Origin of the sequence: Photobacterium profundum (assembly GCF_003026285.1) — a bacterium.
GTDB lineage: Bacteria > Pseudomonadota > Gammaproteobacteria > Enterobacterales > Vibrionaceae > Photobacterium > Photobacterium profundum.
Window position 1 is genome coordinate 1 of record NZ_PYOD01000017.1, and the last position, 57,671, is coordinate 57,671.

General features: G+C 43.1%; 54 protein-coding genes and 5 tRNA genes (1 of these 59 running past the window's edge). 31 read left to right on the plus strand and 28 right to left on the minus strand.

The features are described 5' to 3' along the window. Nucleotides 1-9: 9 nt before the first annotated feature. A tRNA-Asp gene (locus tag C9J48_RS23115) sits at nt 10-86 on the plus strand. A 116-nt stretch (nt 87-202) separates the two neighbouring features. On the opposite strand, the gene C9J48_RS28435 is transcribed toward C9J48_RS23115, so the two are convergent. The 5 genes from C9J48_RS28435 to C9J48_RS23140 form a co-directional block, all read right to left on the minus strand. Next, nucleotides 203-436: a transposase gene (locus C9J48_RS28435; protein ID WP_081450132.1), complete on the minus strand. Its 234-nt coding sequence runs from the start codon at nt 434-436 to the stop codon at nt 203-205. 495 nt (nt 437-931) lie between these two features. Further along, the gene (locus C9J48_RS28380) at nt 932-1,111 is read right to left on the minus strand and encodes a helix-turn-helix domain-containing protein (RefSeq protein WP_107281263.1); all 180 of its coding nucleotides are present in this window, start codon (nt 1,109-1,111) and stop codon (nt 932-934) included. Between the two features lie 167 nt (nt 1,112-1,278). Then, a complete protein-coding gene (locus tag C9J48_RS23130) occupies nt 1,279-1,908 on the minus strand; it encodes an isochorismatase family protein (protein ID WP_006233494.1) in 630 nt (209 codons plus the stop codon). Between the two features lie 7 nt (nt 1,909-1,915). After that, nucleotides 1,916-3,265, minus strand: a complete 1,350-nt coding sequence (gene pssA, locus C9J48_RS23135; protein WP_006233495.1) for a CDP-diacylglycerol--serine O-phosphatidyltransferase — start codon at nt 3,263-3,265, stop codon at nt 1,916-1,918. 123 nt (nt 3,266-3,388) lie between these two features. Continuing rightward, nucleotides 3,389-3,820 (minus strand): GNAT family N-acetyltransferase, encoded by a 432-nt coding sequence (locus C9J48_RS23140; RefSeq protein ID WP_006233496.1) that lies wholly within the window; start codon nt 3,818-3,820, stop codon nt 3,389-3,391. A gap of 75 nt (nt 3,821-3,895) precedes the next feature. Here C9J48_RS23140 and murB point away from each other — a divergent pair, with 75 nt between their 5' ends. The 16 genes from murB (at nt 3,896) to rpoC (ending at nt 20,546) form a co-directional block, all read left to right on the plus strand. Continuing rightward, nucleotides 3,896-4,936, plus strand: coding sequence for a UDP-N-acetylmuramate dehydrogenase (gene murB / locus C9J48_RS23145; RefSeq protein ID WP_006233497.1), 1,041 nt, complete (start codon nt 3,896-3,898; stop codon nt 4,934-4,936). Then, entirely contained in the window at nt 4,933-5,895 is a 963-nt protein-coding gene (gene birA / locus C9J48_RS23150; protein ID WP_006233498.1) for a bifunctional biotin--[acetyl-CoA-carboxylase] ligase/biotin operon repressor BirA, read from the plus strand. The genes murB and birA overlap by 4 nt, the downstream gene beginning before the upstream one ends. Beyond that, nucleotides 5,895-6,626 carry a type III pantothenate kinase gene (locus C9J48_RS23155; RefSeq protein ID WP_006233500.1) on the plus strand — a complete coding sequence of 244 codons (732 nt, stop codon included), beginning with the start codon at nt 5,895-5,897 and terminating at the stop codon, nt 6,624-6,626. Before birA ends, C9J48_RS23155 begins: the two co-directional genes overlap by 1 nt. 94 nt (nt 6,627-6,720) lie before the next feature. Next, nucleotides 6,721-6,796: transfer RNA gene (locus tag C9J48_RS23160), tRNA-Thr, on the plus strand. A 19-nt stretch (nt 6,797-6,815) separates the two neighbouring features. Then, nucleotides 6,816-6,900 (plus strand) — tRNA-Tyr (locus C9J48_RS23165). 39 nt (nt 6,901-6,939) lie between these two features. Then, nucleotides 6,940-7,014: transfer RNA gene (locus tag C9J48_RS23170), tRNA-Gly, on the plus strand. Between the two features lie 12 nt (nt 7,015-7,026). Continuing rightward, nucleotides 7,027-7,102, plus strand: a tRNA-Thr gene (locus C9J48_RS23175). A 103-nt stretch (nt 7,103-7,205) separates the two neighbouring features. Next, nucleotides 7,206-8,390, plus strand: coding sequence for an elongation factor Tu (gene tuf / locus C9J48_RS23180; RefSeq protein WP_107281264.1), 1,185 nt, complete (start codon nt 7,206-7,208; stop codon nt 8,388-8,390). A 218-nt stretch (nt 8,391-8,608) separates the two neighbouring features. After that, a complete protein-coding gene (gene secE / locus C9J48_RS23185) occupies nt 8,609-8,986 on the plus strand; it encodes a preprotein translocase subunit SecE (RefSeq protein WP_107256594.1) in 378 nt (125 codons plus the stop codon). Nucleotides 8,987-8,997: 11 nt separating this feature from the next. Beyond that, a complete protein-coding gene (gene nusG / locus C9J48_RS23190; RefSeq protein ID WP_107256592.1) occupies nt 8,998-9,543 on the plus strand; it encodes a transcription termination/antitermination protein NusG in 546 nt (181 codons plus the stop codon). Nucleotides 9,544-9,667: 124 nt separating this feature from the next. Beyond that, nucleotides 9,668-10,096, plus strand: coding sequence for a 50S ribosomal protein L11 (gene rplK / locus C9J48_RS23195; protein WP_107244645.1), 429 nt, complete (start codon nt 9,668-9,670; stop codon nt 10,094-10,096). A 4-nt stretch (nt 10,097-10,100) separates the two neighbouring features. Next, nucleotides 10,101-10,802, plus strand: a complete 702-nt coding sequence (gene rplA / locus C9J48_RS23200) for a 50S ribosomal protein L1 (RefSeq protein WP_107281265.1) — start codon at nt 10,101-10,103, stop codon at nt 10,800-10,802. 259 nt (nt 10,803-11,061) lie between these two features. Then, nucleotides 11,062-11,556: a 50S ribosomal protein L10 gene (rplJ, locus tag C9J48_RS23205; RefSeq protein ID WP_006233765.1), complete on the plus strand. Its 495-nt coding sequence runs from the start codon at nt 11,062-11,064 to the stop codon at nt 11,554-11,556. 60 nt (nt 11,557-11,616) lie between these two features. Continuing rightward, nucleotides 11,617-11,982 (plus strand): 50S ribosomal protein L7/L12, encoded by a 366-nt coding sequence (gene rplL, locus C9J48_RS23210; RefSeq protein ID WP_006233764.1) that lies wholly within the window; start codon nt 11,617-11,619, stop codon nt 11,980-11,982. Between the two features lie 226 nt (nt 11,983-12,208). Continuing rightward, complete coding sequence (rpoB, locus tag C9J48_RS23215; RefSeq protein WP_006233763.1) at nt 12,209-16,234, plus strand: DNA-directed RNA polymerase subunit beta; 4,026 nt, start codon at nt 12,209-12,211, stop codon at nt 16,232-16,234. A 97-nt stretch (nt 16,235-16,331) separates the two neighbouring features. Further along, nucleotides 16,332-20,546 (plus strand): DNA-directed RNA polymerase subunit beta', encoded by a 4,215-nt coding sequence (rpoC, locus tag C9J48_RS23220; RefSeq protein ID WP_006233762.1) that lies wholly within the window; start codon nt 16,332-16,334, stop codon nt 20,544-20,546. 269 nt (nt 20,547-20,815) lie between these two features. Here rpoC and C9J48_RS23225 read toward each other — a convergent pair whose 3' ends face one another. Continuing rightward, nucleotides 20,816-21,298, minus strand: a complete 483-nt coding sequence (locus tag C9J48_RS23225; RefSeq protein WP_006233761.1) for an Rsd/AlgQ family anti-sigma factor — start codon at nt 21,296-21,298, stop codon at nt 20,816-20,818. A gap of 204 nt (nt 21,299-21,502) precedes the next feature. On the opposite strand from C9J48_RS23225, the gene nudC reads away from it, so the two are divergent. Beyond that, a complete protein-coding gene (gene nudC / locus C9J48_RS23230) occupies nt 21,503-22,279 on the plus strand; it encodes an NAD(+) diphosphatase (RefSeq protein ID WP_006233760.1) in 777 nt (258 codons plus the stop codon). Between the two features lie 214 nt (nt 22,280-22,493). After that, complete coding sequence (gene hemE / locus C9J48_RS23235; protein WP_006233759.1) at nt 22,494-23,561, plus strand: uroporphyrinogen decarboxylase; 1,068 nt, start codon at nt 22,494-22,496, stop codon at nt 23,559-23,561. Nucleotides 23,562-23,607: 46 nt separating this feature from the next. Here hemE and C9J48_RS23240 read toward each other — a convergent pair whose 3' ends face one another. The 5 genes from C9J48_RS23240 to C9J48_RS23260 form a co-directional block, all read right to left on the minus strand. Next, nucleotides 23,608-24,573 (minus strand): glycosyltransferase family 2 protein, encoded by a 966-nt coding sequence (locus C9J48_RS23240; protein WP_006233758.1) that lies wholly within the window; start codon nt 24,571-24,573, stop codon nt 23,608-23,610. Beyond that, nucleotides 24,573-24,920 (minus strand): GtrA family protein, encoded by a 348-nt coding sequence (locus C9J48_RS23245; RefSeq protein WP_006233757.1) that lies wholly within the window; start codon nt 24,918-24,920, stop codon nt 24,573-24,575. Before C9J48_RS23245 ends, C9J48_RS23240 begins: the two co-directional genes overlap by 1 nt. Next, nucleotides 24,920-26,515, minus strand: a complete 1,596-nt coding sequence (locus tag C9J48_RS23250; RefSeq protein ID WP_006233756.1) for a DUF6056 family protein — start codon at nt 26,513-26,515, stop codon at nt 24,920-24,922. The genes C9J48_RS23245 and C9J48_RS23250 overlap by 1 nt, the downstream gene beginning before the upstream one ends. A gap of 85 nt (nt 26,516-26,600) precedes the next feature. Then, entirely contained in the window at nt 26,601-27,188 is a 588-nt protein-coding gene (locus tag C9J48_RS23255) for a uracil-DNA glycosylase family protein (protein ID WP_006233755.1), read from the minus strand. Between the two features lie 10 nt (nt 27,189-27,198). Continuing rightward, nucleotides 27,199-28,110, minus strand: a complete 912-nt coding sequence (locus C9J48_RS23260) for a D-2-hydroxyacid dehydrogenase (protein ID WP_006233754.1) — start codon at nt 28,108-28,110, stop codon at nt 27,199-27,201. A gap of 68 nt (nt 28,111-28,178) precedes the next feature. Between C9J48_RS23260 and C9J48_RS23265 the strand changes: the two genes are divergently transcribed. Further along, nucleotides 28,179-28,766 (plus strand): YjaG family protein, encoded by a 588-nt coding sequence (locus C9J48_RS23265; RefSeq protein ID WP_006233753.1) that lies wholly within the window; start codon nt 28,179-28,181, stop codon nt 28,764-28,766. Nucleotides 28,767-29,332: 566 nt separating this feature from the next. Then, nucleotides 29,333-30,652, plus strand: coding sequence for a branched-chain amino acid transport system II carrier protein (gene brnQ / locus C9J48_RS23270; protein WP_006233752.1), 1,320 nt, complete (start codon nt 29,333-29,335; stop codon nt 30,650-30,652). Between the two features lie 60 nt (nt 30,653-30,712). On the opposite strand, the gene C9J48_RS23275 is transcribed toward brnQ, so the two are convergent. Next, nucleotides 30,713-31,768: a CNNM domain-containing protein gene (locus C9J48_RS23275; protein WP_006233751.1), complete on the minus strand. Its 1,056-nt coding sequence runs from the start codon at nt 31,766-31,768 to the stop codon at nt 30,713-30,715. 229 nt (nt 31,769-31,997) lie between these two features. Between C9J48_RS23275 and hupA the strand changes: the two genes are divergently transcribed. Together hupA and C9J48_RS23285 are read left to right on the plus strand one after the other, a co-directional pair. Continuing rightward, entirely contained in the window at nt 31,998-32,270 is a 273-nt protein-coding gene (hupA, locus tag C9J48_RS23280; RefSeq protein WP_006233750.1) for a nucleoid-associated protein HU-alpha, read from the plus strand. 43 nt (nt 32,271-32,313) lie between these two features. Continuing rightward, nucleotides 32,314-33,012, plus strand: a complete 699-nt coding sequence (locus tag C9J48_RS23285; RefSeq protein WP_006233749.1) for a DUF1481 domain-containing protein — start codon at nt 32,314-32,316, stop codon at nt 33,010-33,012. Nucleotides 33,013-33,150: 138 nt separating this feature from the next. Here the strand turns inward: C9J48_RS23285 and purD are convergent, their stop codons facing one another. Both purD and purH read right to left on the minus strand, forming a co-directional pair. Further along, entirely contained in the window at nt 33,151-34,440 is a 1,290-nt protein-coding gene (gene purD / locus C9J48_RS23290) for a phosphoribosylamine--glycine ligase (RefSeq protein ID WP_006233748.1), read from the minus strand. Nucleotides 34,441-34,562: 122 nt separating this feature from the next. Continuing rightward, nucleotides 34,563-36,155, minus strand: coding sequence for a bifunctional phosphoribosylaminoimidazolecarboxamide formyltransferase/IMP cyclohydrolase (gene purH / locus C9J48_RS23295; protein WP_006233747.1), 1,593 nt, complete (start codon nt 36,153-36,155; stop codon nt 34,563-34,565). A gap of 234 nt (nt 36,156-36,389) precedes the next feature. Between purH and zntR the strand changes: the two genes are divergently transcribed. Then, entirely contained in the window at nt 36,390-36,824 is a 435-nt protein-coding gene (zntR, locus tag C9J48_RS23300; protein WP_006233746.1) for a Zn(2+)-responsive transcriptional regulator, read from the plus strand. 25 nt (nt 36,825-36,849) lie between these two features. Here zntR and C9J48_RS23305 read toward each other — a convergent pair whose 3' ends face one another. Continuing rightward, nucleotides 36,850-37,056 (minus strand): hypothetical protein, encoded by a 207-nt coding sequence (locus C9J48_RS23305; protein ID WP_006233745.1) that lies wholly within the window; start codon nt 37,054-37,056, stop codon nt 36,850-36,852. A gap of 172 nt (nt 37,057-37,228) precedes the next feature. Between C9J48_RS23305 and ppnP the strand changes: the two genes are divergently transcribed. After that, nucleotides 37,229-37,510, plus strand: a complete 282-nt coding sequence (ppnP, locus tag C9J48_RS23310) for a pyrimidine/purine nucleoside phosphorylase (RefSeq protein WP_006233744.1) — start codon at nt 37,229-37,231, stop codon at nt 37,508-37,510. A gap of 125 nt (nt 37,511-37,635) precedes the next feature. Here ppnP and malI read toward each other — a convergent pair whose 3' ends face one another. Beyond that, nucleotides 37,636-38,658 carry a Mal regulon transcriptional regulator MalI gene (malI, locus tag C9J48_RS23315; RefSeq protein WP_006233743.1) on the minus strand — a complete coding sequence of 341 codons (1,023 nt, stop codon included), beginning with the start codon at nt 38,656-38,658 and terminating at the stop codon, nt 37,636-37,638. 305 nt (nt 38,659-38,963) lie between these two features. Between malI and malX the strand changes: the two genes are divergently transcribed. Then, complete coding sequence (malX, locus tag C9J48_RS23320) at nt 38,964-40,535, plus strand: maltose/glucose-specific PTS transporter subunit IIBC (RefSeq protein ID WP_006233742.1); 1,572 nt, start codon at nt 38,964-38,966, stop codon at nt 40,533-40,535. Nucleotides 40,536-40,600: 65 nt separating this feature from the next. Further along, nucleotides 40,601-41,773 (plus strand): MalY/PatB family protein, encoded by a 1,173-nt coding sequence (locus C9J48_RS23325; RefSeq protein ID WP_006233741.1) that lies wholly within the window; start codon nt 40,601-40,603, stop codon nt 41,771-41,773. A gap of 125 nt (nt 41,774-41,898) precedes the next feature. Here C9J48_RS23325 and C9J48_RS23330 read toward each other — a convergent pair whose 3' ends face one another. Continuing rightward, nucleotides 41,899-42,861 carry a DMT family transporter gene (locus tag C9J48_RS23330; protein ID WP_006233740.1) on the minus strand — a complete coding sequence of 321 codons (963 nt, stop codon included), beginning with the start codon at nt 42,859-42,861 and terminating at the stop codon, nt 41,899-41,901. Between the two features lie 72 nt (nt 42,862-42,933). Between C9J48_RS23330 and C9J48_RS23335 the strand changes: the two genes are divergently transcribed. Beyond that, a complete protein-coding gene (locus C9J48_RS23335) occupies nt 42,934-43,818 on the plus strand; it encodes an AraC family transcriptional regulator (protein WP_242610882.1) in 885 nt (294 codons plus the stop codon). A gap of 44 nt (nt 43,819-43,862) precedes the next feature. Next, on the plus strand, nt 43,863-44,069 hold the full coding sequence (locus C9J48_RS23340; RefSeq protein WP_131541651.1) for a hypothetical protein: 207 nt from the start codon (nt 43,863-43,865) through the stop codon (nt 44,067-44,069). Between the two features lie 56 nt (nt 44,070-44,125). Here C9J48_RS23340 and fis read toward each other — a convergent pair whose 3' ends face one another. The 11 genes from fis to C9J48_RS23395 all read right to left on the minus strand — a co-directional run bounded on the left by fis (nt 44,126) and on the right by C9J48_RS23395 (nt 56,039). Continuing rightward, nucleotides 44,126-44,422 carry a DNA-binding transcriptional regulator Fis gene (gene fis, locus C9J48_RS23345; RefSeq protein WP_005372656.1) on the minus strand — a complete coding sequence of 99 codons (297 nt, stop codon included), beginning with the start codon at nt 44,420-44,422 and terminating at the stop codon, nt 44,126-44,128. 23 nt (nt 44,423-44,445) lie between these two features. Next, nucleotides 44,446-45,411 (minus strand): tRNA dihydrouridine synthase DusB, encoded by a 966-nt coding sequence (dusB, locus tag C9J48_RS23350; RefSeq protein WP_006233737.1) that lies wholly within the window; start codon nt 45,409-45,411, stop codon nt 44,446-44,448. A 172-nt stretch (nt 45,412-45,583) separates the two neighbouring features. Further along, on the minus strand, nt 45,584-46,468 hold the full coding sequence (gene prmA, locus C9J48_RS23355; RefSeq protein ID WP_006233736.1) for a 50S ribosomal protein L11 methyltransferase: 885 nt from the start codon (nt 46,466-46,468) through the stop codon (nt 45,584-45,586). 171 nt (nt 46,469-46,639) lie between these two features. Beyond that, entirely contained in the window at nt 46,640-48,094 is a 1,455-nt protein-coding gene (gene panF, locus C9J48_RS23360; RefSeq protein ID WP_006233735.1) for a sodium/pantothenate symporter, read from the minus strand. Beyond that, nucleotides 48,087-48,368 carry a YhdT family protein gene (locus C9J48_RS23365; protein ID WP_006233734.1) on the minus strand — a complete coding sequence of 94 codons (282 nt, stop codon included), beginning with the start codon at nt 48,366-48,368 and terminating at the stop codon, nt 48,087-48,089. Before C9J48_RS23365 ends, panF begins: the two co-directional genes overlap by 8 nt. Before the next feature lie 252 nt (nt 48,369-48,620). Beyond that, the gene (accC, locus tag C9J48_RS23370; RefSeq protein WP_006233733.1) at nt 48,621-49,964 is read right to left on the minus strand and encodes an acetyl-CoA carboxylase biotin carboxylase subunit; all 1,344 of its coding nucleotides are present in this window, start codon (nt 49,962-49,964) and stop codon (nt 48,621-48,623) included. 12 nt (nt 49,965-49,976) lie between these two features. Then, on the minus strand, nt 49,977-50,441 hold the full coding sequence (accB, locus tag C9J48_RS23375; protein WP_006233732.1) for an acetyl-CoA carboxylase biotin carboxyl carrier protein: 465 nt from the start codon (nt 50,439-50,441) through the stop codon (nt 49,977-49,979). Nucleotides 50,442-50,468: 27 nt separating this feature from the next. Further along, nucleotides 50,469-50,921, minus strand: a complete 453-nt coding sequence (gene aroQ, locus C9J48_RS23380; RefSeq protein ID WP_006233731.1) for a type II 3-dehydroquinate dehydratase — start codon at nt 50,919-50,921, stop codon at nt 50,469-50,471. Nucleotides 50,922-51,459: 538 nt separating this feature from the next. Beyond that, the gene (acs, locus tag C9J48_RS23385) at nt 51,460-53,409 is read right to left on the minus strand and encodes an acetate--CoA ligase (RefSeq protein WP_006233730.1); all 1,950 of its coding nucleotides are present in this window, start codon (nt 53,407-53,409) and stop codon (nt 51,460-51,462) included. 201 nt (nt 53,410-53,610) lie between these two features. Continuing rightward, entirely contained in the window at nt 53,611-54,234 is a 624-nt protein-coding gene (locus C9J48_RS23390; RefSeq protein WP_006233729.1) for a 3'-5' exonuclease, read from the minus strand. 2 nt (nt 54,235-54,236) lie between these two features. Then, a complete protein-coding gene (locus C9J48_RS23395) occupies nt 54,237-56,039 on the minus strand; it encodes a DUF294 nucleotidyltransferase-like domain-containing protein (protein WP_006233728.1) in 1,803 nt (600 codons plus the stop codon). 251 nt (nt 56,040-56,290) lie between these two features. Between C9J48_RS23395 and C9J48_RS23400 the strand changes: the two genes are divergently transcribed. Beyond that, nucleotides 56,291-57,478, plus strand: a complete 1,188-nt coding sequence (locus tag C9J48_RS23400) for a 3-phenylpropionate MFS transporter (protein ID WP_036804472.1) — start codon at nt 56,291-56,293, stop codon at nt 57,476-57,478. Nucleotides 57,479-57,629: 151 nt separating this feature from the next. Continuing rightward, nucleotides 57,630-57,671: the start of a hybrid sensor histidine kinase/response regulator gene (locus C9J48_RS23405; RefSeq protein WP_006233726.1), read on the plus strand. The gene runs 3,423 nt beyond the window's last position; the window shows 42 of its 3,465 coding nt (coding positions 1-42); it begins with the start codon at nt 57,630-57,632; the stop codon falls past the right edge of the window.

Genomic DNA, 57,671 nt, shown 5'->3' on the forward strand with positions numbered 1-57,671 from the left:
AGACACTGCGGAGTGGTAGTTCAGTTGGTTAGAATACCGGCCTGTCACGCCGGGGGTCGCGGGTTCGAGTCCCGTCCACTCCGCCATTATTGAAGAAGCCCTAATCGAAAGATTAGGGCTTTTTTTCATCTGTAATTAATGTTGCTTCTTTTATCTTTATGTATTTGTTACCAAACCACCGACGTTATACCATTTTAGCTAATTAACTGGTCAGGCTGATCCAGTTTCTCGTCCGCACCCTTGTTACTCTTTTCATATCACTTAAGAAAGCTATTCCAAGCATTGCAAACCTTATCAACAATCTCATTATAATTTCAAAAGCTTGATTTGTTAAATGGTGCTGACTCATCCAGCTCCAAACTTGTTCTATTGAATTCCGCTCTGGTGAATAGGGAGGGAGTTTTATGATACTGACATTAGGAAGGTTATATACAATGTCTTCGGTATACCATCCATTATCACAACGGCATACCTGCCTTTTTTGATACTTGCTGAAGACGTTGCTTCATCGTATCTTTATTGCTCCAAGGAGCAACGATTGCCTCTCCAATACTACGGCTAGGGCAAATAGCTCCAAAGATATACTTAAACTGCTGCTGTTTGATGACTCGCGGACGCGTTTCTGTCTTTGCCCTACCAGGGATCTTAAGGGTCGTAAAACTTTCTGGGTTTCATTAGAGTGCTTAGGGTGCTTTGAGCGAGAAGTTGCCCATGAGAGCTCATTTTTTGATCAATATGTAGATGTGGTCTGGATTGTATACTTTGCCAAATGTCTGAGTGATGTAGTTATGAAGATCATGACCTGTGAGTCTGCCATCATCAGGTTTAGCTGCGTTATCTTCATGTACTTGGCTAGTTGTTGCCTTTCTTGATGAAAGAGAAAGGAAGGGCGTCCAGTACGAGCCTTTTCCTTCAGCCCGTCGAGTTCATTTTAAAGAAAAACCTGAATCCATTTGTTTATACTGGTGCGACTAACCTTTAGATATTTAGCAATCTGAGTACGTGAATGACCATCTTTAAGGTGAGCAAGTGCCAAAAAGCGCATTTTCATCTGGATAGATGTTTGTTTGCTGGAAAGGGATTTAGCGTCGATATTATTTAGGCTATCCATGGTAATAACTCAGACAAAGTAGATAGCCTCAACTAGGTCATATTTTTAACTGGATGGTATAACACCAATTAAGATAAGCATAGTTGTGAATAGCCCTAGGAAGGCAGGAGTCGGTATATTATATATAGCCTGAAACGTTAATGAATCAGGCATTTATTCGGGCTAAATTATAAGTGTATTTGTAATTCATTAATATTTTGAATGATGGTAATGCCGGCCTGAGACATTTCTTTGTAAGCTAATTCTATTGTTTCTGTCGCGATTCCTCGACAAGCCTCTACGTTAACGATGACCTTGAATTGCTTACTTTTAACTAATTGCAGTGCAGTTGTCTTTACACAATAATCAGTAGCAAGGCCACCGACCAAAACAGTGCCTACTTCTTTCGCTATGAGCCATTCGATCAGCCCTGTACTAAGCTTCTCTGCTATGTCGTGATAACAGGCTCCGTATGGGTGCAAATCTGCTTCTATACCTTTCCATACAACGAAGTCATAATCAGTGACTGCTGGAAGCTCTGGGATAGTCTCAAAGCCTCTTGTGCCAGGTACTGCATGTGATACCCAAGTTAAGTCTGCATTCGGATGATCTAAAGGCTGTAACATTTGAGAATGATTATCTACAGTCCATATTGTCTTCGATTGGTGGGCATCTTTTGTGAGCACTCGAAAATTTGCTTTTTTTGCCTGTGCATTTAATGCTGGACCAATGATGTCACCCTCATTTACCGGAAGCTCATTTGGACAAAGTGGGGTAAATGCTTTTTGTGGATCAACATCAATGGCTGCAATAATCATTTGATACCTACAAGATTTGATTGAGAATATGATCAGCTTTAATACGACGAATTCGTTTAATTAGCTTTCTGACCGGAGCTGGGTAACTATCTATTTTTTCGATGAATTTATAGCTACCAACCAATTGGGTATGCTTAAGAATACAATCTAACTCTTTTTGTTTTTGGTCTGCCAATAACTGATTTTTATCATGAACTAAAATTGCATTCTCTAGGTCTAATTTCCATGCCCTTGGGTTTAAATTATTCCCCGTAATTAGCATGTAGCTCCTATCTACCCATATCCCTTTAAGGTGAAAGCTATTATCTTCGTGTTTCCATAGATGAATAGCGAGCTGTCTACGTGCTATTGCTGCTTCATTTTGTTTTGCAAAATTACGAAGGTTTACTTCATATAAATAAGGTAACCCTGCGATCGTTTTGAATGGCTCACTTGGTGGAATAAAGAAATCATTAGCTGTTTTGTCACCAATAACAATTGTAACTTTAACACCTCGTCGTATTGCGCGGCGAACTTCTCTACCAACAGTCCGAGGGAAATTGAAGTAGGGTGTACATATTATGAGTTCTTTTTGTGCACTAGCAATAAGAGTACAAATATGCTCGTTTAGTTTATTTTTACGTTTACCTAAGCCAAGTAAAGGAGTTAAACCGACTTGGTCTTCGCTAATTTCTTCAGCTTGATAATTGTAACTTGCACGTTGAAGTTGAGAACGAAGGTCTTTGATTGCACTTTTTAGAGATTTGGTATCAGGACGTATTTCTTGGTTTAAGCAATTGACTGCATCACTTTCTACTAATGTATTCGTGATAAAGCCCGCCATACTATCCGCAAGTTTTATATTGTGAATTACATGGTATCTGTCACAACGATAACGATCATGCTGCGCTAAATAGACATCGTTTAAACTAGCGCCACTATAGATAACTTTATTATCAACAATGAAACCTTTAAGGTGTAAAACGCCAAATACTTCACGGTTTCTAACTGGTACCCCTAGAACTTCAATTTGATATTGATACTTTTCAGCAAATTCACGGTAAAAAGCAGCATTGCCGTCAGATTGTGCGGCCCCAATTAGTCCTCGTTGTGCACGATGCCAATCAACCAGTACTTTGATATCTAGACTAGGATTGAGCTGTTTTGCTTCATATAGTGATGTCAGAATTGCTCTACCAGCTTCATCATCTTGCAAATATAAAGCAACTAGATAAATACGGTGCTTTGCCTGCATTATTTCAGTATGAAGGCGCTCTCTGAATGAACCAGCATCTAAAAGTGTTTCCAATTCTTCTGGCTTGTGAGCAATACATGGCAGCTGTTCAATACGCTGCCTATTTGTAATAGCTGAATCCATTATTGCCTCGTTTGCGCGACTTACGGTAGATAAACCTGTTAAATAAGAGCGGGATTATACCAGAAAATTTCTGATGTCAATGTACCCTATTGTTAGCTTATGTCACGAGTATATTAAAATGTGTCAAGTTAAGTGTTCATAACGCATCGCGACAAGGTCTTTCCCACTGCTAATATAACGTATTAATCGGTTAGACAGTATTTCAGGTAACTCGGTTTTGTCGACCAAATGGAAGTTGGCGTTTGAATAAAGTGGGATTAACTCACGAAATGCAAAACAGTAACAAGGCTTGCAATTTATTTGTATTTCCGTTGCCGCTAGCAAATCTTTAGCAACGCCTTGTTCACGAAACTCAGGATGAACAAGCATTCCTGTTAATAACTGAATGTTTTCAAATTGCTTAAACCTAACGACGCAAATTATACCTTTCTCATTATCTCCTACCCATATTGTTTCATCTTTTTTTGCTTTTCCTGCGGGGTAGTAGTTTTTATATAATCGGTTTACTAGTGGAAAACGAAGAGGTTCTAAATGGTGAAATCTAAGCTTAGTCATGGGAAAACACTGCGTAGTTAGTATGAATCGGGTAAAATATTGCGATGAGTATAAAAGGTATGGTTCGATATTAGCATGAGAATTTTACAAGAAACATCGTTGGCTGCTTTTCACACCTTTGGTATAGAGTCACAAGCTTATGCACTTATTGAGGCTGAGTCAGTTGACGATTTATTGTTGATTTGGCGTAATAAGCAATATCAGACATTGCCTAAATTAGTTTTAGGTAAGGGTAGTAACCTACTTTTTTGTGATGATTTTTCTGGTGTTGTTGTACTTAACCGTATTAAAGGAATAACGGTTAACGAGACTGCAGAGAGTTATTTATTACACGTAGGGGCAGGGGAAGACTGGCATAGCTTCGTTCAATGGACCATTGAACATAATATGCCAGGACTAGAAAACCTTGCCCTGATACCTGGTTGTGTTGGCTCCTCTCCGATTCAAAATATTGGTGCTTATGGCGTAGAGCTGCAAGATATTTGTCAATATGTCGATATTTTAAATATTGATTCTGGTGAAGTATCAAGGTTGAGTCGTAAAGAGTGTCAATTTGGTTATCGAGATTCAATTTTTAAGCATGAATTAAAAGAAACCCATATCATCGTTGCGGTCGGCTTTATTTTGAAAAAAGAATGGGAGCCTAAAACAACCTATGGTCCCTTAGCTGAGCTTAACAAGACAACGGTTGCTGCAATTGATGTTTTTAATGCCGTTTGTAGAATTAGACAGTCGAAATTACCCGATCCACAAGTGTTGGGGAATGCTGGGAGTTTTTTTAAAAACCCAGTGATAACGCAATCAATTAAAGATGCATTGTTGTATCAATACCCTCAAATGCCGAACTATAAAGTTTCAAACCTTGAATATAAATTAGCGGCTGGCTGGCTGATTGATCAGTGTGATTTGAAAGGTATGCAGATTGGTGGTGCAAAAGTGCATGAACAACAGGCTCTTGTGTTAGTAAATACGGGAAATGCTACCGCGAGAGATGTGTTGTTACTGGCTCAACACGTTGTTAACACAGTTAATGATAAATTTGGGGTGTTGCTCGAACATGAAGTGCGCTTTATGGGGGCGTCAAAAGAAACGACGTTGTCTGAGGTGTTAGCATGAAAGAACATGCCACGCGGTTAGCGTTAATTAAGCTATTGGCTGATGGACAATTTCATTCTGGAGAGGCTCTTGGTGAGTCTCTTGGTATTTCAAGATCTGCCATAAGTAAACATATCAAAGTGTTACAGCTTTGGGGGTTAGACCTGTTTCGTATTCAGGGGAAGGGGTATTGTATATCTACTCCGATAGAGTTACTGGATTGCGATAAGATTTTGTCTCAGGTAAAGTGTCCGCAGTTAGAGTTAATACCCATAATTGACTCGACTAATCAGTATTTACTAGATCGCTTTGGGCTTTTATCTAAAGGCACTGTTTGCTTGGCGGAATACCAGCAGGCAGGCAGGGGGCGTCGTGGACGGCAATGGCTGTCACCGTTTGGTAGCAACCTTTATTTATCTATGTATTGGCGCCTAGATGCTGGTATGGCGGCTGCAATGGGGTTGAGCCTCGTTGTTGGTGTCGCTATTGCTGAAACATTGCAATCACTTGGTGCTGATGAAGTTAGAGTGAAATGGCCTAATGATCTTTATTACAGAGATAAAAAGCTGGCAGGGATCTTAGTTGAGATGACTGGTCAGGCTGGCGATGCTGCTCACCTTGTTATAGGTATGGGGTTGAATATCAATATGCCGGATACGGAAGGGAGTAGTATTGGACAGGCTTGGACAAATCTGTCGCAAGCTTGCGATAAACTGCCAGAGCGAAACCATCTAGCTGCTGAACTTATTGATAGTTTGCAAAAAACATTAATAACTTATGAACAAGTAGGATTAGATGGCTTTGTTGAACGTTGGAATAAAATAGATAACTTTTTGAATCGCCCTGTTAAATTATTAATTGGTCAACGTGTAGTCGAAGGGATTGCTCGCGGAATTGATAAGCAGGGTGCCTTATTACTTGAAACCGAATCAGGGATTGAACCTTATATCGGTGGTGAAATCAGCCTTAGAGGTTGTTGATGCAATTATTGATTGAAGCCGGCAATACCTACGTTAAAGTTGCCCAATTATTTGAATCTGGAAAGTTTGAACTGTTAGGACGCTATCCTAGCCGTAAATTAGAAATGGTACTTGAACCACTGCTAGAGAAAGGAATTCATCGAATAGTGTTTGCTAGTGTTGGACCTGTTGAGGTTGATAATTCAATTCAGCGTATTGCTCAGATGGCCAATATTCCAGTTATGCAAGTGAAAACCTTACGGAAAGATTTTGGCGTTAAAAATGCGTATTCTGAATACCAATACCTTGGTGTTGATCGATGGTTAACATTAGTGGCTATTCGACAAGAATTTAAAAAACCAACAGTGATTGTTGATATTGGTACGGCTTTAACGTTCGATGTGTTAACTGAAGATGGTAAACATTTAGGTGGTTGGATCGCGCCTGGTTACCAACTTATGATGCAGTCAGTATTAGAAAATACTTGTAAAGTTTTTTCTGATCGTGAACACGGCGAGTGCATTACCTTTTCTGATAATACTGCTGATGGTTTAAAAAATGGCTGTCGTGCGGCATTGATTGGTTTAATTGAATATGGTTTTAAGCAAGCAAAAGATAAATTGGGTGAAGAGCCTCAAGTGATTTTGTGTGGTGGCGGAGTGCGTCATCTCCCTGTTCAATGGTCAAGGCATTATCAGCATCGTTCAGAGTTAGTGCTGGAAGGTTTAGCCTTGTATGCGAAATGCCGTTAGCTTATAGAAAGAAAGCTGTTAGCAAAAAAATCAAAAAATAGCTTTAAAGGTATTGCAAGGCTATAGATCATTCACTAAAATGCGCAGCACTAAAGCCGACTTAGCTCAGTAGGTAGAGCAACTGACTTGTAATCAGTAGGTCACCAGTTCGACTCCGGTAGTCGGCACCAGTATTTTAGTTATACCCCTGGAGGGGTTCCCGAGTGGCCAAAGGGATCAGATTGTAAATCTGACGGCTCTGCCTTCGAAGGTTCGAATCCTTCCCCCTCCACCATTTTCAAGTAGTTTGACCGCTCTTCGAGTGATGAGTTTTGCGTGCATCGTATAATGGCTATTACCTCAGCCTTCCAAGCTGATGATGCGGGTTCGATTCCCGCTGCACGCTCCATACTTCTTGTGCGCTGATATAGCTCAGTTGGTAGAGCGCACCCTTGGTAAGGGTGAGGTCGGCGGTTCGACTCCGCCTATTAGCACCACTCTCTCCAAGTCGCTCTCAAATCATTTGATATATACTCTACAAACCTATGTTTGGTTGTGTGGTCGTAATGCCACCTAATGCCGTGTCTAGAGGGACTATCCATGTCTAAAGAAAAATTTGAACGTCTAAAACCGCATGTTAACGTTGGTACAATCGGCCACGTCGATCACGGTAAAACAACTCTAACTGCTGCTATCTGTACTACACTTGCAAAAGTATACGGTGGTGATGCAAAAGACTTCGCTTCTATCGATAACGCTCCAGAAGAGCGCGAGCGCGGTATCACAATTTCTACTTCTCACGTAGAATACGATACTCCTTCTCGTCACTATGCACACGTTGATTGTCCTGGACACGCCGATTATGTTAAAAACATGATCACTGGTGCTGCTCAAATGGATGGTGGTATCCTAGTTGTTGCTGCAACTGATGGTCCTATGCCACAAACACGTGAGCACATCCTTCTTGGTCGTCAGGTTGGTATTCCTTACATCATCGTATTCATGAACAAATGTGACATGGTTGATGATGAAGAGTTACTAGAACTAGTAGAAATGGAAGTTCGTGAACTTCTTTCTGAATACGATTTCCCAGGCGATGATTGCCCAGTAATCATGGGTTCTGCACTTGGCGCACTTAACGGTGAAGCTCAGTGGGAAGAGAAAATCGTTGAACTAGCTGAAGCTCTAGATAACTACATCCCAGAGCCAGAGCGTGCAATCGATCTTCCATTCATCCTTCCAATCGAAGATGTTTTCTCAATTCAAGGCCGTGGTACTGTTGTAACTGGTCGTGTTGAGCAAGGTATCGTACGTGTTGGTGAAGAAGTTGCTATCATCGGTATCAAAGAGACTATCACTACTACATGTACTGGTGTTGAAATGTTCCGTAAGCTTCTTGACGAAGGCCGTGCTGGTGAGAACGTTGGTGTTCTTCTTCGTGGTACTAAGCGTGATGAAGTTGAGCGTGGTCAAGTTCTTGCTAAGCCAGGTTCAATCACTCCGCACACTACTTTTGAGTCAGAAATTTATGTTCTGTCTAAAGATGAAGGTGGTCGTCATACTCCTTTCTTTAAAGGTTACCGCCCACAGTTCTACTTCCGTACGACTGATGTAACGGGTACTATCGAATTGCCAGAAGGCGTTGAGATGGTAATGCCTGGCGATAACATTCAGATGAAAGTTACGCTAATCGCGCCTATCGCGATGGACGAAGGTCTGCGCTTTGCGATCCGTGAAGGTGGTCGTACAGTTGGTGCAGGTGTTGTTGCTAAGATCTTTGAATAAGATTTGACGACACGGTACCAAAAAGGGCATCATTTGATGCCCTTTTTCTGCGCTTAAATTTTGATGAGCATATTTTTTGGTCATAATGCGTAGAATAAATGTTCGTAGTAATGAAGTTTTTATCAATGTCATTAAAGGCTTAGTCCTTTCCTTCATTTAGGACCTCGCAATAGCGGGGTTGTTTTCGTCTATATTGAGACTAGTTACAGGTTGGTTGTATGAAAGCGAATGCCGAAAACCAAAACAGCCCTAGCAGTATGGATGGCCTTAAATGGGTCACTGTATTTGCTTTGTTAGCTGCCGCTGTGGTTGGTAATTACCTGTACAGTGATGTTTCTGTAGTATTGCGTGCTGCATCAGTAGTGATTCTTGTCGCTGCTGCTGGTGGTATCGCCATATTTACAGCGAAAGGTAAAACCGCGATTACGTTTGCTCGTGAATCGCGCATGGAAGTCCGCAAAGTGGTATGGCCAACTCGGCAGGAAGCTACGCAGACAACCTTTATTGTTTTAGCCGTCACTGTTGTTATGGCTTTAGCCCTGTGGGGCATCGACGGCATTATGGTCCGTTTAGTCCGCCTAGTTACCGGTGTATGAGGTAAGAGTTCATGAGCGAAGCTCCAAAAAAACGATGGTATGTAGTGCAAGCTTTCTCTGGTTTTGAAGGCCGAGTAGCACAATCACTACGCGAGCACATCAAAATGCATAGTATGGAAGACTATTTTGACGAGGTACTAGTACCAACCGAGGAAGTGGTTGAAATGCGTGCTGGCCAGCGTAGGAAGAGTGAGCGTAAGTTCTTCCCTGGCTATGTGCTTGTACAAATGGTGATGAATGATGAAACATGGCACCTAGTACGTAGTATTCCTCGTGTAATGGGGTTCATTGGCGGTACATCTGACCGTCCTGCTCCTATCTCTGATAAAGAGGCGGATGCGATTCTTAATCGTCTTCAGCAGGCGAGTGAGTCTCCAGTCCATAAAACAGTCTTCGAACCAGGTGAAGTGGTTCGTGTTACTGATGGCCCATTTGCAGACTTCAACGGTGTTGTTGAGCATGTCGATTATGATAAGAGCCGTGTTAAGGTTTCTGTTTCTATTTTCGGTCGTGCAACGCCTGTTGAATTGGAATTTGGTCAAGTAGAAAAGAACTGATCGTTTTATAATCAGTTTTGATTGTCATGGGCATGAGATTAGACTATAATTTCGCGCCCTTTCGTTAGACGGGGAGTCTATTTCTTGAAAATAGACGTTTGAACCCAAATTTAGGTATATAGCAATGGCTAAAAAAGTAGAAGCATACATCAAGCTGCAAGTTGCAGCTGGTGCAGCAAACCCAAGTCCACCAGTTGGTCCTGCTCTAGGTCAACACGGTGTTAACATCATGGAATTCTGTAAAGCGTTTAACGCACGTACAGATTCTGTTGAGAAGGGTCTTCCGACTCCTGTAGTTATCACAGTTTACAGTGACCGTTCTTTCACGTTCATCACTAAGACTCCACCTGCTGCAGTTCTTCTTAAGAAAGCTGCTGGCGTTAAGTCTGGTTCTGGCCGTCCTAACACTGAGAAAGTTGGTACTATTACTGACGCTCAGGTTCAGGAAATTGCTGAAACTAAAGCAGCTGATATGACTGGTGCTGACATCGAAGCTATGAAGCGTTCGATTGCTGGTACTGCTCGTTCAATGGGCCTAGTGGTAGAGGGTTAAGAAAATGGCTAAAATTACTAAGCGCATGCGCGTAATTCGTGACAAAGTTGATGCGACTAAATCTTACGACATCAACGAAGCTGTTGCTCTTCTTAAAGAACTAGCTACTGCTAAATTTGTAGAAAGCGTTGACGTTGCTGTTAACCTTGGCATTGATGCACGTAAATCAGATCAAAACGTTCGTGGCGCTACAGTGCTACCACACGGTACTGGTCGTGAAATCCGTGTTGCTGTGTTCACTCAAGGTGCTAACGCAGAAGCTGCTAAAGAAGCTGGCGCTGACCTAATCGGTATGGACGACCTTGCTGATCAAGTTAAGAAAGGTATCATGGACTTTGACGTTGTTATCGCATCTCCTGATGCAATGCGCGTTGTTGGTCAACTAGGTACTATCCTTGGTCCTCGCGGTCTTATGCCAAACCCTAAGGTTGGTACTGTAACTCCTAACGTTGCTCAAGCAGTTAAAAATGCTAAAGCTGGTCAGGTTCGTTACCGTAACGACAAAAACGGCATCATCCACACTACTATCGGTAAAGTGGACTTTGATGCTGCTCAACTAAAAGAGAACTTAGAATCTCTTCTAGTTGCTCTGAAGAAAGCTAAACCTTCTTCAGCTAAAGGTGTTTTCATCAAGAAAGTAAGCATCTCTACCACTATGGGTGCAGGTGTTTCGTTAGACCAGAATACTCTGGAAACGAGCCTTTAAAACTGATTTGCAGAACTGCCAGGTTAGTGTATAATTTGGCGTTCACAAATTCATGGCTGAGGTTGATTACTCGTTAATTAGCCTTCGTCAAAGACCGTAGGTGTTTTTCGAAACTTAATCTTTACCTACGTAGACGGTGCCAGAACATGATTGATTTTATCTATCTTGGATCTGCGCCGTAAGTCTCTCCTGTCATACTGACAGTGAGTGGTGTAATGACTGGGGCAACCCAGCAAAAAAAATCCAGGAGCTATATCCAATGGCATTAAATCTTCAAGACAAAAAAGCAATTGTTGCTGAAGTCAACGAAGCTGCCAATGGTGCCCTGTCTGCAGTTGTTGCTGACTCTCGTGGTGTTGCAGTTGGTGCGATGACTTCTCTTCGTAAACAAGCTCGTGAAAACGGCGTTTACCTGAAAGTTGTTCGTAACACACTAGCACGCCGCGCAGTTGAAGGTACTGATTTTGAATGTCTAAAAGACGTTTTTGTTGGTCCTTCACTAATCGGTTTCTCTAATGAGCACCCAGGTGCTGCAGCGCGTCTTTTTAAAGATTTCGCTAAAGAGAATAAAGATTTCGAGTTCAAAGCAGCCGCATTCGAAGGCGCTGTTGTTGACGCAGAAGTTCTTGCGACACTACCAACTTACGACGAAGCTATTGCACGCCTAATGATGTGCATGAAAGAAGCTTCAGCTGGCAAGCTGGTACGTACTATCGCAGCTGTACGCGATCAGAAAGAAGAAGCAGCGGCTTAATTGTCCTTGTTTTATCTGAACGCTATATTAAATTAATTGTTGATTTCAAAGAGAATTGTTATGTCTATCACAAACGAGCAAATCCTAGACGCAGTTGCAGAAATGTCTGTAATGCAAGTTGTTGAGCTTATCGAAGCTATGGAAGAAAAATTCGGTGTTACTGCTGCTGCTGCAGTAGTTGCTGGCGGTGCTTCTGCTGAAGCTGCTGAAGAGCAAACTGAGTTTGACGTTATCCTAACAGCTGTTGGCGCACAGAAAGTACAAGTTATCAAAGCTGTACGTGGCGCAACTGGTCTTGGCCTTAAAGAAGCTAAAGCAGTAGTTGACGGCGCTCCAGCACCTCTTAAAGAAGGTGTTGACAAAGCTGAAGCTGAAGCTCTTAAAGCTCAGCTAGAAGAAGTTGGCGCTTCTGTTGAAATTAAGTAATTATTACTTAGTTTCTTAGCCTGAAAAGGCTAATGGCTGGAGGCTGAATTGCCTCCGGCCTTTTTGCGCTGTAGGATAATGGTAATTTTCACATTGTTTTGTAACCATTATTCGTGCAAAAAAACAGTTTTTGATTCTTCAAGGCTGTTCCTACAATAAACAGTGTTATTAGTCACTGTCCCTTAGTTGGACAGTTTGGATCACTTATCAGCGATCTGAGGAACCTATGGTTTACTCTTATACCGAGAAAAAGCGTATCCGTAAGGATTTTGGTAAGCGTCCGCGCGTTTTGGATGCTCCATACTTGCTGTCGATCCAGCTTGATTCTTTTCAAAAGTTCATCGAGCAGGATCCAGAAGGGCATTACGGTCTAGAAGCTGCCTTTCGTTCTGTTTTTCCAATTCAGAGCTATAATGGCAATTCCGAGCTGCAATACGTTAGCTATCGTCTCGGTGAGCCGGTCTTCGATGTTAAAGAATGTCAAATTCGTGGCGTAACTTACTCCGCACCGTTACGTGTGAAGCTACGTCTTGTCATGTATGACAAAGACGCACCTGCAGGCACCGTAAAAGACATTAAAGAACAAGAAGTATACATGGGCGAAATTCCGCTCATGACAAATAACGGTACTTTCGTTATTAACGGTACCGAGAGAGTTATCGTATCCCAGCTGCACCGTAGCCCGGGTGTCTTCTTCGACAGCGATAAGGGTAAGACCCACTCCTCAGGTAAAGTGCTTTATAATGCACGCGTAATCCCATACCGTGGTTCATGGTTGGATTTCGAATTTGATCCTAAGGATAACGTATTCGTACGTATCGACCGTCGTCGTAAGCTAGCAGCTTCTGTAATTTTACGCGCACTTGATTACACCACAGAACAAATCCTTGATATGTTCTTCGATAAAGTTTCTTTCGAAGTTCAAGGTAAGTCATTAGTCATGGAGCTAGTGCCTGAACGTCTACGTGGTGAAACTGCAAGCTTTGATATCGAAGCTAACGGTAAAGTGTACGTTGAACAAGGTCGTCGTATCACTGCTCGTCATATTCGCCAATTAGGCAAAGACGGCGTTGATCAAATTGAAGTACCTGTTGAATACATCGTGGGTAAGATCTCTTCACGTGATTACGTGAATGAAGAAACCGGCGAGCTAATTGCAGCTGCTAACCAGGAATTAAGCCTGGAAACATTAGCATTGCTTTCTCAGGCTGGTCACAAGTCTATTGAAGTTCTATTTACGAACGATTTAGATTATGGCCCATACATGTCTGAGACATTACGTGTTGATAGCACAACAGACCGTCTAAGTGCGTTAGTAGAAATCTACCGCATGATGCGTCCTGGTGAGCCACCTACACGTGAAGCAGCTGAACAACTGTTTAATAGCTTATTCTTCTCTGAAGATCGCTATGACTTATCAGCTGTTGGCCGTATGAAGTTTAACAGCTCTCTTCTTCGTGAAGAAACAACTGGTTCAGGCATCCTTGATCACAGCGATATTATCGAAGTGATGAAGAAGCTTATCGAGATCCGTAACGGCCGTGGTGAAGTTGATGATATCGACCACCTTGGTAACCGTCGTATCCGTTCAGTTGGTGAGATGGCTGAAAACCAGTTCCGTGTTGGTCTAGTTCGTGTTGAGCGTGCTGTTAAAGAGCGTCTAAGTTTAGGCGATCTTGATGCAATCATGCCTCAAGACCTGATCAATGCTAAGCCAATTTCTGCTGCAGTTAAGGAGTTCTTCGGTTCTTCTCAATTGTCTCAGTTTATGGACCAGAACAACCCACTATCAGAAGTTACTCACAAACGTCGTATTTCGGCGCTTGGTCCAGGTGGTCTGACTCGTGAACGTGCTGGCTTTGAAGTTCGAGATGTACACGCGACTCACTACGGTCGTCTATGTCCTATCGAAACGCCAGAAGGTCCAAACATCGGTCTAATCAACTCGCTATCTGTATATGCGCGTTGTAACTCTTACGGTTTCTTGGAAACTCCATACCGTAAAGTAGTTGATGGTAAAGTTACCGACCAAATCGATTACCTGTCTGCTATCGAAGAAGGCCAGTATGTTATCGCTCAGGCGAATGCTGCGCTAGAAACTGATGGTAGCTTTAGCGATGAACTAATCACTGCTCGCCAGAAAGGCGATTCAGGTTTGCACCCACGCGATCATGTTCAATACATGGACGTTGCAACCAACCAGGTTGTATCTGTGGCGGCATCCCTAATCCCGTTCCTAGAACACGATGATGCTAACCGTGCACTTATGGGTGCAAACATGCAACGTCAGGCTGTTCCAACATTACGTGCTGATAAGCCGTTAGTTGGTACAGGTATTGAACGTTCTGTAGCGGTTGACTCCGGCGTAACTGCTGTAGCTAAGCGTGGCGGTCAAGTTCAGTCTGTAGATGCTTCTCGTATCGTTGTTAAAGTTAACGAAGACGAGCTAGTACCAGGCGAAGCTGGTATCGATATTTATAACCTAACTAAGTACACCCGTTCTAACCAGAATACTTGTATTAACCAGCGTCCAACAGTGATGCCAGGTGAGCCAGTATCTCGTGGTGACGTGCTTGCAGATGGTCCTTCGACCGATCTGGGTGAACTTGCTCTTGGCCAGAACATTCGTATCGCGTTCATGCCTTGGAATGGTTATAACTTTGAGGATTCCATCTTAGTTTCTGAGCGTGTTGTACAGCAAGATCGCTTGACAACAATCCACATTCAAGAGCTTTCTTGTGTGGCGCGTGACACGAAACTAGGTTCTGAAGAAATCACTGCTGATATCCCGAATGTGGGTGAAGCTGCGCTTTCTAAGCTGGATGAATCAGGTATCGTTTACATCGGCGCTGAAGTTAAAGGTGGCGACATTCTGGTAGGTAAAGTGACACCTAAGGGTGAAACTCAGCTTACTCCAGAAGAAAAACTGCTACGTGCAATCTTCGGTGAAAAAGCATCTGACGTTAAAGATTCGTCTTTACGTGTACCAAACAGCGTGTCTGGTACGATCATCGATGTTCAAGTATTTACTCGCGATGGCGTAGAAAAAGATAAGCGTGCTCTTGAAATTGAAGAGATGCAGCTTAAAGAAGCGAAGAAAGATATCACAGAAGAATTCCAGATCCTTGAGGGTGGTCTTCTTGCTCGTGTTCGTACGCTTCTTCTTTCTATCGGCTACAGTGAAGAGAAAATTGCTTCAATGGACCGCGAGCGTCTATTCGCACTTACGCTTGATGATGAGTCACTACAGAATCAACTAGAACAACTAGCTGAACAGTATGACGAATTAAAAGCTGAGTTCGATAAGAAGTTTGAAACTAAGCGTCGTAAAATTACTCAGGGTGATGATTTAGCGCCTGGTGTCCTTAAGATTGTTAAGGTTTACCTAGCTGTTAAACGTCGCATTCAACCTGGTGATAAGATGGCGGGTCGTCATGGTAACAAGGGTGTAATCTCTAAGATTTGTCCTGTTGAAGACATGCCATACGATGAAAAAGGTCAGACTGTTGAAATCGTACTGAACCCATTGGGTGTACCATCTCGTATGAACATCGGCCAGATTCTGGAGACTCACATGGGTCTTGCAGCGAAAGGTATCGGTGACAAGCTTAACGAGATGTTGAAGCAACAGCAGGAGTTACATAAGTTCCGTAACTTCCTACAGAAAGTTTACGATCTAGGTGATACTCGCCAGACTGTAGATATTGCTGCTTTATCTGATGCTCAAGTACATACGTTGATCCAGAACCTGCGTGACGGTCTACCGATTGCGACTCCAGTATTTGATGGTGCTCCAGAAGCATCTATTAAAGAGCTGTTGAAGCTTGGTGACTTGCCAGAGTCTGGTCAGCTGAAGATGTTTGACGGTCGTACCGGTGATATGTTTGAGCGTCCTGTAACCGTTGGTTACATGTACATGCTGAAACTGAACCACTTGGTTGATGACAAGATGCACGCCCGTTCTACCGGTTCTTACAGCCTTGTTACTCAGCAGCCGCTGGGTGGTAAAGCTCAGTTCGGTGGTCAGCGTTTCGGTGAGATGGAAGTGTGGGCACTAGAAGCATACGGTGCTGCATATACTCTTCAAGAAATGCTAACTGTTAAGTCAGATGACGTTAACGGCCGTACGAAGATGTATAAAAACATCGTCGACGGAGATCATCGTATGGAACCTGGTATGCCGGAATCGTTCAACGTATTGTTGAAAGAAATCCGCTCGTTGGGTATCAACATCGAGCTGGAAGACGAATAAAATTTGGCTATGCCAATTTTATTAGTTACTCCGGTATGAATATGAAGGCGCCAGCAGACTGGCGCCTTTATGGGTCAACTCCTCACAGGGGCCGAATGTGAAAGACTTACTTAAGTTTCTGAAAGCGCAACATAAGACTGAAGAATTTGATGCTATCAAAATCGGTCTTGCTTCACCTGACATGATTCGTTCATGGTCTTTTGGTGAAGTTAAAAAGCCAGAAACCATCAACTACCGTACCTTTAAGCCTGAACGTGACGGTCTTTTCTGTGCACGTATTTTTGGCCCGGTAAAAGACTACGAATGTCTTTGTGGCAAATACAAGCGCCTAAAGCACCGTGGTGTTATTTGTGAAAAATGTGGTGTTGAAGTTACTCAGACTAAAGTACGCCGTGAGCGTATGGGTCACATTGAGCTTGCTTCACCCGTTGCACACATCTGGTTCTTAAAATCATTGCCATCTCGTATCGGTTTGTTAATGGACATGCCTCTACGTGATATCGAGCGTGTACTTTACTTCGAATCTTACGTAGTAATTGAACCAGGCATGACCAATCTTGAGCGTAGCCAGCTGCTTTCAGAAGAGCAGTACTTGGATGCACTTGAAGAATGGGGCGACGAATTTGACGCTAAGATGGGCGCAGAAGCGGTTAAAGCACTATTGGCCAATATGGACCTAAATGCTGAAATCGATCTTATGCGTGAAGAATTAGAAGAAACTAATTCTGAAACTAAGCGTAAAAAACTAACCAAGCGTCTTAAGCTTGTAGAAGCATTCTTACTTTCAGGAAACAACCCAGAGTGGATGATCCTGTCTGTACTACCAGTTCTACCGCCGGATCTACGTCCGTTGGTACCGCTAGATGGTGGTCGTTTCGCTACTTCAGATCTGAATGATCTGTACCGTCGCGTAATTAACCGTAACAACCGTCTTAAGCGTCTATTAGACCTGGCTGCTCCTGATATTATCGTACGTAACGAAAAACGTATGCTTCAGGAATCTGTTGATGCATTACTTGATAATGGTCGTCGTGGCCGCGCTATCACTGGCTCTAACAAGCGTCCTCTGAAATCTTTGGCTGATATGATCAAAGGTAAGCAGGGTCGTTTCCGTCAGAACCTTCTTGGTAAGCGTGTTGACTACTCTGGTCGTTCTGTTATCACCGTAGGTCCATACCTACGTTTGCATCAGTGTGGTCTTCCTAAGAAGATGGCACTAGAGCTATTTAAACCATTTATCTACGGTAAGCTAGAAGCTCGTGGTCTTGCGACTACGATCAAAGCTGCTAAGAAGATGGTTGAGCGTGAAGAAGCTGTTGTTTGGGATATTCTAGACGAAGTTATTCGCGAACACCCAGTAATGCTAAACCGTGCACCAACATTGCACCGTTTGGGTATTCAGGCATTTGAACCAGTACTAATCGAAGGTAAAGCTATTCAGCTTCACCCACTAGTGTGTGCGGCATATAACGCCGACTTCGATGGTGACCAGATGGCGGTACACGTACCTCTAACTCTGGAAGCACAGCTTGAAGCTCGTGCACTAATGATGTCTACCAATAACATCCTATCTCCAGCGTCCGGTGATCCAATCATCGTACCTTCGCAGGATGTTGTATTGGGTCTTTACTACATGACGCGTGAGAAAATCAACGCGAAGGGTGAAGGCATGTACCTAGCTGGACCTGCAGAAGCAGAGAAAGCTTACCGTACTAAGAATGCAGAGCTACATGCTCGCGTTAAAGTTCGTATTACTGAGCACGCTTATGATGAGCAAGGCAACTTGTCTTCAGAAACCGCGCTAGTAGATACAACTGTTGGTCGTGCAATTTTATGGCAGATCGTTCCTAAAGGTCTTCCGTACAGCCTTGTAAACACTGAAGCACTAGGTAAGAAGCAAATCTCGACCCTATTGAACACGTGTTACCGTAAATTGGGCATGAAAGAGACAGTAGTCTTTGCTGACCAAATTATGTACACAGGTTTTGCGTACGCAGCACTTTCTGGTGTTTCTGTTGGTATCGACGACATGTTGATTCCTGACGCTAAGTACACCAAGATTGCAGAAGCGGAAGCAGAAGTTGCAGAAATTCAAGAGCAGTTCCAATCTGGTCTTGTAACTGCCGGCGAACGTTACAACAAAGTTATCGATATCTGGGCAACTGCCAATGAGCAAGTTGCTAAAGCGATGATGGATAACTTGTCTTTCGATACTGTTATTAACCGTGACGGTAAAGAAGAGCAGCAGAAATCGTTTAACAGCGTTTACATGATGGCCGATTCTGGTGCTCGTGGTTCTGCAGCGCAGATTCGTCAGCTAGCAGGTATGCGTGGTTTGATGGCTAAGCCAGATGGCTCAATCATCGAAACACCGATCACAGCGAACTTCCGTGAAGGTCTGAACGTACTACAGTACTTCATCTCTACTCACGGTGCTCGTAAGGGTCTTGCGGATACGGCACTTAAGACAGCTAACTCCGGTTACCTAACTCGTCGTCTAGTAGATGTTGCACAAGATGTTGTAATCACTGCAGATGATTGTGGTACGCACGCTGGTATCACCATGACTCCTCTTATCGAGGGTGGTGATGTTAAAGAGCAACTTGGTGATCGAGTTCTTGGTCGTGTTGTTGCTGAAGATGTGTTTAAACCTGGTACTGATGAAGTTCTTGCTCCACGTAACACGCTTCTTGATGAGAAGTGGTGTGACTTGTTGGAAGATAACTCTGTTGACCAAGTTAAAGTACGTTCAGTAGTAACGTGTGAGAATGACTTCGGTTGTTGTAAGTTCTGTTACGGTCGCGATCTAGCACGTGGTCACTTGATTAATACTGGTGAAGCAGTTGGTGTTGTCGCTGCCCAGTCAATCGGTGAACCAGGTACACAGCTAACGATGCGTACGTTCCACATCGGTGGTGCGGCATCTCGTGCAGCAGCAGAAAATAACATCCAGGTTAAGAGCACTGGTTCAATGCGTCTGCACAATGCGAAGTTCGTTACTAACAGCGAAAGCAAGCTAGTAATTACTTCTCGTGCGTCAGTAATGACAATCATTGATGAATTCGGTCGTACTAAAGAAAGCTACAAGCTTCCTTACGGTTCGATTTTGAGCAAAGGCGACGGTGATTCAGTAGTACAGGGTGATACTGTAGCTAACTGGGACCCGCACACAATGCCAATCATCACTGAAGTGGCTGGTCGTGTTCAGTTCGTTGACTTTATCGATGGTGTAACTGTTTCTCGTCAAACTGATGAGCTAACAGGCCTATCTTCAATCGTTATTCTAGACGCTGCAGAGCGTACTAGTGCCGGTAAAGATATGCGTCCAACGGTTAAGCTAGTTGACGACAAAGGTAACGATGTAATGATCCCTGGTACTGATATGCCAGCTCAATACTTCTTACCTGGTAAAGCGATTGTTCAACTTGAAGATAGTGCTCTAGTTGGCATCGGTGACATCTTATCGCGTATTCCTCAGGAATCAGGCGGTACTCGAGATATCACGGGTGGTCTACCACGAGTTGCTGACTTGTTCGAAGCACGTAAACCTAAAGAGCCTGCAATCCTAGCGGAAATAACAGGTGCTGTTTCTTTCGGTAAAGAAACTAAAGGTAAGCGTCGTTTGATCATCACTCCAAGTGAAGGTCAACCATACGAAGAGATGATCCACAAGTGGCGTCAGCTTAACGTATTCGAAGGCGAAAAAGTTGAATGTGGCGATGTAATCGCAGATGGTCCAGAAGCTCCACACGATATCTTGCGTCTTCGTGGTGTCCACGCAGTTGCTGAGTACATCGTAAACGAGGTTCAGGAAGTATACCGTCTACAAGGCGTTAAGATTAATGATAAGCACATTGAGACTATCATTCGTCAGATGCTACGTAAGGTTACTATCGTTAAGGCTGGTGGTTCAGAATTCCTACCTGGCGAACAGGTTGAGTTCTCTCGTGTGAATATTGCGAACCGTCAACTAGAAGCTGATGGTAAAGACATCGTAACATTCAGCCGTGACCTATTGGGTATCACAAAAGCATCGCTTGCAACTGAGTCGTTTATCTCTGCAGCGTCGTTCCAGGAAACAACTCGCGTACTTACAGAAGCAGCTGTTTCTGGTAAGCGTGATGAGTTACGTGGTCTGAAAGAAAACGTAATCGTTGGTCGTCTAATTCCAGCGGGTACAGGTTTCTCTTACCACCAGCGTCGTCAGAATGAGCGTAATGCTGAGCTAGAGCCAGTAGCACCTCAGGTTGATGCTGAACAAGCATCTCAAGACCTAGCTGCACTACTTAACGCAGGCCTAAGCGACGATTAATCATTGTTGTTTAGTGTTAGCGAAAAAAGGCATCCTTCGGGGTGCCTTTTTTTTGTTATTTGGCAAATAATAGGCAACTATTACTCATTGTGATCGTGTAAATAGTTTGGTTGGTGGAATTGATAGTGAGCAGCATTATTACTTGAGGCGTAAAGAGGTAAACATGAATGTTTCAGTGCTTTGAGGGGGGAAGGGCTTATGGGGGGAGGTAATACTAAGAAACAGCGTATAAGCTGCTCCTTAGTTTTTAGCTGTTAGATCAGGTTTGATTAAGCGCCTGGTGGGCACGCTAAGCTTTCGCTAATTAATTCAATCAGGTTATCTTCAAGACCAAATCGCAATTCTAGCAATTCACCAATTGAAGATAGGTCTTTGTCTAAATCTATCAGCGTATTTTCTTCTGCGATATCACTATAACGATCTGTGAAATTAAGAATAGGATCGGTTGTTTGAGTGATGCTCGCGTAAAGCAGTGAAATGTCTTCTGTCGGTGAATATCCTGCCGTATTCCACTTTTCCATGACCATATCGTAGATTTTGAAATGACCTGCTGAAATATAATCGACAACTTGTTGGCAAAAGAGTTGTAACTGTGAAGAGGTAGGTAATTGGCGTGTATTGCTTTCGAAGGGTGGGAGACCGGCCAATTTACAGTAGTCGATCAGTAATTGCTGCCGGGACACCAGCCAGTGATCGATAACATCACTTGTACCGCCCCACTGTTGTTGAACTTGCTCAAATTTACTTAACATGATCATACCCTCATGATCTATTTGCACTATGACGATATTGGTTAAAAATAGGTATTATAAAATACGTATTTCAAAACAAAGGCGACTCAGTACAATTACTGATGAATCTCTTTAAAAAGAGAGCCTTTTTATACGGACTTAAAATCCGTTATGTAGTTAGATTGCCAGTAAAACCGATACCCTGCAAGGATGGATGTAATATTGATGTTAAATAAACGAGAATTAGCGTATTGGTGTGTGGTAAATGATCGCAAATTATATCTATTAGATAATGCGATTCCACTATTGGAAAAGTCAGAATTAACATTTAATACTGACTCAGCACGAGTAATTGGTGAATATTTAGATCACCCAGTTTACTGGCTAGAAGCCAATAATTGTTCGCATAGTGATGATTTTTATACGCAAAGAGAATTATTAGGTATCGATCAGACGTTGTTTGATTTAGCCGGAAGGGCAACTCAGCTTTCTCATATGTTGCATACACAAAACTTTTGTTCTGTTTGTGGTGGAGCGGCGGTATTGGCGGGCGATCAATTTGCAATGGTATGCCAACAATGTAGTAATGCGCAGTACCCTCGAGTATCGCCTTGTATCATTGTGGCTGTGCGAAAAAACGATCAAATATTATTGGCACAGCACCCTCGGCATAAATCAGGAATATATACGGTCATTGCCGGTTTTGTTGAGGCTGGTGAAACATTAGAACAATGTGTTGCGCGGGAAGTTGAAGAAGAGACTGGCATTCAGGTGCACAATATTCGCTATTTTTCGAGTCAGCCTTGGGCATTTCCTTCTAACATTATGATGGCGTTTTTAGCTGATTATGAAAGCGGTGAGCTAAAACCTGATTATGAAGAATTGAGTGATGCGATTTGGGCGAAGGCGACTGAGCTACCTGCAATCGCTCCTAAAGGCACGATTGCACGAGTGCTTATCGATGAGACACTTGATCTAATAAAAGGCACTAAACATATATAAGAACCGTTAAAACAAAGGATTCGGTTCGATGAGTGGAATTCACTATGCATTAATTATAACTATTCACGAGTCGACTTTGTTTTAAACTTCATACTGAGTCGAAAATAGTGTTTCAAATTTGTTGTAATAAACATGATCGGCTTAACAATCAGGCTCTTTTGTTGTAGTCGATGAGTGATACAATACGCCCCAGAATTTATCCATGGAGTTTCGAATGAGCGAATTAAAGAATGACCGCTACCTACGTGCGTTATTAAAGCAGCCGGTAGATTGCACACCAGTATGGATGATGCGTCAGGCTGGCCGTTACTTGCCAGAATACCGTGCGACACGTAGCGTTGCTGGTGACTTTATGTCGCTATGTAAGAACGCGGAACTAGCGAGTGAAGTAACGCTTCAACCACTACGTCGTTTTCCTTTGGATGCAGCGATTCTCTTCTCCGATATTTTAACTATTCCTGATGCAATGGGATTAGGTTTGTATTTTGAAGCGGGTGAAGGGCCTAAATTTGAGCGTCCGATTACCTGTAAAGCGGATGTAGATAAGATCGGTCTACCTGATCCGGAAGGCGAGTTGCAGTATGTAATGAATGCAGTACGTCAAATCCGTAAAGATCTGCAAGGTGAAGTACCACTCATTGGCTTCTCTGGTAGCCCATGGACCTTAGCGACTTACATGGTTGAAGGCGGTAGTTCTAAAGCCTTCACTAAGATCAAGAAAATGATGTATGCAGAACCTACAACGCTACATTTACTTCTTGATAAGCTAGCAGATAGCGTTGTTGAATACTTGAATGCGCAAATCAAAGCGGGTGCGCAATCTGTTATGGTGTTTGATACTTGGGGTGGTGTACTAACGCCAAGTGACTATAACGAGTTCTCGTTACGTTATATGCATAAAATCGTTGATGGTCTGATCCGTGAAAACGATGGACGTCGTGTTCCTGTTACGCTATTCACTAAAAATGGCGGCATGTGGTTAGAGCAAATTGCAGCAACAGGTTGTGATGCAATCGGTCTTGATTGGACGATTAATATTGCTGATGCTAATCGTCGAGTAGGAGACAAAGTTGCCCTTCAAGGCAATATGGATCCATCGATTCTATATGCACAACCAGAGCGTATTCGCCAAGAAGTCGCGACGATTCTTGACGGTTACGGTGATGAAGGTACAGGCCACGTCTTTAACCTTGGCCATGGCATTCACTTAGATGTGCCGCCTGAAAATGCAGGTGTGTTCGTTGATGCTGTGCATGAGCTGTCTAAGCCGTATCACAAGTAATCGTATTAACAAAACACAAGAAGCGTCCATTATGGACGCTTTTTTATTAGCCTATTTTTGATATCGGTTGTGGATCACTTTGAGAGGTCTCGATATTTTTTTGCGAATGGATAACATAGCGAGGCCTTCCTTTCACTTCAGTATAAATTCTTCCCACGTATTCACCTAAAATACCAATAGTTATGAGTTGAATGCCTCCCATAAATACCATGACTGTCATCAATGAGGCATATCCAGGTACATCGATGCTAAAAAAGAGTTTTTGAATAATGATGGTACTGCCATAGAAAATAGAAAGGAACGAAATTGCAAAACCAATGTAACTGGCAAGCTTCAAAGGTGTAGTACTAAAATTAGTAATCCCTTCAATCGCTAAATTTAAGAGTTTTAAGCCATTAAATTTAGTTGTTCCTGCAATGCGCTCTGGTCTTTTATATTCAACGATTTCTGGGTTAAAACCAGGCCAAGAAAGAAGTCCTTTCATGAAAAGGTTCTTCTCTTGAAGTGTGATGACGATATCGACAACACGTCTGTCCATAAGTCGAAAGTCACCGACATTTTCTTCAATTTTTGAATGTGAAAGCACGTTATGGAGCTTGTAAAACCAGTTTGCAGTCACTCGTTTAAGCCAGTGATCACTGCTCCGATCTCCGCGTTTTGCTAATACTAACTCAGCGCCTTCTTCCCATTTGAGATACATAGTTTCTATAAGCTCTATCGGATCTTGTAAATCGACATCAAGAGGAACAACAATATCGCCTCGACTGTGTTCTAAACCACAGAATAGCGCAGGCTCTTTACCAAAATTTCGAGAAAAATTTATAAGGCGTACCAAGCTGTCTGTAAGTGTCAATTGTTGAATAATTGAGGCTGTTTCATCACAACTTCCATCGTTAACAAAGATGATTTCTACATCTTTTTGTTGTAGGAAGTGATCACTTCGTACCGCTTGGTAGAATGTATTGATAGTTTCTTGTTCATTAAATACAGGAACAACAAGAGATATAAGCATTACTTATCCTTTAAAAAGAGTAACTTTGAGAACTTATAACCAATTAATAAACTTAATGCTGAGAAGGTGAGCAGTGAGAGTATTGAAGGCAAGGCTAAGTGATCTCCGATATAACCAATTGAATAGCTTAAGATGCCCATGAAAAAAACGTATAGGCTATACTCTTTGGGCTTATATTTGGCTTGGAACGTGTATTTGGCATTCAAAAGATAAGAACCACTGACTGCGACAGAAAATGCCAGTACATTACTACTGCTTTGATTAAGACCATAAGTAATCAAAGTGAAGTATGTGGCAAAGTGAACGGCTGTATTTACAATGCCGATTAAAGCATAACGTGTAAACATTATAGGGCTTCCTTAATGTTTACTAAGTAATCAAGGTACTCTATGAGTGAGACATGCTCTGTTTCATTCGTTTGTGAAATATTTTTTATGCCGTTGTAGCGAACAAAACAGCGATTTACCCAGTCACTTTTATTCGTAGATAGGGGAGACCAATCATAAAATTGCGGTGCTTTTAATACTTTATGTTCAGTCTGAATGATCAAGTTATCAGTTGTATTTAATCGAGCCATTGGTTTCGTGATAAGGGCTTCATTAGTAATGTATAGTCCCCATGTTTCCAAACTTAAAAACGCTGAACTAATTACAAAGAGTGGAATGAAAACACATTTCTTTCTCAGTGTTGACCAATTAATTTGTATTATCATCGATAAAATGAGTGCAGCAAGTACACTTGCCGTTAAATAAGCTCGTCTAGCTGGTATCACACCAACAGTATACGCTGAAGCATCGATGAGCATGAGACAATGGAAAAATACAATCATAAAGGCAGTTGTATAATGCTTGGTGAACAAGGTTTTATTTCTGAGTAAATAGACAAGGGCTACTGCAGACAGAATAAGGTTGTTGAATAAAATTATTGCGCCTAATGAATCACCTGACGGTTTACTACTATTGCTGAATAACAAGCCGATTAATATTAACAGTAAACTTAAATACCCTGATAACAAGTGCCAGCGCTTAAGTGGTATGAAATGGTATTGTGCTTGTAATCTAGCGATAAAATATGTAGTTGCAAGCGATGCGACTGCAAGAACATAGTTCGTTTTATACATCGAACGACCTAGAGTATCGAGATAGTGCGCTGCTAATTGAGGGAATTCAAAAGCTAGGATCCAAGAGATAATTTGTCCTAGTGAAGTGTAATCATCAACACCATTAGCTCTAAGTTGTGTGCCGGGTGCTGTATATAGGGCGATAAAACCAGCAATAAAGCTGACAGTAGGTAAGAGGAATCGGAAGCTTTCCGTGTCTCTATTTATTCTCCTGTAAATAAATATAACAACGTGAATGATGCAGCCTAATGCACCTAAATCAAAACTACTCATTCCTGCAAAAAAGCTAAGCAGGCTAAAAAGAACAATCATGGTGATGTTAGTTGTGTTGTACCAGCTATTTATCCCTGCATAGTAATAACGAAAAACTGTAAAATGCATCAAGCAGAATGCTAGGGGCCATGCATAGTTCATTGCTCCTGCTCGCCAAAGGAATACAGCTCCAAACACGGTTGATATTGATAGTAATGTGAAGAAAATTATTAAGAATAAAGCATCACTATTTGTCTTGCCTCTACGAGCAAAAAGTAGAGGGTGAATCATGATGAGAATGATGGCAAAAACAAAGGTATTCACTATGGCAAAAGGTAGGCCGATTAAGTGAGTGCCAACGAGCACTGAAAATATCTCCCCGACTCTGGCATTCCAAGTCATGTATGTCTTTATTGCGGCTTCTACTCCCCCAAGTTGCACATAGCTTCCTAAATGACAAAAGTCATCAGAAATTAATGGGAATAATGCATTAAGAATGAAGGCAAAGAGAGTAAGCGCCCCTAAAGTAAGAGCATATCTGTTTTTTAAAAGGTTAGGCATAATCGGCATAAAAAGTGAATTCGGTAAGTGAATGTTACAGCAATCCTGTATTTACTGTCACAGTAAACCTGTAAGGAAGTACTAGAGTTGAAGCTTAATTCCCACCCAAATGTTGGTGAACATACTCTCTGATGTATGGCACAACATCTTCTTCAAACCATGGGTTCTTCTTTAACCACAGTGTATTGCGTGGTGAAGGGTGCGGCATCGGAATATACCGAGGTGCCCACTGACGCCAAGCACGCACAGTTTCAGTGAGAGTCTTGGGCTTATTATTAAGATAATAGTTTTGCGCGTATTGCCCAATGACTAATGTCATGCCGATATTGGGTAATAAGGGTAAGACCTGATGATGCCACTGTGTTGCGCATTCTGGTCGCGGCGGTAAATCGCCTGACTTTCCTTTTCCGGGATAGCACAGTCCCATCGGCATGATGGCGATTTGTTGTGGGTTATAGAAGGTTTCTGAGTCTAAATCGAGCCAGCGACGTAGTCGTTCACCGCTTGGGTCATTCCATGGAATGCCAGTTTCATGCACTTTGGTACCAGGTGCTTGACCAATGATCATCAGCTTCGCTTGTGAATGTGCTTGAATGATCGGGCGTGGCCCTGCAAGAAGATGATCCTTGCAGATCTCGCAGTGTCGTATCTGATCGAGTATGTTATTAAGATGTTTCGCCATACTGTAAGCCTCAATATCCTTTGTCAAAATCAACTTTGCAATGTAATGGTTGATTGGCAATAAAACGTAAATAGTTATCTCGAAAAATATTGAATACTTGTTCAGGAAAGCTTTCGGCTGCGATATGAGGCGTAACCGTAATTTTATCATGTTTCCAGAAGGGATGATTTTGTGCGAGTGGCTCTTGATTGAAAACATCCAGAAAAGCATGTTGAACTGAGTTTGTATCTATCGCACCCAATAACCCATGCTCACACACTGCATTACCACGCCCTACATTGAACAGTAAAACGTTATTACAGTGCACTAAAGTACCCGCATTAAGCAGTTGGTCTGTGTTAAGTGTGGCAGGTAAGGTTGAAACAACAATTGTCGCCATAGCCAGTGCATTTGTCAGGTTGGACAAAGAATAAACCTGATCAAATGCAGTTGTATCGGATATACCCGATCGATTAACGCCTATTACTTTAATGCCGAGTACGCTTGCTACCTGAGCTAAATGGCTACCGATAGAACCGGTGCCTAATATCACCATGGTTTGGCTGGTTAAAGAGCAATAAGGCTGTGGCAGCCATACACCCGCGTGTTGTTGCGTGTGATAAAGGCTGAAATGACGTGTGTAATTAAGTGTCAACCCGATAACGTATTCCGCAATGAGTTGACCAAAATGCCCGCGAATGTTGGTTAATTGATAGTCTTGACGCAACCCGGGTTTAATTAGTGCATCAATACCCGCAAAGGTGGACTGCAGCCAGCGTAGTGCAGGGGAGTCATCTAATTGCCGGGCGATCTTGGGAGGATCTGCTAATATTATCGAGGCTTGCTTGGGATCATCGGTGATTTCCAAGCTTGGTAATTGTGCTTGTTTGATTAATTGACGATAGGTCGCTTGTTGTCGAGATACAATCAGTACTTTGTTCATCGCTTTTCCTTTTGTGCGGGCGAGTTATGCATTAAACTCCCTTGCAAATCACTATCGTAGATTATCCCATGCTTAAGAATCCTGTTCAGCTTCGTGTCGAAAAACTAGAACCATGGCAACACCTTACTTTTATGGTCTCACTATGTGAGCGTATGTACCCGAATTTTGCTTTATTTTGTGAAGAAACGAAATTTGCAGAAGCGCAAAAATACCGTGTGATTGTAGATAGTATTTGGGAAATATTGACGGTTAAGAGTGCCAAAATCAACTTTGAAGGTCAGCTAGAAAGATTAGAAGACTTGGTGCCAAGTGCTGCTGATTATGATCTTTATGCGGTACACCCTGCGATTGATGCTTGTGTTGCATTGGCTGATCTACTGCATGCGATGTTAGATCGTGATCTAATGCTTGAGACATTAGAAAAGATTAGTAGCTTATCTGCAGAAACGGTTGCTGATCTTGAGTTTGCTCAAACAGGTATTGAGATAACAAACGAAAACCAAAAAGATAACGAAGCCGTTTGTGAAGAATGGGATGTCCAGTGGGCTATTTTCCGTGCACTAAAAGAAGCTGAACGACGTGATATCGAGTTGATTAAAAGTTTACGTGACGAATTGCGTGATGAGCAAGTCAGCAACATTGGTATTGCGCTGTAAACCACGATAGTCATGAACGAGTGACTGAGCAATATTTAAAAAAGGAGCCTAATGGCTCCTTTTTTACGTCTGGTAAAGAAGGATTAAAGCGCAATGAAAGATGATTCATGCAGGGATACTTACCTTGATGCAAACTTGTTAATCGCTAGTTAAGTGTAATATTTCAATCTGTAACATTAAAAGCAGTTTAATTGACTGGTTGTTGGTTCTTATTTGTTCCAATCGACTTATTTAATATTGTTACTTGAATTGTGATCGTAAAGGCGTTTATAACTGGAGGTAATCGATGAGGTATTGCCTTGTCATCTTAACTATTAATTACGTCATTACTTGTCGTGTAGGAATGAGCATGAAAGCATCCGCTTTTTTGAAAACCGTAAATAACAACAGCGACCTTGCTGTTGGCATTCGCGTGCTCCTCTTACTCTCTCTGAAACTCATTCGGGGCTGACAGGCTATATCTTTTTTCTGTCGGCTTGTGAAGAAGCTGGCAGGGTAATATTCTACATTCAAGCTCCCTCCTAGTTTCCTCCAAGCTTAAACAAACAGCTGTATCGAGGAACATTATGTCTACCAACGTATTAACTGGGCGCAATATCGCAGCCTTAGGATTCATGACTTTTGCCATGTATTTAGGGGCTGGGAACTTGATCTTCCCGCCATTCTTGGGGTTTCAAGCCGGTGAACATTTCCTATCGGGCATGACGGGTTTCCTGTTAACCGGGGTGGGACTTCCTGCGTTGGCGTTGATTATCGTTGCTCTGGTGAAAGGTTCAGATAATCTGACTGCGGCTTTACCTCGCCCGTTAGCGACTAGCTTTTGGGTGATGGTGTTTATCGTGATTGGACCTGCATTTGTTATTCCCCGTGCCATCACGGTGGCGTATCAGTTCAGCTTTGCGCCATTTATTGGTGGTGACGTGTTGGTGCCGTTTTCAATCGCGTTCTGTGTTATTACTATCTTGTTCTCATTGTTTCCGGGGAAATTGGTCGACACCATTGGTAAATGGCTAACCCCTGTTTTATTGGCTATTTTAGCTGTTATGGCAGCTTTTGCGTTCTTGTTTCCTGCTGGTCAAGTGATGCAGGCGAAAGGTCCGTATGTTGATGGAGCGTTGGCAGAAGGCCTGACCCAAGGCTACATGACGATGGATGCTTTGGGCTCGATTGGGTTTGGTTGGGTAATTTTCCGCGCGATCAAAAGTATGGGGGTGGAATGTCCGAAAGCCACTGCCAAATATACCTTCATTGCAGCAGTGATGTATGCAACCGCGATGGCTGCGGTGTACATGTCGCTGGCTTACATCGGTTCAACCAGTGCTTATTTAGGAACAGATTTCACCAATGGTGGTGAGATCTTGACGGCATTTACCAATCACCATTTTGGTGTGTACGGCACCATGTTGCTGGGTTTAGTGATGATATTGGCATGTTTAACGACGGCTATCGGCGTGACTACTGCGGGCAGTGAGTTTTACAACCGTACCTTCTCTTCAGTGTCGTACAGTCGTAGTGTGTGGGTAACGATGATTTTGGCGGGTTTAGTTGCCAATGTGGGCTTGGATCAGTTATTGGCAGTGACGTTACCGGTTGTTGTCGCGTTGCATCCTATTGCCATTGCGTTGTTGATGATTGCGCCACTGCGTCATCGTGTGGCACCAGCTGCAGTATTAATGACGGTGGCGATAGCCTTGATTTTTGGTTGTTTCGATGCCGCGCATATCTTGGGTAGCATGCCGGAAACATGGGATGTTTGGTTTACGCAATATGTGCCGTTGTACCATTATTACGCAGGGTGGATTGTTCCTACGATCGTGATGCTGGTGGCTGGTTTGGTAGTGACACGTATTACCAAGCAGCCTGTAGCTGCTGTCGTGAATGCTTGACGGATAAAAAAGGGACCTTAGTGGTCCCTTTTGGATACAATGTTAAGTATGCGATGTAAATTATTCGTCGTCTTTACTTTCAATCACGCCGTGTTGTTTTTTCCATTTTTCCCAGCGTTGGTAAGCCAGTTGCTGCATGTCGGTATTTTTATCGGCTTCATCGACAATTTCTTCGCCTACTAAGCTTTCAAAAATATCCTCTAGTGTCACTAGCCCCTGAACCGTACCGTATTCATCAACCACAAGAATAAGCTGAGAGTGCTCTGTCATGAGTCGTTCAAATGCCTGTGGTACGCTCATGTTGTTCATTACAACGGGGATCGGGCGCATTATGGCACCCAATTCTTTATTTCCATGGCCAGCTTGGCTTTCAGCAAATAATTCTAGGCGATGAACGAAGCCTAAGATATTGTCTTTTTGCTCGCTATATACTAATGGGCGAGAAAAAGGGCTCTCTTTATGTTTTGATAAAAATGCATTGATTGACTGCTCTGCTTCAACGCGGAAAAGAACAGGGCGAGGTGTCATGATTTTGGTCACACTTACATCACGAAACTGCAGTAAATTCGTCAGAATCTTCGATTCACCTTCCGCTAATTCCCCCGACTCTTTTGCTAACATTGCCATTGCTGATAATTCATCTCGTAATTTTGGTTGTGCATGACCATGAGCTAAACGACGTGTGATTTGTTCTGATACCCAAACAAAAGGGGTTAATGCCCATACCATCCAGTTAAGAATCGTTGACGCTGCCGGTGCCATTTGACGCCAGTAGGTTGCCCCGAGAGTTTTGGGAATAATCTCAGAAAATAACAGAATACCGAAGGTTAAAACGGCAGAAAAAACACCGAGCCACTCACTACCAAATACGACCGTTGCTTGGGCACCTGCTGTTGCTGCACCCACAGTATGGGCAATAGTATTTAGCGTTAAAATAGAGGCCAATGGACGGTCAATATTCTCTTTTAAGGCGGCTAAACGCGGTGCCGCAGGATGGTTTTGCTGGCGTAATGAACCAATATACGTTGGTGAAATACTAAGCAAAACCGCTTCTAAAACCGAGCAAATAAACGAAACACCAATAGCAATTGTGATGTAAATCGTAAGGAGAATCATGCAAACCTGTCAGTGATAAATGTAGATGGGTATATATTAAGCGGTGTTGAGAAGAAGAAATACAACTATTTCACGAATGAGATTTGTAATGTTTTGTGAACTTGCGCTCAGTTTATGGTTAAAGAGTCCGCATATAGCCACATGATAGCTGACAAACCTTTGCCACACGGGCTTATTTTGAATTAGAGTTGTGGCGTCTGAAGAACATAAACCTTAGAGGGGAAACCAAATGAACAAGACTCAACTAATTGACCTGATCGCAGAAAAAGCAGATCTATCAAAAGCGCAAGCTAAGCTAGCTTTGGAATCAACTCTTGAGGGCATTACTGGCGCGCTTAAAGAAGGCGATCAAGTTCAACTAATTGGCTTTGGTACATTTAAAGTAAATCACCGTGCTGCACGTACTGGTCGTAATCCACAGACTGGTCAAGAAATTCAAATTGCAGCTGCGAATGTTCCTGCATTTGTTTCAGGTAAAGCACTGAAAGATGCACTGAAGTAATCTATACTCCGCCAGGTAATATTATCTGGCGGTGTTTTCTTTTATGAAGTTTTTAGTTCCTCTTTTTTCTTTTCTTCTTCTAACTGGCTGTGTGGCTAGTTCTGTTCCTGAAAACCCTATCGCACCTATTCAAACTATTTCTGGTGGTGAAATCACTGGCGATACCACATCACTCTATTGGTACTCTCATCGACAAAAGCGCGCGATTCAATTATCAGAAGTCTTAATCGTGGGTGATGCTAGTAAATATCAATCTGATTATCGTTGGCGAGAAGGCAAGTTGCGTGAGATGAAACGCCAAGGTACACAATTACATGACGATGGATTAAAGTCGTTTACAATGCATGTGCGTTACGACACTGAAGGTAATGCTGTATTCCAGCGTTATACGGTGGCAGACACAGTATTACCATTATCTGATGCTCAACTTACTGAATTAAAGATTCAAGCCAATACTGCGATTGATCTGGTGAAGAATCAAAATAAACAAGGTAAGTCATTAATTCAGGGGCGATGGGCTGGCAATCGTTTTATGCGTTGTGGTGACAATAGAGAGCTTGAAGTTGCTTTTCAGCCAACACTGTCAGATTCAATGTTGCAGCAAGTACAAGCACTGTCTCAAGATGGCTTTATGGCTGTGAATGGTAAAATACAGAAGAAAGCGTTGATAGCAGAACAACTGTTGTTGTTAAAAGGTAATACTCAGCATTGTATTTACCCACCGAAATTATTGGATGAGTAATACTTCAATTTTCGGTTAAGAATAGATAAAAAAACGCGCTGACATATCAGCGCGTTTTTTTATTGATACAACGATGTGAATAATACCTAAGATGTTTACAGAGAATCACTCAGGTTTCATCCTGTACCGAGCATATAGTTATGCTTCTAGCTCGCGTGCAATCGCACGGTAGCCGATGTCATCACGGTGGAACATGCCATCCCATGATATTTGTTTAGTAAGCGCGTAGGCACGTTTCTGGGCGTCAGAAACGCTATCACCCATTGCTGTTGCACATAAAACACGACCACCGTTAGTCACGATAGCGCCATTGTTACTGGCTGTACCGGCTTGGAATACTTTTTCACCGGCAACGTCTTGCTGTGGCAGCCCTGAAATAATTGCGCCTTTCGCGTAATCGGCAGGGTAACCACCAGCGGCTAAAACAATCCCCATCGCAGCACGTGGATCCCACTTCGATTCAACGGTATCCAGTTTCTGGTCAATAGCTGCAAGGCATAATTCAACAAGATCAGACTGTAGGCGTAACATGATTGGTTGTGTTTCAGGATCACCAAAACGGCAGTTGTACTCAATCACTTTTGGTGTGCCATCGGCCATCACCATCAAACCGGCATATAAGAAGCCAGTATAAGGTGTGTTTTCTGCTGCCATACCGCGCACGGTTGGGTAGATAACCTCTTCCATGACACGATCATGAATCGCTTGGGTAACAACAGGTGCTGGAGAGTATGCGCCCATGCCTCCAGTGTTAGGGCCTGTATCGCCATTGCCAACACGTTTGTGATCTTGGCTGGTGGCCATAGGTAGTACATTTTTACCATCGACCATTACGATGAAACTGGCTTCTTCACCGTCGAGGAATTCTTCAATCACCACACGGTGACCAGCCTCGCCAAATGCATTCCCTGCAAGCATGTCGCGCACTGCGTTTTCTGCTTCTTGTAATGTCATCGCAACGATAACGCCTTTACCTGCTGCTAAACCATCAGCTTTAACTACAATCGGAGCACCTTTTTCTTGTAGGTAAGCTAAAGCGGGGTCAATTTCAGTGAAGTTTTGGTATTCAGCGGTAGGGATGTCATGGCGAGCAAGAAAGTCTTTAGTAAATGCTTTTGAGCCTTCAAGCTGAGCAGCTGCTTGTGTTGGACCAAAAATAGCTAACCCTGCCGCACGGAATGCATCAACAACACCAATAACAAGAGGTGCTTCAGGGCCAACAATGGTTAGGTCTATCGCGTTTTCTTTGGCAAAAGCGACTAATGCTTCGATGTCTTCAACACCAATAGCAACATTTTCGACTTTAGGTTCAAGAGCAGTACCAGGGTTACCTGGAGCAACGAAAATAGTGTTTACGTCTGCAGATTGTGCCGTTTTCCACGCGAGTGCATGTTCACGACCACCATTACCAATAATAAGAACTTTCATCGTAATTCTTCCCTAATGTTCAATGTACTTACTAAATAGAGAAGCCCCTGATGTGAATCAGAGGCATAGTATTCGTTTAAACAGGCCAGCGAAATGCACTGGCCTTTTTTGCTATGTGCAACTTAGTGGCGGAAGTGACGCATGCCAGTAAATAGCATTGCCATGCCGTGTTCATCGGCTGCTGCGATAACTTCATTATCACGCATAGAACCACCCGGTTGAATAACGCATTTAATGCCAGCTTCAGCAGCGGCGTCTATACCATCACGGAATGGGAAGAATGCATCCGATGCCATTACACAACCTTCAACTTGAAGGCCTTCGTCAGCGGCTTTAATACCTGCAATTTTTGCAGAGTAAACACGGCTCATTTGGCCAGCACCAACGCCAACAGTCATGTCACCCTTAGAGTAAACAATCGCATTAGATTTTACGTATTTTGCTACTTTCCAGCAGAATAATGCGTCTTTTAACTCTTCAGCGGTTGGTTGACGCTTAGAAACTACATTAAGGTCGTCAGCTGAAACCATACCTTGGTCACGGTCTTGTACTAATAGACCACCATTAACGCGCTTAACGTCAAAGCTAGTGGTTTTAGTTGACCATTCGCCGCACTCAAGTAAACGAAGGTTTTTCTTCGCTGCAATGATTTCAATCGCTTCTGCTGATACTGAAGGCGCAATGATGACTTCAACGAACTGACGCTCAGTGATAGCAGTTGCTGTTGCCGCATCGAGTTGACGGTTAAAAGCTATGATGCCACCAAAGGCTGATGTTGGATCTGTTTGATAAGCACGGTTGTACGCTTCTAGAACGTCTTTACCTAGCGCAACACCACATGGGTTAGCGTGTTTAACTATTACACATGCTGGCTCATCGAATTCTTTCACACATTCAAGTGCTGCGTCAGTATCGGCGATGTTGTTGTAAGAAAGTGCTTTACCTTGAATTTGGCGAGCAGTAGAGACTGACGCTTCTTCAGGGTTAGCTTCAACATAGAAAGCAGCAGCTTGGTGGCTGTTTTCGCCGTAGCGCATGTCTTGTTTCTTTTCGAACTGCTGGTTAAAGGTGCGTGGGAATTTAGATTCAGTATCGCCTTCAGTATTGTCACCGTACGATGGCACCATTGTACCAAAGTAGTTCGCAATCATACCGTCATAAGCGGCAGTATGTTCAAAGGCTGCAATAGCAAGATCAAAGCGGGTCGCGTGTGTAAGTGAACCGTTGTTTGTTGCCATTTCTGTTAATACGCGATCGTAGTCGTGCGCATTCACAATGATCGTGACGTCTTTGTGGTTCTTCGCAGCTGAACGTACCATTGTTGGACCACCGATATCGATGTTCTCAACGGCGTCAGCCAGTGTACAACCTTCTTTCGCCACTGTTTCTGCGAATGGGTATAGGTTAACGACAACCATATCGATTGGTGCAATGCCATGTTCAGCCATTACTGCGTCATCTTGACCACGACGACCAAGTACACCGCCGTGTACTTTAGGATGCAGTGTCTTTACACGACCATCCATCATTTCTGGGAAGCCAGTATATTCAGAAACTTCAGTTACTTTGATATTTTTCTCTGCAAGTAGACGCGCAGTACCGCCAGTAGAAAGGATCTCTACGCCACGGTTAGCTAGTGCTTGAGCGAATTCAACAATACCAGTTTTGTCTGATACGCTAATAAGCGCACGGTGAACAGGACGAGCGTTTTCCATTGCTACCATCTCTCTAAATACACGGTGAATAGGATATTTCCCAAAACAACTGCATGATGTCGGTAGTCTTGGGAAATAGCCTCGGCTAAAATTGAAAAAACCAAGCTTTCATTGAGCTGTAGAAGCATCTGTTGTGCGTATTTTACATTAATTTCGAAGTGACGCAAACGTTTGCTCTTGGCTGTTTTCCCTATTTAACCCTACAAAATCATTGAAGCACAACGGAGTCGGTATATGTATTTGATTGGACAGCTCGCAAAATTATGTGGGGTAAGTAACGATACACTGCGGTTTTATGAAAAAAATGGCTTGATGGAGCCTGCTGGGCGTAGCAATAGTGGTTATCGCTTATACAGTGAAGAAAACTTGTCGCGCATCAATTTTATTATTAGGGCGAAAGCAATTGGATTGAGCCTCGATGAAATTCGCGAGTTGCTGGGCATTCGACTAGAAGCCAGTCAACATAGCTGTGCAGAGGTGAAAGCCATTACTCAAACGAAGTTAGATGATGTTGATATGAAAATCGCAGAATTAACGCGAATTCGAACTGCATTGAAGAAACTTAATGATGCTTGTTGTGGTCATGTGGACGATGATGCCAGCCACTGCTCGATCCTTGAGGCGCTTGATGAGCGAGATTGTTGTTCTACATTACACGTAAATAAGTGATTGAGCCAAAATGTATTGTTATCTATTACTCTTCATCTGACGATGTCGCTTCTTTGGCATTGCTAATGACATCTTTAGTGGTATCACGGAAAAAATGACCAGTGGCACGGGTAACATCACGAGTGGTATGACCGATTTCAGTGAAGCCATCCTTAATGCCTTGCTTCTCTTGAGCTGAGCAGCCTATTAAAAGTACGCTGCTTAATGTGATACACAAAAGTTGCTTTTTCATATCGCCTCTTTTCGGTTCGTGAGATGAGTTAAATAAGATATTTTAATGCGACGAACATTTCACTAAAAATTTAATGATTAACGTGATCTTACTTTTCTAGCGGGGATAGCTTGGGGATATAAACTGTGATAGCTTCAAAGCCAGTCAATAAAAATGAATGATAGGGAATATCATGTTGAATGTTAATGAATATTTTGAAGGCCAAGTGAAATCAATCGGTTTTGAAACTCAAGGCGATCGAACGAGTGTTGGTGTTATGGCTGCTGGGGAATATACGTTTGGTACCGCTGCACCCGAGCGAATGACTGTGGTTAAAGGCTCAATGGATGTGAAGCGACCTGGTCATGTAGAATGGGAGACATTCAATGCAGGGGATGATTTTGAAGTACCAGGTGATTCATCATTCGAGGTAAAAATCATGTCATCGACGGCATATCTGTGTGACTACCTTTAATTTCTGGTGCTCTATCGACTAAGTATAATGCTTGGTATCGCATCATAAAAAGCTTCGTCTCTACGAAGCTTTTTTTATAGCTATAAAAAGGTAAATAGTCATAAGTTAATTTTAAATTTATGATTTTATGCAGATTCACGCTGTAGCAACGTCGGGGAAAGTATAACCCTTTGTGCTGAGCCTGTATTTTTCTTCATTCTTTCCAGTAAACGTAAACCTGCTTGCTGACCGATTTCTTTAGCTGGTGAGGTAACAAAGGTTAACGATGGCTGAGTAAGTTCTGCTTCTGGTACATCATCAAAGCCGATTAATGCCACTTGTTGACCAATGTAATTATCCTTACCAATACTACGGTTCGCTCGGCGCACACCGTAAATAGCACCTAATGCTGTCGCTGGGCGATGGCATAAAATGGCGGTAATTTTTGGCTGGTGGTTCAATAGATACTGCACAGTTTCAGCGGCTTCTTTTTGTGAATTACCACACTCTAGCACCCACTCATTTTTGAAGGGTAAGCCATATTGCATCAAGGTTGTACAATAGCCGCCAATACGTTCTGCACGTGTTAATGAATCGCTGCTTCCACCCACATAGGCAATATGGCGGTGCCCCTGTTCAATAAGGTATTGAGTTGCCATTTTGGATGCGTGATTATTATCTGGACCGATATAATCAATATCGAACTCGACTGATGCGCGTGCCACACACACGATCGGTATCTCGTGGGTTTCTGCCATGTCGATAATCGGTTGTGTAGAACCTCTTACTGGGCTGAATACAATACCTGCGACGCTCTGTTGCACCATCGATTGAACACATTTCAAAAGCTTATCTGGTGAGTCGCCACATTGTGCTAAAAAGAGCATATAGCCGTGCTTTTCTAGTTCTTCGCTGATCCCTGCCGTAATTTCGGTATAAAAAGGATCCGTAATGTCACGTAGGATCAAGCCGATCAAGTTCGATTGATTTGATCGTAAGTTAGCCGCCGCTTTATTCCGTACATAGCCGAGATCATCAATAGCCTTATTGACTTTTTTGATGGTGGATTCAGATATCCTTCCTTTATTACCTAATACCAGTGACACGGTAGATACCGAGACTCCCGCGTATTCTGCAACATCAGTGATTTTTATTTTTCGAGGACTCATTAACAACAACTTATGGAATTTATTAGCACGCCTTAGGGTGCATTATAACGAAGTAAAACGTTATATCTATTTAACCATAACCTTATCAGGATCACAGTTTAGATAATGTGTTTTACGTCGCGGTATTTACGTGATCAAAGTATCAATAATAGTTGATAAAACGTTTTATCATTATTTTAGTGAATGACTAAAGCGCTGGCAAAGATGGTTTATTAATCTATGTTGGCGTTTTTTTAAATATTTTTGATAAAACGTTTTATCACATTGTACCTACAACAATAAAAAAGGGTTAGAGGTAGCCAATCATGTCTCATACTTCCAAGAAAACTACACTTTGGGAATTTTTCCAAAGTCTCGGTAAAACCTTCATGTTGCCGGTCGCATTGCTTGCGTTCTCCGGTATCTTGTTAGGTGTCGGCAGTTCATTGTCTAGCAGCGCAGTAAAAGAAAGCATGCCGTTGCTGGATAACATGGTGCTGCAGCTTATTTTCATGTGGATGACAAAAATTGGCTTAGTCGCCTTCATTTATTTGCCTGTGATGTTTGCCGTTGCTATTCCATTAGGTTTGGCACGTGAAGAAAAAGGTGTCGCTGCATTTTCCGGTTTTGTTGGTTATGCCGCGTTAAATTTATCGATTAACTTCTATCTGACGGTGGCGAATGTACTGGGTAACCCTGAGCAGGAAGCAGCATATGGTGTGAAGTCGATCATTGGGATTGATTCGATTGATACCGGTATTCTAGGTGCGGTGATTGTCGGTATTATTGTTGCAAAACTGCATACGCGTTTTTATACCTATAAGATGCCTGATGCATTAGCATTCTTTGGCGGCGCCCGCTTTGTACCTATTATTACCACTCTTGTTTTAGGCGTTGTCGGTTTAGTTGTTCCCCTTATCTGGCCTTACTTTGCAGCCGGTATTAACGGCGTTGGTACGGCTATTTCCCATGCAGGTCCTTTTGGTCCGTTCTTATTTGGTACCGGTGAGCGCCTATTATTACCTGTTGGTTTACACCATATTTTAGTGGCACTGGTTCGCTTCACTGAAGCGGGCGGTACGATGGATGTGTGTGGCGAGACCGTTAGCGGCGCTCTAAATATTTTCTACTCGGAGTTATCTTGTTCAACCACCGATGGTTTCTCTCCTACGGCAACAGCGTTCTTGTCGCAAGGTAAAATGCCTACATTTTTAGGTGGCTTACCTGGTGCTGCTCTTGCAATGTATCACTGTGCACGCCCTGAAAATCGCAGCAAGGTAAAAGCATTGCTGCTATCGGGTGTAGTGGCGTGTTGGGTTGGTGGTATTACTGAGCCGCTTGAGTTCTTGTTCCTATTTGTTGCGCCAGTTCTGTACTTCATTCATGCCATCTTAACGGGTTTCGGTTTCATGGTTATGGGGCTGTTAGATGTCACTATTGGTAATACCGATGGCAATATTATCGACTTCTTAATCTTTGGTGTACTGCAAGGCACAGCGACTAAGTGGTATGTGGTACCGGTTGTTGCGGCAATTTGGTTTGCGATGTATTACAGCATCTTCCGCTTCGCAATCACGCGCTTTAACCTTAAAACGCCGGGTCGTGAAGTTGAAGTGCAAGACGAGTTGGCAGCAGCTGTAACAGGTGATAAAAACTTGGGTTACAAAGGCGATATTATTTTAGCTGCATTGGGTGGTGCAGATAATATTCTAGCGTTAGATAACTGTATTACTCGTTTGCGTATGTCGGTAAAAGATATGTCTTTAGTTAACGATGCTGTACTGAAAGCTAATGGTGCGCTAGGGGTAGTGAAACTGGATGAGCATAATCTACAAGTGGTGATTGGACCGCAAGTTCATATGGTGAAAAATGAAATGCAAAGCTTAATGCCTGCATAAACGCGCTGACTTGTATTACGGGGAGCCTGGCTCCCCGTTTTTCTTTTCTGAATTTGAGGTTTGTTATGTTTGATTTTTCTACCACGGTGAATCGCTATGGTACGTATTGTACGCAGTGGGATTATGTCGAAGATCGGTTTGGCCAAGCTGATTTATTGCCGTTTACTATTTCTGATATGGATTTTGAAACTGCGCCATGTATTCAGCAAGCATTACAGCAACGTCTTGAACACGGTGTTTTAGGGTATAGCCGCTGGAATCATGATGATTTTAAGCTGGCGATAACAGGGTGGTTTGATAAACGTTTTAATGTGCAGCTGCCTGTCGAATCGGTGGTTTACGGCCCCTCGGTGATCTACATTATTTCTCAATTGGTGCAGATTTGGTCTGAGCAAGGCGACGGTGTGTTAGTACACACTCCTGCTTATGATGCCTTTGGCAATATGCTGAATGCGAACCAACGTCAGTTGTTGGAAAGCCCATTATTAAAAACAGCTGAGGGTTATCAGATTGACTGGCCACAATTTGAAGCGCAGGCGGCATTGTCCCATTGCAAAATTTTATTATTGTGCAGCCCGCAAAACCCTACTGGACGGGTATGGACGAAGATAGAGCTGGAGCGGATGGCGGAAATTTGTCTGCGCCATAACATAAAAGTGATTTCTGATGATATTCATATGGATGTTGCGTATTCCTCATATATCCCTTGGTCTGAGGTTGCAATGGATAATGATTGGGCGCTGGTCACATCGGGCTCTAAATCCTTCAATATTCCCGCGCTGACGGGTTCCTATGCATTTATGCCTGATAAGGCAACACGTGAAGCTTTTCTACTGCAATTAAAGGCAGCGCACGGCTTATCTTCCCCGTCTATTTTGGGCGTTATTGGGCATATCGCAGCCTATCAACATGGTGATGAATGGCTAGATGCATTGAAAGGCTATTTACATGCAAATCTAGAGTATGTCGCCGAGCGACTGAACTTGGAATTCCCAACCATTAACTACCAAGTACCTGAAGGCACTTACTTAGCGTGGATTGATTTGAATTCACTGAATATCAATATGGATGAATTACAGTGCATTTTAATTAACGAGCACAAAGTGGCGATTATGCGAGGCGATACCTATGGCTCTGCAGGTAAAGGGTACATCAGGTTAAATGTAGGTTGTCCCCGCAGTAAAGTGGTTGCCGGTGTAACAGCACTGATTGCTGCATTACAGACAACTCGTCAGTAATGTTTTTAATTATAAAGCGTTGGGTGTTAGTAAATACTTACCGACTTTTTATACGATAGATTTAGCGTAGCTGAGAGTTGTTACGCTAAATCTGTTGTTATGGCTACCTTTGCTTCGTTCTGGTGTTACTTCAAACTTGGTGATTGAGGTTTTATTGAAGAGTTAACCTCGAGCATTCCAGTTGGTACTCGCTTCATTTGAGCCAGAGTGAGCCCAACCAATACCATCCCCCCTCCAATGAGATGGTACTGACTAGGATGAATACCCAGCATCACAATACTCATACTGGCGGTAAATAACGGTACTAAATTCATGAACAAGGTTGAGCGTGCAGCGCCAATTTGAGTTACCCCTTTTAGCCAGCACCATGGTGCAATAATTGAGGCAGCAAAGGCGGCAAATGCGACCATAGGTAAGGCGCTAAGCGAAATGGCTGTTGTCTCGCTACTAAGCAATAAAGGCAGTTGTAGCAAGGCACCCAGAAATACTTGGCAATACACTGCGCACCAAGGTGTTAATGGTAGCTTCCAGCGATTCAGTAATACGGAATACAAAGCATAAGAGAGGCTGGAAACAAACATAAGCATGTCACCCTGTTTGAACCCTTGCGTCAGCAATTGATTCGGGTTGCCTTCACTCAACATGTATACCAAACCAATGAATGATATTAATGCCCCAATTAAGGTGTGGATTCGTAATTTCGTGCCTAGCAGGGGCACGGCGAGAAACAGACCAAATAAGGGCATTAGCGAGAGAAAAATCGCAATGTTTGTGGCGCTGGTGGTGTAAGCCGCGTAATACGCCAAGCTTTGATTTAATACCATGCCGAGCGATGCCAACACAGTCAGCTTTGTTAGGTGCACTTTTATTTGCAGGCGTTGTCGATAAACGGTTGTAAGGCAGAAGGGGGTGAGCAACAGCAAAGCGAAAAACCAGCGATAAAATGCAATAGCCCCAGGCTCGATCGTGGCTGTTGCCATTTTACTAACCACGGCATTTGTCGCCCAAATGGCAACTGCCAAAATGGGGAATAAAAAGCCGATAAACGGATAGTTAGCGTATCGACTCCCTGAGTGATGTTCAGTCATAGTAATTTTCTCTCATTGATGTAGGGGATTACAAATGATTAGATAAAACGTTTTACCTAGTAAGAGTGTTACATGGCGGGAGAGAACCTGATATGCCAAACCAGACAGTCAATTGACCGTGTCAGACAACGAACATGTGAACAAGGTGGAATGATGGAGCAACGACAATTTATGCCCCAATTAGTTGAGCAATTGCCCACAGATGTATTTATTCATTATTTCCATATCGCCGCAGGCACGGAAACTTTAGCCCATCATCATCGCTGGGGGCAGGTGCACCTTATTAAGCATGGTGTACTAGAGATGGAAGTTGAAGGACAGAAAATGGTGTCGCCTGCAGGGTACGCCATTTGGACACCAGCTAATGTGGTTCATCGGGCTTATAACCGTAAAGACATCGAATATTGTGCGATTAACATTAATCAGCACCTTGTGGCTCAGTTGCCTCGGCAAGCTTGCATGATTGCATTATCTCCTTTAGTACAGGCAATCATCGATGATTTGGTGCATCGAGAAGTGGCGGCAGTCGATAATTATCAAGATCAATGCCTGACTGATGTTCTGATTGCAAGGCTAGCCTCTGCTAAGCGTATGGATAATTTCCTACCCACTACATCAGATACTTTATTGAGTCCCATTCTAGCCTCTCTGGAGGCCGATCCTGCTGATACTCGCTCGTTAGGTGAGTGGGCCAAACATGTGTATTCCACCGAGCGTACATTAACCCGTCGTTTTCAGCGCGAGTTGAAGATGAGTTTTAATGAATGGCGACAGCGCTTAAAGGTGGTTCATGCGCTGCATTTATTGAAATTGCAGTATTCGATTAATGATGTCGCTTTTAGCCTTGGTTATAGCCAAGCCTCTTCATTTATAAAAATGTTTCGTCGTCAAACCGGTATGACACCAGAAGTTTACCGTTCGAAATTACTGACACTAACTCAGCAAGACGAAAGGTAAAGTGATTGATGAAAAGGCCACGATTGTTAGGAAACTTGATATTAATGAATATAAAAGATCACCTTAAGCGATGGATGCAAAAGGGTTGTGTTGTGAAGCTGCAAGGTTGTGTGGATGAACAAGCGTTAGAGCGGTTATCTGATCGGCAGCTAAAAACTTTGGCGACGGACGGTATAAGCAAAAACGAAAAATATGCCGCTCAGCAGTTGTTGTTTAAAAGGGCGATGAAAGAGAAAAATAAAAAGAAATAAAAAAGGCTCACACCCAAAAGTGCAAGCCTCAATAATGCTTTCCTAAACCTTTCGGTTTAGTTCATGCCGTATTTCTTTAGCTTCTTACGAAGTGTACCGCGGTTGATACCCATCATAGTTGCTGCACGTGTTTGGTTACCACGTGTGTACTGCATGATTGTATCTAATAGCGGTTGCTCAACCTCTGCAAGCACTAGCTCGTACAGATCGTCGACTTCCTGACCATTTAACTGAGCAAGATAGTTTTTTAGCGACGCTTTAACAGAGTCACGTAGTGGCTTCTGTGTGATTTGGTCTTGTGACGTTACAGTTGTAACTGTTAACGCTTCGGAAGTCAGATTTTGTTCGAACATAATTCTGTAAGCTCTTCTAGTATTTATGCAACGTTTTCGAAGTAGCCTTGCAGCGCATCGATTTGCTCTTGAGCATTCTCGAGTGCGTTGAAGGACCGACGGAAATCACCAGCTGGTGCATGTTCTTTTAAGTACCAAGACACGTGTTTACGTGCAATGCGCAACCCTAAATATTCACCGTAGAAACGATGAAGTTCTTGAACATGTCCCAACATAATGCCACTTACCTCATCCATAGATGGGGCAGGCAGGTATTCGCCGGTTGTTAAGTAATGCTGGATTTCTCTAAAAATCCACGGTCGCCCTTGTGCAGGACGGCCAATCATCAAAGCATCTGCACCCGTATAATCGAGTACAAAGCGAGCCTTTTCCGGTGAATCGATATCACCGTTAGCAATTACCGGAATTGATACCGCTTGTTTAGCTGCTCTGATGTAGTCATATTCCGCTTCACCTTTGTACATGCAAGACTTCGTTCGCCCATGAAGCGCTAAAGCTTGAATGCCACATTGTTCCGCGATTTTTGCTATGTCGACACAGTTACGGTTGTCTAAATCCCAACCCGTACGCGTTTTTAGCGTAACAGGTACATCGACTGCACCCACAACGCTACGAAGAATCTCTTCGATTAACGCAGGATGTTGCAGTAATGCCGAACCAGCCAAGCGTTTGTTAACTTTTTTCGCTGGACAACCCATGTTGATATCGATGATTTGCGCACCGTTCTCAACACTAAATTGTGCAGCTTCAGCCATCAGCTTTGGATCTGCTCCAGCAATTTGAACCGAGCGAATCCCCGATTCACCTTCATGAACCATTCGGTTCTGCGATTTAGCCGTTTTCCATAAATCTGGATTCGACGACATCATCTCGCTAACAGCCATTCCCGCGCCGTAGCGAAGGCATAGTTCACGAAATGGCCGATCGGTCACACCCGCCATTGGCGCGACTATCAGCTGGTTGTTTAGTTGATATGGACCGATTTGCAATGTCTGTACCTGACTGTGCCAGTAAGGGCGCGCATTTTACGCATTTTTTCCCTTGCTGAAAAGACCAATAATTGAGCATTTAGTTTTTGTTTAACAAAAATGTATGTTTTTCAATCGATTGTGTGTTTTTTGCACAGTAAAAAAGGTGAATTAAAATGACTAATGGCGAAAATTACGCCTTACAACCTGAAATTCGGCACCATTCATCACGTGCAACAACTGGGTCTAATGCCAATTCGTCGCTGTAATATGTGGAGACGTCTTCAGCTTGAATTTCCAATACACCTGAAATTGCTAGCTTACCGCCCGGCTTTACTAGGCTTTTTATTACCGGTGAAAGCTCACGTAATGGGCCCGCAAGAATGTTTGCAACCACCACATCTGCTTGTACGTCAGTAGGCTGATCTTTAGGTAGGAAAAGCTCTAATTTATCAGAAACACCGTTACGCTCTGCGTTATCGCGTGATGCTTGGATAGCTTGTGGATCGATATCGATACCAATGACTTTCTTTGCACCTAGCTTAAGTGCTGCAATGGCTAGAATGCCAGAGCCACAACCGAAGTCGATAATGGTTTGTCCCGTTAGATCTTGACCATCAAGCCACTCTAAACATAACGACGTTGTTGGGTGAGTACCAGTACCGAATGCAAGACCCGGATCAAGTAGTACATTAACCGCGTCTGGTTCTGGTGCTTCACGCCAGCTTGGGCAAATCCATAAACGACGACCAAAACGCATTGGGTGGAAATTAACCATCCATTCACGTTCCCAATCTTTATCTTCTAATTGCTCAATTTTGTAAGCAAAATCGTCAGCAATTAGAGGGCTGTTCTTTAGCATGTTCAGCACGAAATCCATGTCGGCTTCAGCATCGTATAAACCAATGACGTCAGTATCACCCCACAGGCGAGTCTCACCTGGCATTGGTTCGAATACTGGTGTGTCTTGCGCGTCAAGGAAAGTGGCAGATAAAGCCCCCGTTTCTTCCATTAACATATCGCCAATCGCTTCAGCGTTTTCAGCAGTTGCGTTTAGTTTGATTTGAATCCAAGGCATGGTAATTCGCTTATTATTTGGCTACGGTTTGAACATAAGGGCGAGATTCTAGCATGAAATTTCAGCAATCCACACCTCTAGTATGTCAATCACATCAGCGGTTTTTATTGATATAAAAAAAGATAGCACCCTAGGCGCTATCTTTAAGAGGTATAGCAGAGGCTTATCTGCTTAATGCTGTGGCGCGGTTACCATCGCTGGTTTGGTGAGGCTGCCAAGCACAAAAGCAATCAGCCCAATGGCCAATGTGGGCACGATGGCATGTAACCCACCTAAGTCAGGCTTAATCACCGACAAACTAATATAGCAAACCAGCCCAGATATCATTGAGGCTAACGCCCCTGTCGCCGATGCTTTTTTCCAATATAACCCAAGTACGAGTGGCCATAAGAACACCGCTTGCATGCCGCCAAAGGCTAATAGATTTAACCAGATGATCATGTCGGGCGGGTTAGTGGCGGCAATAAAGACCAAAACAGAAAAAATACCGGTTACCCACAACGATAGCTTAGAAAGGTGTTTATTGGCGTTAGGTCCTTCAGCAGCTTTGGGGTTGATGTAATTGAGGTATAAATCTTTTAATAGCGTGGCAGATGCCTGAATTAGTTGTGAGTCAATACTCGACATAATGGCCGCCATTGGACCCGCCAAGAAAATACCCGCCACCCAAGGGGACAAAACAGTCATCATCAAGGTTGGCATGATCTGATCTGGGCTGGCAATGTCGGGCACGATAGCACGACCTAATGCCCCTGATAGATGCATACCTAGCATCAGGAAAGCTACCATTGCAGTACTGATCACCATTCCCCTATGCAATGAACGGCTGTCTTTATAAGCCATACAGCGAACGGCAGCGTGAGGAAGACCAATAACGCCAAAACAGACCAGAATCCAGAAGCTCAACATAAAAGGTTGGCTTAGAAAATTATCAGGACCAAAGGGGGTAATCAATGATGGGTCAATGTGATGTAATTTTGTTATCAGTTCACCGACACTACCACCGACATGCACCACTCCTGCTAACAGGGCAATGGTGCCAATAATCATCATAACCCCTTGCAACGTATCGGTCATTACAACGGCACGAAATCCGCCTATGGTTGTATACAAGCCAACAGTTACAGCAAAGATCATTAACCCTTGTGAATAGGGTAATCCGGTGACAGTTTGTAATAACCGTGCGCCACCAACAAATTGCACCACCATGGTGCCAAAAAAAGCGAGCAATAACGCTAAAGAAGCGAAGATGACGACCGCTTTATTTTTATAGCGAGCATATAAAATATCATTAAGGGTTAAAGCATTATGCCGTCGAGCTTCAATCGCGAATTTTTTCCCGAGCACCCCTAGCGTTAACCATGCAGCTGGCAGTTGAATCATGGCGAGTAATACCCAGCCGAGCCCCATTTTATATGCAGCCCCTGGCCCGCCAATAAATGAGCTGGCGCTGGAATAAGTGGCCGCTAATGTCATGGCTAATACAAAGCCGCCCATACTGCGGTTGCCCATCAAATATTCACTTAAGAAGCCTTTAGAAGAGGTACTTCTGCCTCGACTGAAAAATGCTAAGGCAAAAACAGCGAATAAATAGATCACCAAAGGGATCAGTATTTGGCTATTCATGATCATTGTCCTTTTCAATTTCCAGAGACATATCTTGGTAGATAAACTTAACCATTAAACCGCATAACACTGTGAAAAGAATGGGACCAATAATGCAGGAGAGCAAAAACCATAGTGGAAAGCCCCAATAGAGCTCTGGCAGAGTTGTTGTAATCTCTGTTGATGAGAAAGCATAGGCTGAAATATACCACCAGATGAAATAGGCAATCGCTAATCCTACCGCCCATTTAGCCTCTTTATGAGCCTGACGGTAACGCGCAGAGAGTGTTTTCATACGCTGTTGTCTCCAATTGTGTTGGCATTACTTCAAAGGAATAGAGAGAAGGAGAGTAATGCTCATACAAATAAAAAAGGGGGGTATTGTGGCAAAAGTTATTTATCAGTGCCACTGACCTGTATCAATTTGTCAGAAAATCATGTTGAAGAAAGTAGAAATTGCAGTGAAACTGAAGAGGATGTAGTGAAAGGGGCATAAAAAAGGCCACCCAAAGGTGACCAGTTTTTTATTCACGCGTTTATCGCGAAATTATTGTAGACCAAGTTTCTTCTCTAGATAGTGGATGTTTGCACCACCATGCTGGAAGTTTTCATCTGCCATAATTTCTTGCTGTAGCGGGATATTGGTTTTAATACCATCGATGATTGATTCACTTAATGCGTTACGCATACGTGAAATTGCCACATCGCGGTTTTCACCGTATGAAATCAGCTTACCGATCATAGAATCATAATGCGGTGGTACTGTGTAGCCTGAGTAGATATGAGATTCCCAACGAATACCCATGCCACCAGGCGCGTGGAAGCGCGTGATTTTACCTGGGCAAGGTAGGAAACGCTCAGGATCTTCAGCATTGATACGACATTCGATAGCATGGCCACGAATTTGAATATCAGATTGACTGAATGATAGTGGCTGACCTGCAGCAACACGAAGCTGTTCTTTGATTAGATCAACACCCGTTACCATTTCAGTTACTGGGTGCTCAACCTGAATACGGGTGTTCATTTCAATGAAGTAGAACTCACCATTTTCGTATAGGAACTCAAATGTACCAGCGCCACGGTAACCGATCTCGATACAAGCACGTGTACAGCGTTCACCGATGTACTTACGCATCTCTTCTGTGATGCCTGGTGCTGGTGCTTCTTCAACAACTTTCTGGTGGCGGCGCTGCATTGAACAGTCACGCTCACCTAAGTGAATAGCATTACCTTGACCATCAGCCATGATCTGAACTTCGATATGACGAGGGTTTTCAAGGAATTTCTCCATGTAAACCACATCGTTATTAAAGAACGATTTAGCTTCAGCACGTGTCATCGCGATAGCTTCTGTTAGTTCGGCTTCAGTGCGAACAACACGCATACCACGACCACCACCGCCACCAGATGCTTTGATGATGACAGGGAAACCAATTCGTTTAGCGAAAGATTTATTTCTCGCTTCGTCGTCATCCAATGGACCATCAGAACCCGGCACACAAGGAACGCCCGCTTTTTTCATTGCGGTAATTGCTGACACTTTGTCACCCATCATGCGAATAGTTTCCGCTTTAGGGCCAACAAAGATAAAACCAGAACGCTCTACTTGTTCTGCAAAATCAGCATTTTCAGACAAGAAACCGTAACCAGGGTGAATCGCAACTGCCCCTGTGATTTCTGCTGCACTAATGATGCGTGGAACATTCAAATAACTTTCAGTACTTTTGGCTGAACCAATACATACCGTTTCGTCTGCAAGTAACACATGCTTAAGATCGCGGTCAGCTGTTGAGTGAATCGCAACAGTCTTAATACCTAATTCTTTACAAGCGCGCAGAATACGAAGGGCAATCTCGCCTCGGTTCGCAATAACTAATTTATCTAACATAATAGGCCTCTGTTACTCGATGATAACAAGAGGCTGATCGAACTCGATAGCGTCGCCATCTTCAGCAAGAATTGCAGTAACCACACCCGCTTTATCAGATTGGATTTGGTTCATCATTTTCATCGCTTCAACGATACAAAGCGTGTCACCAACGTTTACAGACTGACCCACTTCAACAAATGCTTTTGCTTCAGGGCTTGGCGCACGGTAGAAAGAACCAACCATTGGAGAAAGAACTTGGTGACCAGCAGGTTCTGCGGCAACAGGTGCTGCAGCTACTGGCGTAGCCGCTTCTACAGGTGCAGCTTGAGCTGGTGCAGCAAATTGAGGGGCTGCCATGTACTGCTGTGCAGGTAATGCAGATGCAGGTACATTACGGCTGATGCGTACTGATTCTTCACCTTCAGAGATTTCTAATTCAGCAATACCAGATTCTTCAACCAGCTCAATTAGCTTTTTAATCTTACGAATATCCATCTATCTTTCTCTTTTTATGTTGTTCAGTTAGCTTTCTGATTGCAGGCGTCTTACCGCAGCATTCAGGGCGAATTCATAACCATCTGGACCAAGACCGCAAATAACACCAACTGCTTTATCTGATAGATAAGAGTGATGACGGAATGGTTCTCTTGCGTGAACATTAGATAAATGCACTTCAATAAATGGAATCGCGACACCGAGTAGAGCATCACGAATAGCGACGCTAGTATGGGTGAACGCAGCAGGATTAATAATAATGAAATCCACATTGCCATGGGCTTGATGGATTGCATCAATCAATTCATGTTCTGCATTTGATTGAATGTGATCTAATGTGACGCTTAGGTTGGTTGCTTTGACAGTTAAATCAGCAACGAGTTGAGCCAATGTATGATGGCCATAGTGACCTGGCTCTCTGAGACCTAGTAAATTTAGGTTAGGTCCGTTAATAAGTAAAATTCGTTTAACGGTCGACATCTTGACGTATATCCACTTGTTTTTGAGGTTTTACTCTAACAACATGCAGTAAACTGCAAAGCTGTATCCCGATGACCTAATTTATACTGCCAAACAATGTTTGTTGAGCGATTATAGAGAAATCACCGCAAATAGCAGCAAAATACTGGTCTAATCACCGAACTTACCGCTTACACTTGTACGCTGTATGCATATTCTATGGTTTTATTAGACGGCCACTTCTACTGCAAGTTCACCAGAATAAAAGCGATAACATGGGGATGGTTCCATTTTTCGCTCATATTGAAGCGGTTTAATCAATTTGATTGAGTGATTATTGATGCCGTATCTGACTTATTTTTTGCATACATTTTTTCAGTGTAGCGTTTTTGTTATATAGATATCGAGACCAAGGTTTAAAAATTGGAACTCACAATTGCACGCTTTGTAAACAACTCTTTATTTTTGGTGAGGTGACAATGAAAAAAAGGGCAAGTGTTATTGCTACATTGACAAAAAAGCCGCCTGACGGCGGCTTATTTAAGTTGGTAACATACGGTTATAAAACAGTTTGTTTTTCTGCGATCAGTTTATCAACCACACTTGGGTCTGCGAGCGTTGATGTATCACCTAAGCTACCGGTGTCACCCGTAGCAATCTTGCGGAGAATTCGACGCATAATTTTACCAGAACGTGTTTTAGGTAAGGCATCGGTCCAATGTAGGAAATCAGGTGTCGCAATAGGACCAATTTCTTTACGTACCCAATCTTTTACTTCTTTATGCAGTTCAGCGCTGGGTATTTCACCATCATTTAGCGTGATATAAGCATAAATTGCTTGGCCTTTAATATCGTGTGGTACACCAACAATTGCAGCCTCTGCTATCTTATCGAAAGCCACTAATGCGGATTCAATTTCAGCTGTACCCATACGGTGGCCTGAAATATTCAGTACGTCGTCAACACGACCTGTGATCCAGTAGTAACCGTCTTCATCACGACGTGCGCCATCACCGGTGAAATACATACCTTGGAAGGTTGAGAAGTAAGTTTGTTCGAAGCGTTCATGGTCACCCCATAAAGTACGCATCTGCCCAGGCCATGAATCAATCATAACTAAGTTACCTTCAACGGCACCTTCTAGGATATTTCCCATATTATCAACAATAGCTGGCTGAACACCGAAAAATGGACGAGTAGCAGAACCTGGTTTTAGCGCTGTCGCGCCAGGTAATGGCGTAATTAAGATACCGCCTGTTTCTGTTTGCCACCATGTATCAACGATAGGGCAACGGCTATCGCCAATAGTACGGTGATACCATTCCCACGCTTCTGGGTTAATTGGTTCACCGACTGATCCCATTATACGCAAGGATGATCGTGACGTACCTTCAATCGCTTCTGTGCCTTTTGCCATTAATGCACGAATGGCTGTTGGGGCAGTATAAAGAATGCTGACATTATGTTTATCAACCACTTCACTCATGCGACTGGTTGATGGGTAGTTTGGCACACCTTCAAATAGCACGGTTGTTGCACCATTAGCCAGCGGACCATACACCAAGTAACTGTGACCGGTTATCCAACCAACATCGGCTGTACACCAGTACACATCGCCTTCTTGGTAATCGAAAACATATTTAAACGTCATGGTGGCATACACTAAGTAACCACCCGTTGTGTGAAGAACACCTTTAGGTTTACCAGTAGATCCTGAGGTATATAGAATGAAAAGAGGATCTTCTGCATTCATTTCTTCTGGCTCACAGTGAGAAGACGCGATTGCTGTAGCTTCATGCCACCATACATCACGCTCACTGTGCCACTCAACATTGCCGCCAGTACGCTGAAGTACAATGACTTTTTCGATACTTGTGACATTTTTATTGGCTAAAGCATCATCCACATTCTTTTTCAGTGGTACAGCGCGGCCAGCACGAACGCCTTCATCAGCAGTAATCACGAGTTTTGCGTTGGAATCAATAATACGACCCGCAAGCGCTTCTGGAGAGAAACCACCAAATACAATGGTATGTACCGCCCCGATTCGTGTACAAGCCAGCATAGCAACTGCCGCTTCTGCCACCATTGGCATGTAAAGGCAAACGACATCACCTTTGCGAACGCCTTGGCTTTTCAGTGCATTAGAGAACTTACAAACTTGTTCATGTAATTCGTTATACGTGAACGTGGCATCATCGGTAGGATCGTCGCCTTCCCAAATGATAGCGGGCTGATCACCGCGAGTCGCAAGGTGGCGGTCAATGCAGTTTGCAGATACGTTCAGTGTGCCATCTTCAAACCAGTTAACGCTGACATGGCCAGTATCAAAAGAAGTGTGCTTCACTTTAGTGAATGGTTTGATCCAATCAACAATCTGACCGTGTTCACGCCAGAAACCTTCAGGGTTGATAACCGATTGTTGGTACATCTCACGATACTGTTCATCATTTACGTGGGCTGTAGCTGCAATCTCTTGATTGACTGGATAAACATGAACTTCACTCATCGTACTCTCCTTAGTGTTTCCGTTTTTTGTCCAATCTGGGACCGGATAATATCGTTTGTCGCTGTTGATACTAACTTCCGATAGATCAACGTTTGCCACAATTAGACTTTAGGATTAGAGAGCACGATCAATGTAGAAATTGTAGCGATTACATCGAAATTACATAGAAAACATTGCATAGCACAAGACTCATCGCATTATTCACGCTGAACGGAGCGTCGGTATATCACCATGTTTTAGCCGTACATAAATTAAAGCAGCAGTAATCGTATCTTCAAGCGCGTCATGCCGCTCGGGTACCGGAAGGTCAAGGTGGCGGCTAATGGCTTCCAAACTGAGATCGTAATAAGCATTAGGCAGAAGCCGCTCTAAACGATCATGATAAAGATGGCTTACCTCAACTAATTTATTGGGCAATGCAAAACCAAATAACCGTCTGTAATAGCGATCCAAAATCGTTTTGTCATAGCGAATGTGATAACCCACTAAAGGGCGATTACCAATAAAATCAAGCAGTGTCGTTAACGCTTCTTTTTCATCTAATCCTGCGCGTAAATCTTGGTGGCGAATACGATGAATAGCGATGGAATTTGCATCTAAACTGCTTGGTGCTCTTAGGGTTAAATGGATCGATTTACTGGTGAGTATACGATTATCTTTAATAACGGTTGCTGCAATGGTGACTAATTCTGCACTGTGCGGATCTAGGCTAGTAGTCTCACAATCTACAGAGACAAGTTCATCCCCTTTATAGCGATTAAAGAATTGAGCATAAGGATTATTTTTTAATTTTCGCTGATACCAATAACGTCGAAATAGGTTCATCATTAATCCCTTATTTGGTAGTGATAACCGAGCCACTCTTTAAACTTCTTTACCACATGAAGGCTGTGGCGCAGTAGGTCTCGTTCGGCACGACTGAGGTCACTCACGTTTAATTGCTGGTTTTGTCCACCGGCTTGGTGGTTAAGCTGGTGGCGTAAACGAGTCTTGATGAATAACTTAAGGGCTTCGCTTAAATTAGAGGCAGTGTCTGGCTCTAATACTTTGTGCAATTCGAGTTGATGAATACGCTCAAAGGTATTATTGGGTTCAATGTTGTTTTCTAAGGCTAATGCGCGAATACCGTGCACGATGGGAAAAATTCCACCTCGTTTAATATCAATTCCTTGCTTGGTTGATTTTATTTTACCAAATAAGGTTAAAGGTACGTTGAAGCGCAAAGCAGGACGAGTAAAGGTCGATAACAAGAGATCTTTTGCTGCTAACTGCTGATGTAAATAGGTTTGCAGTGGATTAAGCAACACGCGATTACCGGCAACAGCATGGCTATCGGCAAGTATTGCCAAATCCATCATGGTTTCTTCGGTTGCTTGTTGGCAAGAGCGACTAATCGTATGTAACCATTCACTTTGTGATTTCACCCATTTAGGGTTGTTCACCATGACTTTTCCTGGGCAAAGAGGATAGCCGAGTTGTTGTAATGTGAGGGTTAGTTTATCCATGATATTGGCACAGTCTGGCCAATCGATACCATCTTGAATAATGAGTGCATTATCTTGATCTGTCTTTAAGATTTGCTCTCCACGTCCTTCCGATCCCATTACAATGAAGCAGCAGTAATTGTGCATGGCTGGTGGCACAATTAATTGAAATGCTTTTTCGATAATCTGCTCGTTGACCGAGGCGATTAACTCCATCACAAATAGCGTATGAATGCCGTTATTAAACAAGGTTGTTACCAACCGTTGCTGGCTACTGGCTGCTAACGATAATTCGGCAATGGTTTCTGCGCGTGCAATACGTAATGTTAGTACGTGCGAGTGAGTGGAAAATAAGCTTAATATTTGGGTTAAATCTAACATGCCAACAACTTGCCCTGCATCAAGTACTTGTACCCGTTTCACTTTATGACGGGTCATTGCAATCATGGCATTAAACAAAAAATCATCTTTGTTGACGCTAATAACTGGCGTCGTGGCGATTTGACTAACTGGGGTATCAGAAGGCAGTTGATCTAACATCACCGCATGTAGTAAATCGGTGCGGGTAACAATGCCATATTGCGGTGTTGAATTAAGGGTAACCAAGGCAGCATCAAAACCTTGGGTGCGCATTTGTTCTGTTATCCGTTTTAAGTCGGTGTCATGGGGCACAATTAGGCAGGGTTGAATGTTGTCATCATCCACTTTTGTCAAAATGAATTCGGCGAGGTTTTGTTGGCGCTGTGCCTCTTCAATGAGATTTTGGCGGCGTGCTAAATTGCCATCGAAATAGGCGGCAAATTGCCCGTTAGAGCGATACAGCTCGATGAAAATTTCACGAGGTAAGAGATAACAGAGAGTATCTTCTAGCGCGATATAATCATGACGGCTTTTATTTTCAAGCTGAGCGCGTACATCGAACATATCGTCAGTGACGTAATGGGCATAGGTTTCCGTACCATCAGAAGAGGTTTCTTCAACACCGCCCTTAATGATAATAAATAAATGGTTGCAAGCTTCACCGGTTGTAATGATCTTGTTGCCTTCACGGTAATAAGCGACATCTAATGCTTCTTTCAGCATTTTTTGCTGAGCATGATGAAGACGATCAAAGGGTGTGACTGATGTGTCGAATTTATCCGGCATGCTATACCTCGTATTAGAACCTATTTCTTTATATAACCTATTACTTCATATAGTCAGTGTCGCTGATGCCGGCGATAAGCTCTAGACGACTTTAGTCTATGAGTAATGCTGTTCTTTTTATTGTGACCGTTGGTGAGGAGTTATAAGCGGGGAAAAAGAGATTGAAAGGTTACCCTATTTATCTTTGGGGTTATGGCGATAGGTTGGGCATAATGTCGGCATTATCTCCTATTATGCATTTTGGAATTGGCATGTTTCGTAGTAGTCCCTATGGATGGACCTCGCAATATCTGTTTGGTTTTTTCTTCACTTATGGTGTTTACCTTCCTTTTTGGGCGTTGTGGTTTGCGCATTTAGGGGTGGACGCTTCTGATATTGGTTTATTGCTGGGTTTAGGTCTTGGAGTTCGCTGCGTAGCGAATGTTGTGCTGACACCGCGCATTCATAATGTGGAGCACCTTATTCCAGCCTTGCGTTGGTTTACATTAGCCTGCTTGATTGCTTGTGTTATTTATATTTTCTGCGGTGGTAGTCTTTGGGCATTAGCGGCAGTCACTGTATTGTTTAACTTGGCTGCGGGTCCTATTATTCCGCTTTCAGATGCACTCGCTAACTTTTATGCAAAAGGGAAACACCTTGATTATGGTCGTACCCGCTTATGGGGTTCAATTGCCTTTATTGCTGGTTCGACAATTGTTGGGATCTTGGCTGCTAAATATGGGGCAAGTGTTATTCCTTGGGTTGCGATTGCAGGTTTAGTGGTCGCATTATTATTTTCAATGCGCGCACCAACCATAATGCCAATTGAAACCGAGCATCATGATCAGCCCCGCCCTGCGTTAATTGATATCATCAAAAACAATAGCGTGATGCGTTTTTTAATTATTGTCGCGTTACTGCAAGGTAGTCATGCGGCCTATTACAGTTTCAGTGCTATTTACTGGAAAGAAGTCGGTTATAGCGAAGCCATTATTGGTTACTTGTGGAGCTTTAGTGTGGTGGCTGAAGTGTGCGTATTTGCATTTAGTCAGCGTTTATTTGCTAAGTGGAGCGTCAGTATGATGTTTCGTCTCGCGGCTGTAGGCGTATTACTACGCTGGGGTGTAACTGCAACCATGACAGAGTTACCTGCGCTGATACTGGCACAAGCGCTACACGGTGTGACTTTTGCGGCGGCACACTTGGCAGCTATTCGTTATATTCAGCATGCTAAAAGTAATCAGATGGTGGCATTACAAGCCCTCTATAATGCATTGCCATTAGGTGCGTTTATGGCAATTATGACGGCACTCAGTGGTTGGCTATACGGTTTGTGGGGCGCGAATCTTTTCTGGTTAATGGCTGTAATGGGCATTCCAGTATTACTGATGAAGATTGAATCAAAACCACACAGTAATGATCAGTCGCCTGAGTTAGCACAACCTATGTCGACAAATTAAGAGAGTAAGACATTGTTCTTCTAGTCTTAATTGACCATTTTTAAACGTATTACAGATCGGCACAGAAAGAACTGTGATCTACCCTGATTGGTGTACTTAATCAGATTGGTTAGTATGGGTTAACTTATCGTTAACACAATCAGGAAGTATCATGGCGCAAGGATGGATCGTCGTGCCGGTCTCGTTAGCCTAT

Coding starts and splice junctions, on each gene's coding strand:
- panF (WP_006233735.1), bottom strand. CDS start 48,094: ATGAATAGCCAAATACTGATCCCTTTGGTGATCTATTTATTCGCTGTT.
- C9J48_RS23340 (WP_131541651.1), top strand. CDS start 43,863: ATGAATATAAAAGATCACCTTAAGCGATGGATGCAAAAGGGTTGTGTT.
- C9J48_RS23225 (WP_006233761.1), bottom strand. CDS start 21,298: ATGTTAAGTAAATTTGAGCAAGTTCAACAACAGTGGGGCGGTACAAGT.
- C9J48_RS23265 (WP_006233753.1), top strand. CDS start 28,179: ATGCTTAAGAATCCTGTTCAGCTTCGTGTCGAAAAACTAGAACCATGG.
- hupA (WP_006233750.1), top strand. CDS start 31,998: ATGAACAAGACTCAACTAATTGACCTGATCGCAGAAAAAGCAGATCTA.
- rplK (WP_107244645.1), top strand. CDS start 9,668: ATGGCTAAAAAAGTAGAAGCATACATCAAGCTGCAAGTTGCAGCTGGT.
- malX (WP_006233742.1), top strand. CDS start 38,964: ATGTCTCATACTTCCAAGAAAACTACACTTTGGGAATTTTTCCAAAGT.
- brnQ (WP_006233752.1), top strand. CDS start 29,333: ATGTCTACCAACGTATTAACTGGGCGCAATATCGCAGCCTTAGGATTC.
- C9J48_RS23330 (WP_006233740.1), bottom strand. CDS start 42,861: ATGACTGAACATCACTCAGGGAGTCGATACGCTAACTATCCGTTTATC.
- fis (WP_005372656.1), bottom strand. CDS start 44,422: ATGTTCGAACAAAATCTGACTTCCGAAGCGTTAACAGTTACAACTGTA.
- ppnP (WP_006233744.1), top strand. CDS start 37,229: ATGTTGAATGTTAATGAATATTTTGAAGGCCAAGTGAAATCAATCGGT.
- C9J48_RS23130 (WP_006233494.1), bottom strand. CDS start 1,908: ATGATTATTGCAGCCATTGATGTTGATCCACAAAAAGCATTTACCCCA.
- zntR (WP_006233746.1), top strand. CDS start 36,390: ATGTATTTGATTGGACAGCTCGCAAAATTATGTGGGGTAAGTAACGAT.
- C9J48_RS23260 (WP_006233754.1), bottom strand. CDS start 28,110: ATGAACAAAGTACTGATTGTATCTCGACAACAAGCGACCTATCGTCAA.
- rplJ (WP_006233765.1), top strand. CDS start 11,062: ATGGCATTAAATCTTCAAGACAAAAAAGCAATTGTTGCTGAAGTCAAC.
- nudC (WP_006233760.1), top strand. CDS start 21,503: ATGTTAAATAAACGAGAATTAGCGTATTGGTGTGTGGTAAATGATCGC.
- C9J48_RS23140 (WP_006233496.1), bottom strand. CDS start 3,820: ATGACTAAGCTTAGATTTCACCATTTAGAACCTCTTCGTTTTCCACTA.
- purH (WP_006233747.1), bottom strand. CDS start 36,155: ATGGAAAACGCTCGTCCTGTTCACCGTGCGCTTATTAGCGTATCAGAC.
- C9J48_RS28380 (WP_107281263.1), bottom strand. CDS start 1,111: ATGGATAGCCTAAATAATATCGACGCTAAATCCCTTTCCAGCAAACAA.
- aroQ (WP_006233731.1), bottom strand. CDS start 50,921: ATGTCGACCGTTAAACGAATTTTACTTATTAACGGACCTAACCTAAAT.
- secE (WP_107256594.1), top strand. CDS start 8,609: ATGAAAGCGAATGCCGAAAACCAAAACAGCCCTAGCAGTATGGATGGC.
- tuf (WP_107281264.1), top strand. CDS start 7,206: ATGTCTAAAGAAAAATTTGAACGTCTAAAACCGCATGTTAACGTTGGT.
- C9J48_RS23240 (WP_006233758.1), bottom strand. CDS start 24,573: ATGCTTATATCTCTTGTTGTTCCTGTATTTAATGAACAAGAAACTATC.
- C9J48_RS23335 (WP_242610882.1), top strand. CDS start 42,934: ATGGCGGGAGAGAACCTGATATGCCAAACCAGACAGTCAATTGACCGT.
- hemE (WP_006233759.1), top strand. CDS start 22,494: ATGAGCGAATTAAAGAATGACCGCTACCTACGTGCGTTATTAAAGCAG.
- rplL (WP_006233764.1), top strand. CDS start 11,617: ATGTCTATCACAAACGAGCAAATCCTAGACGCAGTTGCAGAAATGTCT.
- accC (WP_006233733.1), bottom strand. CDS start 49,964: ATGTTAGATAAATTAGTTATTGCGAACCGAGGCGAGATTGCCCTTCGT.
- purD (WP_006233748.1), bottom strand. CDS start 34,440: ATGAAAGTTCTTATTATTGGTAATGGTGGTCGTGAACATGCACTCGCG.
- C9J48_RS23155 (WP_006233500.1), top strand. CDS start 5,895: ATGCAATTATTGATTGAAGCCGGCAATACCTACGTTAAAGTTGCCCAA.
- acs (WP_006233730.1), bottom strand. CDS start 53,409: ATGAGTGAAGTTCATGTTTATCCAGTCAATCAAGAGATTGCAGCTACA.
- C9J48_RS23395 (WP_006233728.1), bottom strand. CDS start 56,039: ATGCCGGATAAATTCGACACATCAGTCACACCCTTTGATCGTCTTCAT.
- C9J48_RS23275 (WP_006233751.1), bottom strand. CDS start 31,768: ATGATTCTCCTTACGATTTACATCACAATTGCTATTGGTGTTTCGTTT.
- prmA (WP_006233736.1), bottom strand. CDS start 46,468: ATGCCTTGGATTCAAATCAAACTAAACGCAACTGCTGAAAACGCTGAA.
- C9J48_RS23245 (WP_006233757.1), bottom strand. CDS start 24,920: ATGTTTACACGTTATGCTTTAATCGGCATTGTAAATACAGCCGTTCAC.
- accB (WP_006233732.1), bottom strand. CDS start 50,441: ATGGATATTCGTAAGATTAAAAAGCTAATTGAGCTGGTTGAAGAATCT.
- C9J48_RS23250 (WP_006233756.1), bottom strand. CDS start 26,515: ATGCCGATTATGCCTAACCTTTTAAAAAACAGATATGCTCTTACTTTA.
- C9J48_RS23365 (WP_006233734.1), bottom strand. CDS start 48,368: ATGAAAACACTCTCTGCGCGTTACCGTCAGGCTCATAAAGAGGCTAAA.
- malI (WP_006233743.1), bottom strand. CDS start 38,658: ATGAGTCCTCGAAAAATAAAAATCACTGATGTTGCAGAATACGCGGGA.
- C9J48_RS23390 (WP_006233729.1), bottom strand. CDS start 54,234: ATGAACCTATTTCGACGTTATTGGTATCAGCGAAAATTAAAAAATAAT.
- nusG (WP_107256592.1), top strand. CDS start 8,998: ATGAGCGAAGCTCCAAAAAAACGATGGTATGTAGTGCAAGCTTTCTCT.
- rpoB (WP_006233763.1), top strand. CDS start 12,209: ATGGTTTACTCTTATACCGAGAAAAAGCGTATCCGTAAGGATTTTGGT.
- C9J48_RS23305 (WP_006233745.1), bottom strand. CDS start 37,056: ATGAAAAAGCAACTTTTGTGTATCACATTAAGCAGCGTACTTTTAATA.
- rplA (WP_107281265.1), top strand. CDS start 10,101: ATGGCTAAAATTACTAAGCGCATGCGCGTAATTCGTGACAAAGTTGAT.
- C9J48_RS23285 (WP_006233749.1), top strand. CDS start 32,314: ATGAAGTTTTTAGTTCCTCTTTTTTCTTTTCTTCTTCTAACTGGCTGT.
- murB (WP_006233497.1), top strand. CDS start 3,896: ATGAGAATTTTACAAGAAACATCGTTGGCTGCTTTTCACACCTTTGGT.
- pssA (WP_006233495.1), bottom strand. CDS start 3,265: ATGGATTCAGCTATTACAAATAGGCAGCGTATTGAACAGCTGCCATGT.
- birA (WP_006233498.1), top strand. CDS start 4,933: ATGAAAGAACATGCCACGCGGTTAGCGTTAATTAAGCTATTGGCTGAT.
- C9J48_RS23325 (WP_006233741.1), top strand. CDS start 40,601: ATGTTTGATTTTTCTACCACGGTGAATCGCTATGGTACGTATTGTACG.
- C9J48_RS23255 (WP_006233755.1), bottom strand. CDS start 27,188: ATGGCGAAACATCTTAATAACATACTCGATCAGATACGACACTGCGAG.
- C9J48_RS23400 (WP_036804472.1), top strand. CDS start 56,291: ATGTTTCGTAGTAGTCCCTATGGATGGACCTCGCAATATCTGTTTGGT.